Genomic DNA, 57,671 nt, shown 5'->3' on the forward strand with positions numbered 1-57,671 from the left:
ACCTTTGTTGTGGGGGCCTCCACCCCTTTTAACGGCCCCACGGGGGGGGTTGGGGGGCCCCCCCCCCCCCGGGGGGGGGGGGGCCCCCCCCCGGGGGGGGGGGCGCCCCCCGGCCGGGCGAAGGGCATCACGGCCGTTCTCCGCACCACTCATAACGCGCCAGATTTCGCTGACGGCGCCCTACCGCAGACCGGGGCGAGTTGGCGTATCCGCTATGATCATTTTTTGAAGCAAGTACGCGTCGATTAGGGGGAACGATGCTTGCCTCTCCAACCGTTTCACTTCTTGGTCCCGTTCTGGCGTTACGAGACGGCCGTGAATTGGCGCTCGGATCGCCGACTCAGCGGACGATCTTCGCGGTGCTCGCCGCCCGCGCAAACCGCACCGTCAGCCGCGACGAACTGGTGGACGCGATCTGGGGTGACGGCGCCCCGGCCACCGCTCTGAACAGTGTGTACACCTATATAGCGCGGTTGCGGAACTCCTTGGAGCCCGACCGTGCCCGCGGCACACGCTCCGAGGTCCTGGTCTCTGACACCTTCGGCTACATGCTGCGCGTCGCGCCCGACGGGGTGGACGTCCAGCAGTTCGCCACCGCCCTCGCCACCGCACGGCGGCTGCGGGCCCAAAACGCCGTGCGGGAGGCGGTCAAGGAACTGGAAGCGGGGCTGGCGCTGTGGCGCGGCAGTCCCTATGGCGGCGCGGTCGGCCCCTTCGCGCAGGCGGAACGCGCCCGACTGCTGGAGGCACGCCTGCTGGCGCTGGAGGACGGCGCCGAGATGATGCTGGAGCTCGGGCGGCCCGCCGCGCTGGCCGGTGAACTGGCCGCGCTCGTCCATGATCATCCCTTGCGCGAGCGCCTGCGCTACGTTCTGATGCGCTGCTATGTCGAACTCGGCCGGCACGCCGACGCCATCAGGGAGTACCACAACCTGCGTGGAAGATTGGTCGAGGAAGAGGGAATCGAACCGGGCAGCCATCTGCAGCAGCTGTACGAGAAGGTGCTGCGGGGCGAGCGGCCGGGCGCACGGCTGCTCCCGCAGAAATCCGCCCTCTCGCCGTCCAGCAGCGGTAAACCGCCGACTACCGTGGCCCAACTCATGCGAGACGTACCGGGTTTCACCGGCCGCACCGCAGAGCTGGGGCAGTTGCACCAGCTCGTGACGGCGTCCGAGAAGGCCGGCGAGCCCGCGCTTCTCTTGATCACGGGCGGTCCCGGAGCGGGCAAGACGGCACTGGCCACGCGGTTCGCACACTCGATAGCCCACAAGTACCCAGACGGTCAGCTGCATGTCGATCTGCACGCCTACTCCGACAGGCCCGGTCACAAGACGATCGATGCCGCGCTCGGTCACCTGGCTGCGACCATGGGGGAGCCGGCGCGATTTGAACGCGTCGACGCGCAGGCGTCCTACCGGAGCCTGCTCGCGAACCGTCGGCTGCTCATCCTCGTGGACAACGTTGCCTGCGCCGGGCAGGTCAGAGCCCTGCTCCCCGGCACCCCCTCGTGCCTGGTCATCGTCACCAGCCGCAACGGGTTGCCCGGACTGATCGCGCGGGACGGCGCGCGGCGGATCGTACTGGACGGCATGGGCGAGGAGGCCGCCATCGAGCTGTTCGGCCGGATAGCCGGTGAGCCGTTCGTGGCGCGACACCGCCGCGCGGTGACGAAGCTCGTCGCCGCCTGCGACGGACTTCCGCTGGCGCTGCGCATCGCCGCGACACGCATCAAGGTCGCACCGTCCCCGGACGAGGCCATCGCGAGCTTCGACGACCGTAACGCGGTCGATTTCCTGCAGCTGTCCGGCGACAGCGAGGCCTCGCTGTCCACCGTCATCGGCTGGTCGTACGCCGCGCTGCCGCTCAAGGCCGGCCAGATGTTCCTGGCGCTGGGCCGCCAGAACGACCGGCTGCTCACGCTGTCCAGGGCCGCCGCGCTGAGCGGCATGGACGCATCGAGCTGCTGGAGGGCACTGCACACACTGGCCGATGCGAGCCTCGTACGGGAAGTGGCGCCGGGCCACTTCCGGCTGGACGGGCTGATTCTCGCGTATGCGCAACGGCTGGCAGCAGCGCGGATCCCGGAACAACGTCAGCCTTCCGACCGCTCCGGACGATTAGCGACGATCACCAGGATCGAGCCGACTACCGACAGTGACAGGTTGCAAATGACCTCGTAGCCTTGGAGCGGCGCCATGTGCGGAATGACGTAGTGATTGACGAAGTTGAGCACCGGGCTCAGAAATGGCTGCGTGGCCAGCTGGTCGACGGTACCGCTGATGCCGGCGGCCACCAGGAAGAGCCCGAGGAACTGAACAACCTTTGCCATGGCGCCACGCTATGAGGCCATGCCTGCCGGTCGGATCGGTCACTCGTACTCTTCGCGCCGACCGGAGTCTTGCCGTTCGGCGGCCGGGGAAGACCAAAGTACTGCTGCGTGGCGACTTCGGTGCCGCGCTCCGCGCCGCCGATTCCCTTTGTCCGCAGGCTGGTTCAGTATCGGAAGCAGTCAGGGGCCACCGGCTACCCTGGCCGCATGACCACAGCCGAGCCCACCACGATCGACGTGCTGATTGCCGACGACGATCCACTCGTCCGCGCCGGGCTGTCGGTAATGCTGGGCGGGTCCCCCGATCTGCGCGTGGTCGCCGAGGCCGGCGACGGCGCCGAGGCGGTCAGCCTGGCCCGGCAGCACCGCCTCGACGTGGTCCTCATGGACATCCGCATGCCGGTCATGGACGGGCTGGCAGCTACGGAGGCACTGCGGGCCATGAGCAACGCTCCGGAAGTCCTCGTCCTCACGACGTTCGACGCCGACGAGTACGTACTGCGTGCACTGCGCGCCGGAGCGGCGGGGTTCGCGCTGAAGGACACGCCGCCGCCGGAGATCGTCGCGGCCATCCACCGGGTGGCCCAGGGCCAGCCGGTGCTCTCCCCGGCCGTCACCCAGCGGCTGATCGACCGGGTTCTGTCCACGCAGGACCACACGGGGCGCCGCGGGGAGGCCAAGGGCCGGCTCGCGCTGCTCAACGAACGTGAGCGCGCGGTCGCACTCGGCATCGGCCACGGCAAGTCCAACGCGCAGATCGGCGCGGCGCTCTACCTCGGGGTCTCCACGGTCAAGACGCACGTCTCCAGCATCCTGACCAAACTGGGCCTCAACAACCGGGTCCAGGTCGCCCTGTTGGTGCACGACGCCGGGGAGCTGGAGGGCCGCAGCTGAGCCCGGCCGGGCCGCCGGGGCGTGGTGCCCGTCGGGCCGTCGGCCGGCGTCGCCCCAGGAGCCGGCACCCCTCTCATCAATGACCGAAATAGCGGCATCCCGACATTCGCACGCTCGGCAAAGAAGTTAAAGAAAGGGTATAGACAAGGCACGCACTCCCCTCGCTAGAGTTCTTGCATCGCCGTCAACTGACCTACACGACGGAGGCATTACGCTATGGGGGAACTCAATGCAAGCACGTACTCACGGGAGGTGCATCCTGCGCTGCCCAAACTCAGCGAGAAGCTGTCCAAAGCCGTTGAGAAGTCCATTGCGCGACGCACCACTCTTGAATTGACGTCCGGTATATCACTGGACGACTGGCAGAAAATCGGCAGGCAGCTCTTCGTCGCCGCCGACTCTTCGGCCTGGTGGCTGGGGGACTGGCTCATCTACGGACGGACCATGTATCCGGACCGGTACCAGCGCGCGATCGAGGAGACTCACCTTGATTACCAAACGCTGCGCAATTACGCCTGGGTCGCCCGGCGCTTTGCACCGCCGCGCAGGCGCCCCGCGCTGAGCTTCCAGCACCACGCGGAACTGGCGAGCCTTCCGGAGAACGAGCAGGAGTACTGGCTGGACCGGGCCGAGCGGCTCAGCTGGTCGAGGAACTTTCTGCGGAGCCGTGTCAAGGCCGCCCGCCAGGCCGGCGAGCAGACCGAGCAGCACGCCATCAGCATGCGTGTCGAGGTGAACGTCTCCCGGGACCGGCGCCAGCGCTGGGTCCAGGCCGCCGACGACGCGGACCAGGATCTGCAGAGCTGGGCGATGTCGATGCTCGACCATGCAGCTGCCGCGGTCCTCACGGGATAGCGCACAACGGACAAGGCCGGGCGCCGGCGCTTCGAGTGGTACGAGGCCACCCGGGCGCTGGTGCAACGGTTCGGCTTCCGACAGCACTTCCGCGAAAGGCCCGGGTCACCTCTCAGGTGGCCCGGGCCTTTTCCTTTTCTGCGCCTCGTCGGCTTCTGCGCCTCGTCGGCGGGACTGTCCAGCCGACGTCGCCGTGTTCCGGGCGACAGCACGTGTCCGGGCGGCGGCAGCCGATCCGGTCGTGCCCCGTCTTGAGAATCGGACGCAGCTGTAGGCACCCGCGGGCATCCGCCCTCGTACCTGTGGATTGCGCCTGTGGAGGCGCCTCGGCCCGTGAACCGGGAACCCCGGGCGGGCTCTTGAGGCGAGGAGGCCTTGGTCCGCCGCACAAACAGCGCCGCGCCATTCGCCACCGGTCCCTCCCCTCGTGGGGACCGGTGCCGAATGGCGCAGGCGGGGGCGGTCCGCGCCGGGTGGCGCGGAGCGTGGACGGTGCCGGCCCCGAGGTCACCGTGCGAGCGGTCCGGAGGGGACCGGCTCCACAGATCCCTCGCTCATGAGCCGAGACCGTCACATGGCTCGTGAGTCCGGCAGCAGGTAACCGGGAACAGGCATCAGGAAGTGCTTCTCCAGGGGCTGGGCCGGCGGCTTGTCGGGGTATGGCCCCCTTGATGCGCCGCTGGGGAGTGATCCTGCCAGGTGAGGTTCCCGCTGAGGAGGTTCCGGCATCGGGGCCAAGGCCTTCGGCGCAGGTCAGGCCGCTAAGGTGAGTTTTCCGGTCCGGATGTCCACAGGCGGGGGAAGGAAGGGGTGGAGGCCTTGAGTTCCGACGCAGGGGCACGCACGGCCTTCGCGGAACGACTCGCGCTGCTCTACAAGGAGGCCGGCAACCCGCCCCTCAAGAAGGTGGCCGAGGCGGTCGTCCGGCTCCAGCGGGTCGACGAACGAGGGCGGCCCGTCCGGGTGTCCGTGCAGCGGATCAGCGACTGGCGGCGGGCCAAGAACGTGCCCGCGCAGTTCGCCGCGCTCGCCGCTGTGCTGCACATCCTGATCCCCCAGGCACGGCGCCAGCGGCCCACACCGGTGTCCGCGGGCCTGTACGACCTGGCCCAGTGGCAGCGCCTGTGGGAGCGCGCGGTCGGCGACCGCGCCTCGGCAGCCGCGGAAGAGGAGGGGCGGGCCGCGGCCGAGGCCCCGGCCGCCCCCGGTGTGTGCCCCTACCGGGGGCTGGCTTCGTATCGTCAGCAGGACGCCCGGTGGTTCTTCGGCCGGGAGCGGTGCACGGATGCCCTCGTCGCCCAGCTCCGCGCAGCGGAAAAGCCGGGTGGCCTGGTCATGCTCGTGGGCGCCTCAGGGGCCGGGAAATCCTCCCTGCTGAACGCCGGGTTGGTGCCCGCACTGCAGAACGGCGCGCTGGGCGACGAGAAGAGCCGGGAGGGGAACGTACTGCAGCTGGTGCCGGGAGGCGATCCGCTCGCGGAGCTGACCTCCCGGATCCCCGAGCTCGCACCCGTCCTCTCCGCCGCGGGGGAATCAGCGGCGAAGGAGCCCGGCACGGTGCACTTCGCGCACGCGGTGCGGGAGGCCGTCAGGACGTGGGCGGGGCGCCAGACGTCCTCCACCGCGCGTCCGGTCGTCATCGTGGATCAGTTCGAGGAGGCGTTCACCCTCTGCTCCGACGAGGCGGCCCGGCGCAGCTTCCTCCAGCTCCTCCACGCTGCCTGCACGCACGACGGTCCCGGCGCCCCGGCCCCCGTGCTCGTCATCCTCGGTATACGCGCCGACTTCTACGAACGATGCCTCGGGTATCCCGAACTGGCCGACGCGCTGCAGCACCGGCACATGGTGCTCGGGCCACTGACCACCGCGGAGCTGCGCGAAGCGGTGACCGGCCCGGCCAAGGCCGTGGGCCTGGAGCTCGAAGGGGGGCTGGCGGAGCTGATCGTCCGGGAGGTGAGTGCCGGCGGCCCCGGCGGGACGCACGACGCGGGGGTGCTGCCACTCCTCTCCCACGCCCTGCTCGCCACCTGGCAGCGGCGGAAGGCGGGGCGGCTGACGCTGGCCGGCTACCGCGCGGCGGGCGGAATCCAGGGAGCGGTGGCGGCGACCGCCGAGCAGGCCTGGTCCGGCCTCGACCCGACGGCACGCACGGCCGCCCGGCTGCTCCTGCTCAGGCTGGTCCGGCTGGGCGAGGACACCCAGGCCACCCGCAGGCGGGGGACGCGGCGCCAGCTGGCGGACGAGTCGGCGGACCCCCACAAGACGGAGGAATCGCTGGAAGCGCTGGTGCACGCCCGGCTGGTGACACTCGACGCGGAGGCTGTGGAGATCACCCATGAAGCGCTGCTCCACGCCTGGCCACGCCTGCGCGACTGGATCGACGAGGACAGGACCGGCAACCTGCTGCGCCAGCGGCTGGAGGAGGACGGCAGGGCCTGGGAGGGCGCCCGCCGCGACACGTCGCTGCTCTACCGGGGTTCGCGTCTGGAACAAGCCCGCACCTGGGCGAAGTCTGCCGGTGACACCTTTCTGACCCGGAGTGCGGTGGAGTTCCTGGCTGCTTCGGTCAAGCTGCGCAAGCGCACGGTGTGGATCAGCCGTGGTGCGGTGTCGGCTCTGGCCGTCCTGGCGGTACTGGCCGCCGGTTCGGCGGTGGTCGCGTGGCAGCAGCGGGACGACGCGGTGTTCGAGCAGGTGCTCGCCGAAGCCGATCGCGTCCAGAGCACGGATCCGTCGTTGTCCGCCCAGCTCGACCTGGTGGCACACCGCTTGCGGCCGGACGACGCGGGCACCAACAACCGGCTGATCTCGACGGTGAACGCGCCACTGGCCACCTCGCTGCTCGGCCACACCGGCCCCGTCTACCTCACCGCGTTCAACCCGAGCGGACGGATCCTGGCCACCGCGAGCTACGACCGCACCGTTCGGCTGTGGGACGTGGCGGACCCGACGCGCCCCAAACCCCTGGGCAAGCCCCTGACCGGGCACACCAGCTGGGTGAGCACCGCCGTCTTCAGCCCGGACGGACACACCCTCGCCAGCGCTTCGGACGACGGCACGATCCGGTTGTGGGACGTGCGCAACCCCAGCCGCCCGCGCCCGATCGGTGCGCCCTTGACCGGCCACAACGGCACCGCCTACCTGCTCGCCTTCAGCCCGGACGGACACACGCTGGCCGCCGCCGACGAAGATCGCACCGTCCGCCTGTGGGACGTGGGCGACACCCGCCGGCCGAGGAAGCTCGGCGTCCTGACCGGCCACACCGCCGCCGTGCGCTCCGTGGCCTTCAGCCCCGACGGGCGGACACTGGCGGCCGGTGGTGACGACGCCACGATCAGGCTGTGGGACACGGCCGATCCGCGTCGTCCAAAGCCGGTCGGCACGGCCCTGAAGGGCCATAAGGCCACGGTGCACTCCGTGGCCTTCAGTCCCGACGGCCGCACCCTCGCCAGCGGCAGCGAGGACAACACCATCCGGCTCTGGAACGTGGCCGCCCCGCGTCACGCGACGCCGCTGGGTGCGCCCCTCACCGGGCACACCGGCGCCGTGTGGTCCGTGGACTTCAGCCCCGACGGCAGCAAGCTCGCCGCCGGCAGCGCAGACGGCACCGCGAGCATGTGGAGCGTCCGCAATCCGGCCTATCCGTCGCAGGTCGGCGAGCCGCTCGCCGGCAGCAGTGGCGAAATGTACGCCGTGAGCTTCAGCCCCGACGGCCGCACCCTCGCCACCGGGAGTGGCGACAACAAGGTCCGCCTGTGGTCGATACCGGCATCGGACATGACCGGCCGCATCGGAACGTTCCGCCCGGACGGGCGGGTGCTCGCCACGGCCGCGCGCGACGAACGGATCCGGCTGTGGAACGTGAAGGATCCCCAGCGGCCCGCATTGCTGGGCAAGCCGTTCAGGCCCGGGAAGGGTGACGTGCGGTGGATGGCCTTCTCCCCCGACGGTCACACCCTCGCGGTGCGGGCGGGAAGCCGCGCACTGCAGCTGTGGAACATCACCGACCCGACGCGGCCCGTCCCCTACGGACCGCCCGTCACGCTGCGGACCCGGTACGTGGCCGCACTGGCCTTCAGCCCGGACGGGCAGACGCTGGCAACCCCCTACGACGACCGCTCCGCTCAGTTGTGGGACGTCCGCGACCCGTCGCGCCTTCGTCGGCTCGGCGCGCCCCTCACCGGCCACACGGGCTACGTCAACTTCCTCGCCTTCGGCCCGAACGGCCGTACTCTCGCCAGCGGCAGCGCCGACGGCACCGTCCGGCTCTGGAAGACGGCCGACCCGCGGCACGCCGCCCTGCTCGGTGCGCCTCTCAAGGGCCACCTGGGCCCCGTCAACATGGTCGCCTACAGCCCGGACGGCCATACCCTGGCCAGCGGCAGCGACGACAATACGGTCCGGCTCTGGGACGTCACCAACCCCTTCAAAACCGCCCGTCTCTCCACCCTCACGGGCCACACCGAAGCGATCGCGTCGGTGACTTTCAGCCAGGACGGCCGCACCCTGGCGAGCGGCGGCAACGACGACATGGTCCGGCTCTGGAACGTCGCCGCTCCCTCCAGGGCCACTCCCATCGGCCAATCGATGAGCCCCAACGCCAAGGCCGGCAATTTCCTTTCGTTCCGCCCCGGAAGCCACATCCTCGGGGTGTCGAGCGGCGCCGATACGGTCCGGCTGTGGAATCTGGACGCCGACGAGGCGATTCACCGCATTTGCTCGACCACTCGGGGAGTTCTGACGCCGGATAATTGGCACGCATATCTGCCCCGGCTCTCGTACGCGCCCACCTGCGGCGGATAACGGAGCCGGTTAGCGGAGCCGGTTAACCGGCTCCGGGGCTCCGCCCATGGCATGCCGTCCGGGCGTCAGGAGGACACCTCCGGTCGGTTCTGCGGCGCCTTTCGGTTCCGCGGCGCCCTTTGCTCACGAATTCCACCCCTTGGCGCACCACGCCACGTGATCCCCCTCACAAACCCTCGTAAGAGCTGGGAAGTTGGCTCCCGCCGGACAAGCAGCCTTGTTAGTCTTGGCATCAGCCCGATCGCTGGTGCATCCCCCGTCGCCAGCGATCGGGCATTTCCATGCCCTGCGACGGACCCGGGCAGCGCCCTGCGACGGGCGCGGACAGCCGGGTACCGGACGGACGCCCTCCACTCGTCAACACCTCTTGATGACTCATAAGCTGATGTCGTCCGTCCGTCCGGCGGGCCGGCGCGCCGAGCACGGAACGGTGAGCACGCATGGCAGTGGCGTACGAGCGGATCGCGGACCAGCTCCGGCAGTCCATCCGGGCGGGCCGGTTGAAGCCCGGAGACCGGCTGCCCTCGGAGGCGAAGCTCGCCGAGGAGTTCGGGCGGAGCGTGCCGACCGTCCGGGACGCTCTCCGGGTCCTGCGCGACGAAGGCCTCATCGAGAAGCAGCACGGGCGCGGCAATTTCGTCCGGCGCCCGCGCACCGTTGCCGTGCGCACGAACCTCCGCCACCAGTGGGAGAAGAACCGCGCGCGCGAGCCGCTGGCGGAGCGGGCCCGGACCGGTGCCACCGAGCACGAGACCGGCCTGCACCTCAACGACCTCGTCTTCTGCGCGTCGTACCGCGAGGTCCAGGCCGACGACGACCTTGCGGAGGCCTTCGGACGCCCTGCCGGCACGACCCTCCTGGAGCGCACCTACCGCACCCGGCACGCGACCGAAAGCGCCCCCTTCAGCCTGGTGACCTCGTACCTCGTCCACGACCTGATCGCGAAGAACCCCGGCCTTCTGGACGAGACGAAGGAGCCGTGGCCGGGCGGCACGCAGAGCCAGCTCTGCACCGTCGGCATCGAGCTGGACCGCGTCGAGGAGCGCGTCACCGCCCGTCCGCCGACGCCCGAGGAAGCGGAGGCGCTGGACCTGCCGCCCGGGACGTCGGTGCTGGTGCTCCAGAAGACCTCGATCGACATCAACGACCGGGTCGTCGAGGTCTCTTGCGTCATCCTGCCGGGCGACCGCACGGAAATGCTGGTCACCACTCCCCTGGAACGGTGGTGATGACCACTCCCCCGGAACGGTGGTGAGTGCCGTGCGCCGGTCCGCGCGGCACTCACTCCTGGTCGAAGGGCAGGTCCAGCATGCGGATGGCGTTGCCGCGCAGGATCTTGTACGTCACGTCTGCGGGCAGGCCCGCCACGTGCTCGGCGGCCACCTCCTTCGTATGCGGCCAGGTCGAGTCGACGTGGGGGTAGTCGGTCTCGAAGGTCGCGTTGTCGACCCCCACCGTCTCGATCGATGCGACGCCGTGCTTGTCGCGGAAGAAACAGCAGAAGATCTGCCGGTAGTAGTACGACGACGGCGGCTCGGGGATCAGGTCCTTGACCCCGCCCCACGCCCGGTGCTCCTCCCAGACGTCGTCGGCGCGCTCCAGTGCGTACGGGATCCACCCCATCTGGCCCTCGCTGTACGCCAGCTTCAGCCGGGGGAACTTCACGAGGACGCCGCTGAACAGGAAGTCCATCATCGAGGCCATCGCATTGTTGAAGCTCAGGGAGGCCTGCACGGCGGGCGGTGCGTCCGGTGAGGCGGCCGGCATCTGCGACGACGAGCCGATGTGCATGTTCACGACGGTCCCGGTCTCCTCGCACGCGGCGAAGAACGGGTCCCAGTACCCGGAGTGGATGGACGGCAGCCCCAGGTAGGTAGGGATCTCGCTGAAGGTCACCGCCCGCACCCCGCGAGCGGCATTGCGCCGGATCTCGGCGACGGCCAGTTCGATGTCCCACAACGGGATCAGGCACAGCGGAATCAGCCGCCCGCCACTGTCCCCGCACCACTCCTCCACCATCCAGTCGTTGTACGCCCGCACGCACGCGAGCCCGACCTCCTTGTCCCCGGCCTCGGCGAAGGTCTGACCGCAAAAGCGCGGGAACGTCGGGAAGCAGAGCGACGCCTCGACATGGTTGAGGTCCATGTCCGCCAGCCGCGCCTTCGGGTCCCAGCACCCGCGCCGCATCTGCTCCCGGGTGATCCCGTCCAGCGTCATCTCGTCGCGGGAGAATCCCACGGCGGCGATGATGCGCTTGTACGGGAAGATCAGGCCCTCGTACTCCCACCAGTCGGTGAGCTGGCCCTCCGGGTCCGTGGTGAACCGGTACTTCCCGCCGACGTAGGCCAGCTCGCCGATGCCGGCGGTGAAGGGCTTCGGCCCCTTGTCCTGGTACTTCTTCGGAAGCCAGGTCTCGAAGAGGTGCGCGGGCTCGATCACATGATCGTCCACGCTGATGACCCTGGGAAGCTCCGCCGTGCCGCTCTCGTTGCTGATCACGCTGTACCCCCAACTGCCCGCCGGTGGGTCACGCCGGACCAATATCTGACGACCCATCAGTTTCGAGGTTATGGGCTCCCCCGCGCAACGACAAGGCGGAGCCGCAAACCCCACCCCTTGCGCGACGGCGCGACGTCCGCTCAACTGACACATCGTCAGTTGAGTGGATGGGTCGAGGAGGCAGCATGCAAACGATCTGGCTCGGCGGTGCCGAATGGCTCGCCGTCCTCCGTATCGGCCTCGGCCTGTGGTGGCTGGAGAGCTGGCGCCACAAGGACAAGAAGACCTGGTTCACCGGCGGCGGCATCACCTGGGCGGCCGGCATCGCGGCCAAGCATCGATGGTCCGCGGTCCGTACGGGCTTCGACCGCTTGGTGAAGCCCCGCCCCCGGCTGATGGCGTACCTCGTCGCCTATGCGGAGCTGGCACTCGGCCTCGGGCTCGTCGTGGGCTTCCTGACGCCGATAGCCCTGGTCTCCGGAGCGGTGCTCAACCTGATCTACCTCGTGCTGATGATCCACGACTGGGCGGAGCAGGGGCAGAACCTGATGATGATGCTGATCTCTGCCGCATCGCTGTTCGCCATGAGCTGGCAGAGCTGGTCGCTCGACGGCGCCTGGGGGCTGTTCGTGTAGTGAGCGCCCACGGCTCGGCAGCTCCGGGAGGAAGCCGCCGAGCCGGCGTCGTGACGTCAGGGCATCGGATCGGTGGTGTGCGGTGGGTCAATTCTTCTCGTTCACGGTGACCGGACGATCGTTGTTGAGCTCGGTGAAGAGCTCCTTCGCCTTCGGTGCGTTCCACTGCACGGCGCTGCCCTTGGGAGTGCGGAGGTTGAGGTTCGACACCGGAACATTGAGCCGCTTGCCGTCCCCCGCCGTGACCGCCTTCATCGCCTTGAACAGCGAGGTGAGGTTGGGCAGGCCGGTGTCCTTGTCCACGATCAGCGTGCCGAGCCCCGCGCTCACGGTCGGGTAGACCGTGGACGGATCGAGCAGGACGCCCGGTGTGGCGGCCTTGCGGGCGAGGGCGGCCAGGAACTTCTGCTGGTTCTGGCTCCGGCCCAGATCGCCCTTGGCCTCCTGGTGACGCTGGCGGACGAAGGCCAGTGCCGTACGGCCGTCGAGGGTGTGGCAGCCCTTCGTCAGATTCGCGCCCGACTTCTTGTCCCGGATGTCCCGGTCCAGGCAGAGCGGTACGCCGCCGACCGCGTCCACGATGCCCACGAAGCCGGCGAAGCCGATCTCCGTGTAGTGGTCGACGTGCATGCCGGTGTTGTGCTCGATGGTCTGGACGAGCAGATCGGGGCCGCCGAACGAGAACGCCGCGTTGAGCTTGTTCTTCGATGCGCGGTAGTGCTTGCCGGTTTCGGGCCGGATGTACGGCGGGATGGTCACCCACGAGTCACGCGGCAGACTCACCATCGTCGTTCCGTGGGCGCCGGTGTGCAGCAGGATCATCGAGTCGGTGCGGCGGCCCGCGTCGGCCGAACCGCCGGTGTGCAGGTCCTTCTTGGCTCGGTCGGAGAGGCCCACCCGGCTGTCGGAGCCCACGATCAGGTAGTTGGTCCCCCCGCCCTGCGGCATGCGGTCCGCGATCTTGCCGAGGTCGACCTCGCGGTTGAGCTTGGTGTCGGCCCAGACGTAGGTGCCGAGGGAGCCGGAGAGCAGCACGGTCACCAGCAGGATCGCCGTCCGCCTGACCCGGCGGCGGCGCGGCGAACGGCGGGCGGCGCGCCGGCCGCGGCCCGCGCGCCCGGCTTCGGGGCCCGCGCGGCCGGCTTCGGGGCCCACGCGGCCGGGCCGGACCGCGCGCCCGTCGTTCCCGGGTGCGTCGAACCGGACCGGGGGCGCCGGCGCCGGTGCGGGCGCCCGGACGCCGGGCAGCGGGCTGTTCATGGGCCCTGCCGGGTCCATCCGGGGCCAGTGCATCTGGGGCGGAGACCCCTGAGACGGGTGCGTCTGGGCCGGAGGTTCCTGGGTCGGGTACGTCTGGGGCGGAGGTTCCTGGGTCGGGTACGTCTGGGGCGGGGGCTCCTGAGACGGGTACGTCTGGGCCGCAGGCTCCTGAGCCGGGTACGTCTGGGCCGCAGGCTCCTGAGCCGGGTACGTCTGGGGCGGGTGCTCCTCCGGGAGCCACACCTGCCCGGGGCCGGGGTACGTCGTCTCCGTTTCGCCATCGCGCCAGGTTTCGGGCGGCCTGTCCAGCCAGTCAGTCATGCGCGGAAGTCTCCAATGTCATGTCCTCTTCACCAAGGAGTGCTCGGATCTGCACAAGCGAGCGGGAGGGTGCGGGACCGGGCCGGCGGCCGGCTGTTGGCCGGTGCCCGGGGCGTCCGCACGGCACGTGGCCGTACGGACGCCCCCCAGGGCCCGTTACGGGGTCATCTCGACGTCAGGCCCTCGTACGCGACCGTTTGGCCGATCTGCTGGTCCGCGGTGCCGGAGCGGTGCATGCGCTGCCACTTCAGGCGGGTGCCGAGCAGGAAGGCCACCACGGACTGGATGACCACCAGATACATCAGCTGCCGGTAGACGAAGAGCTGGAACGGCATCGCCCACAGCGACTTCACCGGCTCCCGGTCGAGCTTCAACGCATAGGCGCAACAGGCCAGTTGCAGCCCGAGGAAGCCGAACCACACGGTGGCCGCGAGCACCGGGCCGCGGAACAGCGCCGCGTACAGCGCGAAGACGTCGACGACCGGCGCGAGCAGCGGCAGGGCGACCTGGAAGAGCGCGAGGTAACTCAGCCCGCGCCGTCCGAACCGCCCCGCCGGGCCCACTTCGATGACGGCCCGGCGGTGCTTCCACATCGCCTGGATCGTCCCGTAGCACCAGCGGTAGCGTTGCCGCCACAGCTGCCGCAGCGAGCTGGGCACCTCGGTCCAGGCGATCGCGGACTCCTCGTAGACCACCCGCCAGCCGGCCTGCCACAGGGCCATCGTCAGGTCGGTGTCCTCGGCGAGGGTGTCCTCGCTGACGCCGCCGACGCCCATCAGCGCATCCCGGCGGAAGGCCCCGATGGCGCCGGGGACCGTCGGCATGCACTCCAGCACCTCGAACATCCGCCGGTCGAGGTTGAACCCGAAGACGTATTCCAGGTGCTGCCACTGGCCCAGCAGCCGGCCGCGGTTGCCGACCTTGGTGTTGCCGCTGACCGCACCCACCGCCGGGTGTGCGAGCGGCTGGATCAGCCGGTAGACGGCATCCGGTTCGAAGACCGTGTCGGCGTCGACCATGACCACGATCTCGTACCGCGCATGCGCCAGGCCGGTGTTGAGGGCTGCCGCCTTGCCCGCGTTGTACTGGCGGATCACCTCCACACGGGGATCTCCGATCCGGACGGCGATCTCCGCCGTGTCGTCCGTCGACCCGTCGTCGATCACAATGATCTGCAGCTGCACGTAGGTGGAGGCGAGCAGCGAACGGACGGTGGACTCGATGCCCGCCTCTTCGTTGTAGGCGGGCACGAGCACCGTCACCGGATCGGCGACCTCCCGTAGCCAGGGGGAGCCTGGACGGAAGCGGGTCAGCCGCCGGACGTGCGTCCGGGCGAAGACGACGAGGGACGCCAGCCGCAGCACACCCAGGGTGCCGGCGATGCCCAGCACCCAGGTCATGCCGTGCACGAAGGTGTAGCCGGCGACCTTGATCCAGACCAGGGCCGTACCCAGTCCTCGTTCGGTGCCGGAGACCGTCTTCTCGGCCGGGGGCAGCTTGGCCCCGGCCGTCACGGTGGTGAACTTGTCGACGTTCCGGTTGGCGAGCAGCCGCTCGGTGTCCTTGTAGGCGGTGTCGTTCTGACCGAACTGCCGGATGAGGCCCTGCGACGGCTTGCGGTACCACCGGTCGGCGGCGACCAGTGTGTAGCCCTCCGCACCGGCCTTCTTGGCGGCCTTCCACTCCGCGCCGCACATGGTGTCCGCGGCGGTGGTCTGCGGCAGCCGCAGCAGCCTGGTGTGGATGCCCACCGTGCCGGCCAGCGCCTTCTGCGTGAGCGAGAGCTCCATCCGGGCGCGCAGGGGCGATGCCGAGCCCATGACCGCGCCGGTGTAGGTGTTCGAGCCGATCTCATGGCCCTCGTCCCTGATCCTCCGTACCAGGTCCGGGTGTTGGGCGGCCTGGGCGCCGTACAGGAAGAAGGTGGCGTGGACATGGTGCTTGCGCAGCAGGTCGAGCAGCCGCGGCGTCCACACCGGGTCGGGTCCGCCGTCGTAGGTGAGCGCCACCGTACGGGCCGGCATCCCGGCGGTCTTCACGGTGCCGCCGCGAAGATCCACCACCGGGCCGCCCTTCTCCACCGCCGGCGGCACGGGCTGGGTGCAGTCGCTGCGGATCTTGGCGGCATCCACCTCATGGGTGGTCCAGCCCTCGAGGAACAGGGCGCCGAACACCAGGGGCAGCACAAGGCTCAGCAGCAGCCAATGGCCGCGCGGGTCACGGGACTGGGCATGCCTGCCCCGCTTGCTCCGGCCCCTCACGTCGCGACCGGAACGGTCTCGGGCGCAGCCGGGGTGGGGTGTCTTGAGACAGGGGCGGTGGTGGGGGTGTCGGGGGTGTCGGGGGTGTTGGGGGTGTTGGGGGTGTCGGGGGTGTTGGGGGTGTTGGGGGTGTTGGGGAGCGTGGGGGTGTGGGGGTGTGGGGGAATGTGGGGGGTAATGCGAAATGTGGGGGTCATGGGGGGTGTGGGGGTGGGGGATGTGGGGGTAGTGCAGGCGCTGCGGGTGCCGGCGGTGACCGTCGGGGCGGCCGCCGTGACGGGGAGGGGAAACGGCGCGAGGCCCTCGGAGGCCGAGGTCTTGGCCGCTCTGTCCGTCAGGGCCACTCGCCCGGTCGGAACCCGCCCGTCGCCGGCGGCGAACGCCCGCTGGGGAGCGCATCCGACAGCGGCGGCCGGGTTCCGCACAGCCTTTCCCTGCCAGACCGAAGCGTCGGCACATGGCTGAGAAACGGGTATATTTTGCCGTTTTATATTCCGGCTGGCCTCACACATGGTCGGCGAGTGTACTCACCAGTCACCCTCAGCAGTGGAGAACTTCGAACATCTCTCGTCACCTTGACAGGGCCACGCCCCACCGCCCACACTCCCGCATCCCGCGCGCATATGACCAGGTCACAGCCGGTCTCGGGCACACCTCGCGCGGCCCGGCGCACTTCTCCCCACAGCGTCGAGCCACCCCGTTTTGAGAGTGTTCTAACACCTGACGCCGACTCACCCCGGCACACGCACGAAGACCCATCCGGCCAACTCCTGGCCGGAATAGCCCTTATCCCACCGTTCCGACGGATCTAGCGTTGACTCCCTGACCAGATATGAAATCTGGTCAGGGAGTCAGAGGGGGATTGACCGTGGACCGGGTGGAGCGCAGTGAGCGCATCCTCGAGGTGGCCGGAGAGCTGCTGCTCGCCTGGGGCTACGACCGCCTGACGATCGACGAGATCGCCCGGCGCGCCAAGGTCGGCAAGGGCACGGTCTACCTCCATTGGAAGACCAAGGACGCGCTGTTCCTGGCAGTCGTCCTGCGGAGCCAATTCCGCAACCATCATCGTCAGTTGGCGCGCATGCGCGCCGATCCGCTGGAGATCCTGCCGAGCCGGATGCTGCGCGGACTCTTCTGCGACTTCCTGAATGATCCGGTGCTGCGGGCCGTATACACCGACGATGTCGACGTCCTCGGCCGGCTCAACGACACGGCGAAGAAGGAACTCACCGAGCTGATTGCCGAAGGCGACCGGATGCTGTGCCGCCATCTCGAAGTGCTGCGCGGGTACGGCCTGGTGCACGACGACCTAGAGGTGCACCATCAGCAGTACGCCCTGATGGCCATGGCCACCGGCTTCTTCACGGGTGAGGCCCTGCTCGCCGGCCGGGCCCCGGTCGACCCGGAGGTACGCGCCGACATACTCGCCCGAACGGTCCGCGGCGCGCTGGAGACCCCCGGCGGGCAGAAGGCCGCAGCCGCAGCGGCGCCGGAGGTCATCGCGCTCTACGAACAGTTCGGGGAACTCACCCTGCGCGAGATCCGCCGACAGGTACGCGACTGATCCGCCTGCCACGGCGGCGCGGCCGACGCCGACGGCGGCATCGGTCCGTTCCGGGACCCGCCCCCCATGGCCGAGTCCGCCATGACCGGGTCCCCATGCCCGGGTCCCCATGACCGGGCCCCCATGACCGAGTCCCCAAGCCGCGTCCCTCCACCCGCGTCCCGCAACCCCCCGACGAACTCCCGAACGGGCTCCCCACCAAATCCCGGGCCCACCCCCGGACCGACCGACTCCCAGACCGACTCCCAACCCGGAGGAGAACGAAAGATGTCGGCATTACCCACCTCACCGTTCGCTGCGCACGTCGGGAAACACCCGGGCGAGCCGAATGTGATGGACCCGGCGCTGATCACCGACCCGTTCGCCGGCTACGGCGCGCTGCGCGAGCAGGGCCCGGTCGTACGGGGCCGCTTCATGGACGACTCCCCCGTCTGGTTGGTGACCCGGTTCGAGGAGGTCCGCCAAGTCCTGCGCGACCAGCGGTTCGTGAACAACCCGGCCGCGCTGTCACTTGGCCAGGCGGCCGAGGACAACCCGCTGACCCGGCTGATGGACATTCTGGGCCTCCCCGAGCACCTCCGCCCCTACCTGCTCGGATCGATTCTCAATTACGACGCCCCCGATCACACCCGGCTGCGCCGTCTGGTGTCGCGGGCCTTCACGGCCCGCAAGATCACCGACCTGCGGCCGCGGGTCGAGCAGATCGCCGACGCGCTGCTGGACCGGCTGCCCGAGCATGCCGAGGACGGCGTCGTCGATCTCATCCAGCACTTCGCCTACCCGCTGCCGATCACCGTCATCTGCGAACTGGTCGGCATACCCGAAGCGGACCGCCCGCAGTGGCGGAAGTGGGGCGCCGACCTCGTCTCGATGGAGCCGGACCGGCTCGCCGCCTCGTTCCCGCCGATGATCGAGCACATCCATCAGCTGGTCCGGGAGCGGCGCGGCGCGCTCACCGACGATCTGCTCAGCGAGCTGATCCGTACCCATGACGACGACGGCGGCCGGCTCAGCGACGTCGAGATGGTCACCATGATCCTCACGCTCGTCCTCGCCGGTCACGAGACCACCGCCCACCTCATCAGCAACGGCACGGCGGCGCTGCTCACCCACCCCGACCAGCTGCGCCTGCTCCAGGACGACCCGGCCCTGCTCCCCCGCGCCGTCCACGAGCTGATGCGCTGGTGCGGACCGGTGCAGCTGACCCAGCTGCGCTACGCCGGCGCCGATGTCGACCTGGCCGGCACCACGATCCGTCAGGGCGATGCCGTCCAACTCATCCTGGTGTCGGCGAACTTCGACCCCCGCCACTACACCGACCCCGACCGCCTCGACCTGACCCGTCACCCCGCGGGCCACGCAGAGAACCATGTGGGTTTCGGCCATGGGGCGCACTACTGCCTGGGCGCCACACTCGCCAAGCAGGAGGGCGAAGTCGCCTTCGGCAAACTGCTCGCGCACTACCCGAAGGTGTCACTGGGCATCGCACCGGAGCGCCTGGAGCGGACGCCCCTGCCGGGCAACTGGCGGCTGAACTCACTGCCGGTGCGCTTGGGGTGAGCACAGCTCGCGGCAGGCCGCTCGGGCGGCCTGCCGCGGGGCCCGGAGGCTTCAGTGGATACGGCTCGCCTTCACCGCGAGCACGACTGCCTTCAGCGGGTACGGCTCGCCTTCAGGGAGTACATGAGGGGGACGCGGGGGCGGTCGTCGGGGAACCGGTGATAGCCGTCGCCGTCACGCCGCAGTGCGGCGAAGCGCCGGAACATCGTCATGTCGTGTTCGTGCAGGAAGTCGATGCGCAGTCCGGCGCCGGCCAGGGCCGAGACGACATCGCCGAGCGGGTGCTGCCATTCGACGCTGCGGTTGTTGACCGTCGGTGCGCCGAAATCCGTGTACGTACCGGGGGTTTCGGCCACCCATGCATCGCGGTTGAAGTAATCGTGGACGAGGCGCGATCCGGTCTCGTCGTCCAGGGCGTCGCACAGCGGGTGGAATTCGGCGAGGTAGAGGAAGCCGCCGGGAGCGATGAGGGAGGCGGCGGTGTCGGCCCAGCGTTCCAGGTCCGGGAGCCAGTTCAGGGCGCCGATGCCGGTGTAGACGATGTCGTACGCGGTGTCGGGGACGGCTTCGGCGGCGTCATAGACGTCGGCGACGACGAACGCGGCGCGGTCCGGGCCGTAGCCGAGCTCGGCGGCCAGCTCGCGGGCGGTGTCGATGGCGGGTTCGGAGAAGTCCAGGCCGACGACCCGGGCCGCACCGCGATGGGCCCAGGAGAGGGTGTCCTGGCCGAAGTGGCACTGGAGGTGAAGGAGGGACCGCCCGGTGACGTCCCCGACCTCCGCGACCTCGAAATCACGGAGTACGTCGCGCGCCCTGCGGAAGCCGGCCTGGTCGTAAAAATCGCTCACGGTGTGGAGAGCGACACGCTCGTCCCATCTCGCGCGATTGGCCTCACGCCAGTCGTCGGGACCGGTGTTTCTTCGCATACGGCGAAGTTATCCACAGGCTTGTGGCCCTCGCCAACGGATTTCCGGCGCCAGGCGCAGAATGGGCCCATGACTGACGAGACGACCCCAGACCCAGGCCACACCACCGCTCCGAACCCTTCGCACTCTTCACCCGCTTCGACGGCCGATAGCCACCACGCAGCCGTGACGGGGACGGCCTCGGCCGACCCGATAGCGGTGACCGGCGGTGCGACGAAGGACTCGAGTGGCTCGGCCGGCTCGGCGGGCTCGGCGGATACCCGCGGCGCGGATGCCGTGATGCCGGACTGGGAGAAGCGCTTCCGTGCGCCGCGGATCGGGCTGCCCGAGTGGGCCGAGGACGCCCCGGACCGCTCCCTGTTCGTCTCGAACGCCACCGGCACCTTCGAGCTGTACGCCTGGGACCGGGCGACCGGCAGCCGACGGCAGGCCACGGACCGGCCGAACGGCACGACGGACGGGACGCTGTCGCCGGACGGCCGCTGGATCTGGTGGTTCTCGGACACCGACGGGGACGAGTTCGGCGTCTGGATGCGGCAGCCGTTCGCCGGTGGCCCGGATGAGCCGGCCACCCCGGGGCTCGCCGCCTCGTATCCGGGAGGGCTGGCGATCGGCCGGGACGGCACGGCCGTCATCGGGTGTTCCACGGACGAGGAGGGCTCGACGGTCCACGTCGTACGGCCGGGTGAGGCGCCGGTGGAGATCTACCGGCACCGCGAGTCGGCGGGCGTCGGTGATCTCTCGCACGACGGCTCGCTGATCGCCCTTGAGCACACCGAACACGGCGATGCGATGCACTCCGCGATCCGCGTCGTCCGGGCCGACGGGTCCACGGTCGCGGAGCTGGACGACACCAACGGCGGGACCGAGGAACTGGGCCTGTCGGTGATGGGTTTCGCACCGGTGGACGGGGACACCCGGCTGCTGGTGGGGCACCAGCGGCGGGGCCGCTGGGAGCCGATGATCTGGGATCCGCTGACCGGGACGGAGACCACCCTGGAGATAGACCTGCCCGGAGACGTGGGTGCCGACTGGTACCCCGACGGGTCGGCGCTGCTGGTGGAGCACGAGTACCAGGCACGGAGCGAGCTGTGGCGCTACGAGCTGGACCGGCCGGGCGGCACCGGCGCTCCGGCCGGCGCCACGGACGCGGCTGCTGCGCCCGGCCGTCCTCGGCTGACGCGGGTCGAGACCCCGGCCGGCACGGTCTCGGGTGCGACGGCGCGGCCGGACGGAACGGTGGAGTTCCTGTGGTCGTCGGCGGCACAGCCCCCGGAGGTGCGGTCGACGAGCGGCGAGGTCGTGCTGGACCCGCCCGGTATGAAGGCGCCCGGATCGGTGCCCGTGCGGGACGTATGGGTGGAGGGCCCAGGCGGCCGGATCCATGCGCTGGTGCAACAGCCGGTGGGTGAGGGCCCCTTCCCGACGGTCTTCGACATACACGGCGGCCCGACCTGGCACGACAGCGATGCCTTCGCCTCGTCACCCGCGGCCTGGGTGGACCACGGCTTCGCGGTCGTACGCGTCAATTACCGCGGCTCTACCGGCTACGGCCGCGCCTGGACCGATGCGCTCAAGCACCGTGTCGGGCTGATCGAGCTGGAGGACATCGACGCGGTGCGCGAGTGGGCGGTCTCGTCCGGGTTGGCGGACCCGGAGCGGCTGGTGCTGGCGGGCGGCTCATGGGGCGGCTATCTGACGCTGCTGGGGCTCGGTACGCAGCCGGAGGCCTGGGCGGTGGGCCTGGCAGCGGTCCCGGTCGCGGACTACGTCACGGCGTACAACGACGAGATGGAAGCCCTCAAGGCGATGGACCGGACCCTGCTGGGCGGCACCCCCGAGGAGGTCCCGGAGCGCTTCGAGGCGTCGTCGCCACTGACCTATGTGGATGCGGTGCGGGCACCGGTCTACATCTCCGCGGGAGTCAACGACCCACGCTGCCCGATCCAGCAGGTGGAGAACTACGTCCAGCGGCTGGAGGGCCGCGGCCATCCGCACGAGGTCTACCGCTACGACGCCGGGCACGGCTCCCTGGTCGTGGAGGAGCGCATCAAGCAGGTCCGCCTGGAGCTCGACTTCGCCCAGCGGTATGTGATCGAGAAGAGCTAGAGACCGGAGAGGAGCGAGAAGCGCCGGGGCGTCCGTCGGGGGCGCTCCCGGGCTCGGGCGGGGCGTCCCGCGGGTGCGCTCCCGGGCTCGGACGGGGCGGGGTGACCCGCGGGAGCGCCCCCGGGCTCGGACGGGGCGGGGTGACCCCAGACAAGGACGTGTCCGTGGCCGGGTGACCCGCGGCGGAAGCACGACGGCTGGCTCCACGGCCCGAGGCGCCCCGCGTCGGACGCGGCCACGTGCCGGGTGGGGGTGTTCCCCGTGGGGGCGTCGCCGTGGGGGCGTCGCCGTGGGGGCGTCGCCGTGGGCGCGTCGCCGTGGGCGCGTCGCCGTGGGCGCGTCGCCGTGGGCGCGTCGCCGTGGGCGCGTCGCCGTGGGCGCGTCGCCGTGGGGACGTCGCCGTGGGGACGTCGCCGTGGGCGCGTCGCCGTGGGCGCGTCGCCGTGGGCGCGTCGCCGTGGGCGCGTCGCCGTGGGGACGTCGCCGTGGGGACGTCGCCCTGAGGGGCACTGCCCTGGGGGGCACCACCCTGAGGGGCACCGCCCGTAGGGGGCGCGCCCACGTGGCAGCCGCTGCCCGTTCGAGGCGCTGCCGGGTGGCAGCCGCCGCCGAGGCCCGGAGGTGGGTGGTGGGAGGGGTGGGGAGGGGCGGGGGCGGGGGCGGGGCGGGGGGGCGGAGCCCGGTCAAGCAGTGGCGTGATGCGCCAGCGCCGCATGGGGATCGGTGCCCTCGCTGGTGTGATCGGTGTGCACGGTCGCTGCGGTGAGCCGGGGGACGGCATGGATCAGGGCGTGTTCTGCGGCGACGGCGAGTGCATGGGCCTGCACCACGGTGATCCGGGAGTCGACGACGATATCGGCCTCGGCCCGCAGGGTATGGCCGATCCAGCGCATACGGACCTGGCCGACGCCGCGGACGCCGTCCACCGTGCGCAGTGCCGTCTCGGCGGCGTCGATGAGTTCGGGGTCGACGCAGTCCATCAGCCTCCGGTAGACCTCCCTGGCGGCGTCGCGCAGCACCATGAGGATGGCGGCGGTGATCAGCAGGCCGATGAGCGGGTCGGCCGCCCGCCAGCCAACGGCTGCGCCGCCCGCGCCGAAGAGGACGGCGAGGGAGGTGAAGCCGTCGGTACGGGCGTGCAGGCCGTCGGCCACGAGCGCGGCCGACCCGATCTTCCGCCCGGTGCGGATGCGGTAGCGGGCCACCCATTCATTGCCGATGAACCCGACTACGGCGGCCGCTGCCACCGCCCACAGGTGCGTGATGTCGCGGGGGTTCAGCAGACGGTCCACGGCCTCGTAGGCGGCCAGCGCCGAGGAGACGGCAATCGTCAGCACGATGGCGATACCCGCAAGGTCCTCGGCCCGGCCGTAGCCGTAGGTGTAGCGGCGGTTCGCGGCCCGGCGCCCGAGGACAAAGGCGATGCCCAGCGGAACGGCGGTCAGAGCGTCGGCAGCGTTGTGGATGGTGTCGCCGAGCAGTGCCACCGACCCCGACAGCACAACGACCACCAGCTGGATCGCGCTGGTCAGGCCCAGGATGCCGAGCGAGAGCCACAGAGTGCGCAGGCCCTCACGGGAGGTCTCCATGGCGGTGTCGATCTTGTCCATGGCGGCATGGCTGTGCGGGGTGACGAGGTGCACGATCCGGTGCCGGATCCGTGACCAACGGCCGGAACCGTGGTGATCATGGCGATCAGGGTGGTCACGGCGGTCGGAATGGTCGTGATCGGAGGGATGGGGATGGTGGGCCTGGGCGTGATGGGGGCGATGGGGATGATGGGGCTGATCATGGCCGTGCCGGTGGGTGCTCTTGCCTGCCATATCGCCTACCGTGGCACGCCGACCCGATTGCGGCTACTGCCGTGATACGGCCTCTGACCAGGTGCAACATGCTTGCAGTAGCGGGGATCCGGCGGCTGGCTTCAGGCCCGCTGGGCCTGGGCCGCCTCGCCCTGGTCGGCGCCCTGCCCGGCGCCCCGCTCCTCGCCCTGGTCGGCGCCCCGCTCCTCGCCCTGCCCGGCGCCCGGCTCCTCGCCCTGAGCCGCGCCCCCGCCCTCCTCCAGATCTCCCTCCGGCACCGGCTTTCCCTCCGGCACCGAGTCCCCCTCCAACGCCGAGTCCTCCACCATCACCGGGTCCCCCATCGGCACCGGGTCCCCCATCGGCACCGGGTCCCCCGTCGGCACCGGGTCCCCCGTCGGCTCCGGAGCTCCCTCCGGCACGATGCCCAGGGCCGCGTCCTCCGCGGCTTCGGCGTCACGACGGAAGAGCCGGAACCACATGAAGACGACGAAGCCGGCGAAGACGAACCACTCGCCGGTGTAGCCGAGGTTCTGGAAGGCCTTGAGGTCCAGGCCGCTGCCCTCGGCGGCGGCCGGGGGGACGGCGCGCAGCGGCGCCTGGGCGTCGGTGAGCGTGATCCAGGCGTCGTAGACCTCGTACGGCACGATGTTGACCAGCGATGCCGCGCTGATCATGCCGAGCTGTCCCTGCGGCAGCCCGCCGCCGGCCTGGACGCCGTCGGTGCCCTGGTTCTCGGAGGCCTGCAGCGCGCCGGTGACCGTGACCTCGCCCTTGGGCGGCGCGGGCACCTTCGCCGTGTCGGCCTTCGAACCGGCGTCGCCGGGCAGCCAGCCCCGTACGACCGGCAGCGCCTTGCCGCCGTCCGTGCGCAGCAGATCGAGGACGTAGAAGCCCTGCTGTCGGCCGTGCTTGTCCTTCAAGGTGCGGCCCGGTACGAGCAGTTGATGCCCGGCGTCGTAGTGCCCGCGGGCGCTGGCCTGCCGTCCGGAGGTGACCGTGTCGACGGGCAGCAGACCGGCCAGCGGACGGGCCGCCGCGGCCTTGGCCCGGGCGGAGCGGTCCTCCTGCTGCTGATGGGTGTTGACGCGGTCCTCGAAGCGGCTCAGCTGCCAGCTGCCCATGAAAATGCACAGCGGAATCGCCAGTACGGCGAACACGTTGATTCCCCACCACCGCGGGGTCAGTAGGAACCGGTACACACCACCACGGTACGGGGCCCGCGCGGAGGGGTCGCACCGCCCCCTCCGGCCATGCCCCGGCCGTCGCCCCCTACGGGGCCGCCAGCGCCTCGGTGCGGTACACCGTTCCGGCACAGGCGTCCGTGACCTTGGCGTCAGCCGCGGAGGGTTCGCCGGCCTCCGGCGTATGCGTGAGAACGATTTCACCGGACGCACTGCCGCCGCCGGATCCCTCGCCACCGCCCGCCTGGCCGCCACCGCCACCGCCACCGCTACCGCCACCGCTGTCGCCGGTTGCCGTGGCCCCGGCATCCGGGGACCGCCCCGGCTCCTTGGAGGGGGCAGGGGTGGGCGAGGGACCGGGATTGACGCATCCGGTGGTGCCGCCGCCGGACTGCGGGATCCAGGCGAACTTGACCTCGTACGCCTCCCCCGGCTTGAGGACCAGCTGGTCAGGGGTGGTGGCCGGGTCGGGAAGGCCGGTGGCCTCATCACCCGAGGTGTGGTCGACGACATGGATGCGGTCGGGGTTCGTGGAGCCGTGTGCGACCAGACCGACGGTGCCGCCGCCCTCTACGGAGCACGCGGCGCCGGAGGTGTTCACCACCCGGAACGTGCCGTAGATGCGGCCCGTGGAGTCCGCCGGCCCGACCGTGCTGCTGCCGTTGCCGAGCTGGTCGCGCCCGCAGACCGGCGAGGTGACGTCCATGGTCTCGTCCGGGCCGGGGGTGCCGGCGCCTGCGCCGGGGCCCGCGCCGTTCTTCCCCCTGGCCTTGCCCGGGCCCTGCGGCTCGCCGCCGCCGGGCGTCTCGCCGCCCCTCCGGGTCGGCCGCGGGCCGGCCTGCTCGGTGCCCTCGCCGTGTGTGCCGCCGGTACCGCCCTGGGCCTGTTGGTTGCTCGCCGCGTTGGCGGCCCGTTCGTCGGAGCCGTCGGCGAGGTTCACCACGTGGACCATGGCGGGGATGGACGTACCGCCGAGGAGCAGCGCGGCGGCCGCGCCCAGGACGACATGCCGACGGCGCTGACGGCGGGCGGGCACCGCGCGGCGCAGCTGTTCCAGCGCGTCCGGCGCGGGTTCGAGGCCGCCTACGCGGGACTGCAGCAGCCGCCTCAGGTCGTCCTCGCCGCCGAAGCCGCCGGTGGGGTGGCTGCGTCCGTGGCCGTGGCCGTCGCCCGTGCCGCCGCCGAAGGCGGTGCCGGCGTGCTCCTCGCTGTCGCTGCCGTACGCATGGCTGTCGGACACCTCACCGGCATCCGCTCCGCCCCGGGCGCCGAGCGGCACTCCCGCCGTGCCCGCGGGTGCTGCTCCCTCGGCGTGGGCCGCTGCATCGTCCGTACTTGCGCCTGCATCGTCCGTACGTGCCACGGCATCGTCCGTACGTGCCCCTACGTCGTCCGTACCGGCAGGTGCCTGCTCGACGTGGACCGCGGCATCGTCCGTACGGGCAGCTGCCTGCTCCGCGACACCAGCGGCAGCCCCCTGCTCCCCGACACCGCCGGCAAATGCCTGCTCCCCGGCACCGATGTCCTCGCCGCTGCCGGGATTTTGGCCGGATTTCGCGCCCTGCCAGATCGTGTCGCCCCGTCGGCGGCCCGCACCCGCTTCGTCGCCCGGGTGACCCGCACCCCGTTCGCCTCCAGGGTGGCCCTGCGCCTCGCGCGCCGCGTACAGCTCACGCACCGGGTCGAGTGGTCGTCGGCTCGACGCAACCGGGTCGAGCGGTCGGCTCGACGTGGCCGGGTACCCCGAGTGGGTCGCGCCGGACGGGCCACACGAGTCCAACGGGTCGTACCGGCCACGCGTTGTGCCACTCATGCCGGAGCCTCCATCGCGACGCGGAGCGCCGCGATGCCCCGCGACCCGTAGGCCTTGACGGAACCGAGCGATATGCCCAGCGTCTGGGCCACCTGCGCCTCGGTCATATCGGCGAAGTAGCGCAGCACCAGCACCTCGCGCTGCCGGCGCTGCAGACCGCGCATCGCCTGGATCAACTGGTCCCGCTCCAGCAGGTCGTAGGCGCCCTCCTCGGCGCTCGCCATGTCGGGCATCGGTTTGGAGAGCAGCTTGAGCCCGAGGATGCGGCGGCGCAGCGCGGAGCGCGAGAGGTTGACGACCGTCTGCCGGAGATAGGCGAGGGTCTTCTCGGGTTCCCGCACCCGTCCACGCGCGGAGTGCACGCGGATAAAGGCTTCCTGGACGACGTCCTCGCAGGAGGCGGTGTCATCGAGGAGCAGCGCGGCGAGACCGAGCAGGGAGCGGTAGTGCGCGCGGTAGGTCTCGGTGAGGTGGTCGACTGTGGTGCCCGCTGCCATCGCGTCGTCAGTGTCCCCACGCTGAGGAGGAAGCTGCGCGGGGCGCGTGGTGGGCCAGGGAGCGATCACTGGCATGCCCCCGGACGCAAGGGGCCGCGGCGGGCGCACTGTTGCGCCTGCTGCCCCCGCCGGAGCGATGGTGAATCCGAGTACCTCTGCCACGCCTGTTGGACACGCTTCCCCCTATAAGGGTTGTACGCGCAAGGCACCGCTTTTGACGATGCATCAAATGCCCTCATGCGTACCAGCTCTTCCTGAATGTCCCGATTACCCGACGCGAATTCCCCGATACCGGGGCCTCACTCTGCGACCCGCGGACATCCCGGACCACCCCTGCGGGCGGCCACAAAGACGCTCCCCGCCCAACTGCCGGTTGCAGTCTGGCGGGGAGCGAATGGTCGAACAGATCGTCAGCGCAGATCAAGAGGTTCGGACCAGTAATTCGCTCACAGAATCTTCACACGCTCCACAAAGTATCTCCCAGGCGATAGGCGCACGACGGCCGATCCCGCCAAGTCGGCCCCACACCACGACCGGAGCCCGCACCAGCATCCCACCGGAACCCGCACGGCCACCCCACCGGAACCCTTACCGGATCCCGCACGGTTGCCCCACCGGAACCCGCACCGGCATCCCCGGGAACCCGCACGGCCACCCCGCCGGACCTCTACAGGAGCCCGGACCTACAAAGCCCATGCCCACGGACCGGACCTACAGCCGCTGGGCTTACAACCGCCGGACCTACAACCGCCGGACGTACGGGCACCCGCCCCTACCCCCGCCGAAGCTCCCCCGCCACCAGCTCCCCCACCTGCGCCGTGTTCAAGGCAGCCCCCTTGCGCAGATTGTCCCCGCACACGAACAGCTCCAGCGCCTGCGGATCGTCCAGCGAGCGCCGCACCCGTCCGACCCAGGTCGGATCCGTACCGACGACATCGGCAGGGGTCGGGTACTCGTCCTCGGCCGGGTCGTCGCTGAGGACAACCCCGGGAGCCGCGGCCAGGATCTCGTGCGCACCGGCGACCGAGACCTCGTTCTCGAACCGGGCGTGCACGGTCAGGGAGTGGGTGGTGATCACCGGCACCCGCACACAGGTCGCGGTGACCGGAAGATCCGGCAGCCCCAGGATCTTGCGGGACTCGTTACGGATCTTGAGTTCCTCGGAGGACCAGCCGTCCTCCTGGAGCGTGCCGGCCCAGGGCACGACATTGAGGGCGATCGGCGCCGGAAACGGGCCCAGCGTGTCCCCGACGGCCCGGCGCACATCGCCGGGCGCGGTGCCCAGCTCCGTACCGGACACCGCGGACAGCTGGGCGCGCAAGGTGTCGACGCCGGCCTTGCCCGTCCCGGAAACGGCTTGGTACGAGGAGACGATCAGCTCGCTCAACCCGTACTCGGCATGTAGCGCCCCCAGCGCGACGATCATCGAGAGCGTCGTGCAGTTCGGGTTGGCGATGATGCCGCGCGGACGCACCCGCGCCGTGTGTGCATTGACCTCGGGCACGACCAGCGGTACGTCCGGGTCCATCCGGAACGCGGCGGAGTTGTCCACGACCACCGCGCCCTTGGACACCGCGACCGGTGCCCACTGCGCGGAGACCTCGTCGGGGACGTCGAACATCGCGATATCGATGCCGTCGAAGGCTTCCTCGCTCAGCGCGACGACCTCGACCTGTTCGCCCCGCACGGTCAGCTTGCGGCCGGCCGAGCGGGGAGAGGCGATCAGCCGGATCTCGCCCCAGATGTCGGCCCGCTCGGACAGGATGCCGAGCAGGACCGAGCCGACGGCGCCGGTGGCGCCGACGACGGCGAGATGCGGCTTGGCGGCCGTACGGGCGTCCGCCCACGCCGTATCAGCGAGGGACGGACGGCCCGCCTCGGCCGGAATCATCGGCCGGTGCCGCCATAGACCACGGCCTCGTCGCTGTCGGTGTCGAGACCGAAGGCGGTGTGCACGGCCCGGACGGCCTCGTTGACGTCATCGGCACGGGTGACGACCGAGATGCGGATCTCAGAGGTCGAGATGAGCTCGATGTTCACGCCCGCGTTCGACAGCGCCTCGAAGAACGTCGCCGTGACGCCCGGGTTGGTCTTCATCCCCGCGCCGACCAGCGAGATCTTGGCGATCTGGTCGTCGTAGCGCAGCGAGTCGAAGCCCACCGCCGCACGGGTCTTCTCCAGGGCCGCGACGGCCTTGCGGCCCTCCGCCTTGGGCAGCGTGAAGGAGATGTCGGTCAGACCGGTCGACGCGGCGGAGACGTTCTGCACCACCATGTCGATGTTGACCTCGGAATCCGCGATCGCACGGAAGATGCGCGCGGCCTCGCCCGGCTTGTCCGGGACTCCGACGACCGTGACCTTCGCCTCGGAGGTGTCATGTGCGACGCCCGAGATGATTGCCTGCTCCATCGGCTGGTCCCCTTGCGGTTCGTTGCTGACCCATGTGCCCTTGAGCCCCGAGAACGAGGAGCGGACGTGGATCGGGATGTTGTAACGGCGTGCGTACTCGACGCAACGGTGCAGCAGCACCTTGGATCCGGAGCTGGCCAGCTCCAGCATGTCCTCGAAGGAGATCCAGTCGATCTTCCGGGCCTTCTTCACGACCCGGGGGTCGGCGGTGAAGACACCGTCCACATCGGTGTAGATCTCACAGACATCGGCGTCCAGGGCGGCCGCCAGCGCGACGGCGGTCGTGTCCGACCCACCGCGCCCCAGCGTCGTGATGTCCTTCTTGTCCTGGGACACACCCTGGAACCCGGCGACGATGGCGATATTGCCCTCGTCGACGGAGGTCTTGATGCGGCCCGGCGTGACGTCGATGATCCGTGCCTTGTTGTGCACGGAATCGGTGATGACGCCCGCCTGGCTGCCCGTGAAGGACTGCGCCTCATGGCCGAGGTTTTTGATCGCCATGGCCAGCAGGGCCATGGAGATCCGCTCTCCGGCGGTCAGCAGCATGTCGAACTCGCGCCCCGACGGAATCGGGGACACTTCCTGCGCGAGATCGATCAGCTCGTCCGTCGTGTCGCCCATCGCCGAAACCACCACGACAACCTGGTTGCCGTTCTTCTTGGCTTCGACGACTCGCTTGGCAACGCGCTTGATGCCCTCGGCATCCGCAACGGATGAGCCGCCGTACTTCTGCACGACAAGGCCCACGTGCGCTCCTCGCAACTGTCTCTTCGGGAGTTTCCTCCCGGACCCCCGGAAATGGGGGTACTGCGGTCGGCTCAGTCTAACGAGCAAGCGGAATCCGCCCTGCTGATACCGCATCGTGAGACATGAGACTCACTGGTTGATCACGGATATTCACCGTGATCACCTGTCCCGTGAGTTCCACGTCCCGAGGCGGCTCCACAAAGCGCACCGTCGCGCCCGCTCGGCGAGCACATGCCCGCTTCTGGGCAGTACACACGAAAACGTAACCCAGGTCACAGGGTCCGGGCGCGGCGAAGAGGCCCACGGGGCGGACGGCCCGGGCGCATCACGGGCTCCGGAGGGATACGGCGCGCGTCGAGCGCGCCACGGCGGTGGAGCGCCCGCACACAGCCAGGCGCTCCGGCAGTGCTCACCGGGGCGGGACCGCGCCGGTCGCGCACACCGCAGTGGACGGCGCAGCGGCAGCGGACGGCGCAATGGCAGTCGACAGCGCAACGGCAGCGGGCGGAAAACGGCGGTGGCCGACGCAGCGGCAGTCGACAGCGCAACGGCAGCGGCCGGAAAACGGCGGTGGGCAGCGCAGCGGCAGTAGACGGCACAGAGGCAGTGCACGGCCCAGCGGCAGTGGCGAAAGCGGCAGTGGGCGGCGCAGCGGCCCGTCAGGTGCCCGGTGTGACCGTCCCGCGGCTCACACCCTCCGCAGCCCCAGCGGCCCGGCGATCTCCGCCACCATGACCTTTCCGGCCTCCTCGGCGAGCCGCTCCTCGTCGCCGGTGACGTCACTGTCGGTGTCCAGACCGTCCAGCTCGACCAGCGGCTGGTCGAGGCGTACGTGGGCGACCAGCGACTGCAGCGCGCGCAGAGCGGCCGAGGCGGTCGGGCCCCAGTTGGACAGGTAGGAGAACTGCCACCACCACAGAGCCTCACTGACCCGGCCCGCCCGGTAGTGCGCCAGGCCGTGCCGCAGATCGGTGATGATGTCGGCCAGGTCGTCGGAGATCCGGCTGGCCACCGGCTCGCTGCGCGGCACATACGGGTCGAAGACCTCGGAGTAGACGTCCACCGGGTCGAGCAGGACCGCAAAGCGCTCGCGCAGCTCGTCGACGTCCGGCTCCGGACCGGTGTCCGGCTCGTACCGTTCGTCGGGAACGAAGTCCTCGTGGGCGCCCAGACGGCCGCCGGTGAGCAGCAGCTGGGAGATCTCCAGCAGCAGGAAGGGCACCGCACTGTCCGGTTCGTCGCCCTTGGCGACCTCCGTCACCGCGACGATGAAACTCTCGACCGAGTCGGAGATCGATACGGCGAAATCATCCGGGTCCTGTGTCGCGTTGTGCAGCGTGGCATCAGACATCGAGAAGTCTCCTCCCTTCGAAGGCCCGCCCCAGCGTGACCTCGTCCGCGTACTCCAGATCGCCTCCGACCGGCAGACCGCTCGCCAGCCGCGTCACTCTCAGGCCCATGGGTTTGATCATGCGGGCCAGATACGTGGCCGTGGCCTCGCCCTCGAGATTCGGGTCGGTGGCCAAAATCAGCTCGGTGACGGTGCCGTCCGCGAGCCTGGCCAGCAGTTCCCTGATCCGCAGGTCGTCGGGGCCCACGCCCTCGATCGGGCTGATCGCCCCGCCGAGGACGTGGTAGCGACCGCGGAACTCACGCGTCCGCTCGATCGCCACGACATCCTTGGGCTCCTCGACGACGCAGATGACCGCCGGATCACGCCTCGGGTCGAGGCAGACCCGGCACTGCTCCTCCTGCGCCACATTGCCGCAGGTGCCGCAGAACCGGACCTTCGCCTTGACCTCCATCAGCGCGTTCGCGAGCCGGCGGACATCGGTGGGCTCGGCCTGAAGAATGTGGAAGGCGATCCGCTGCGCGCTCTTGGGACCGACGCCGGGCAGCCTGCCCAACTCGTCGATCAGGTCCTGGACCACGCCTTCATACACGGAACGTCTTCTTTCTCTTCTGCCGTGATGCGTACGCTAGTTGGCTACTCCTCAGAAGGGGAGACCCGGGATTCCGCCACCGCCCAGCCCCTGGGCGAGCGGGCCGAGCTTTTGCTGCTGCAGCTGCTGGGCACTGGCGTTGGCGTCGCGGACCGCCGCCAGCACGAGGTCGGCGATCGTCTCGGCCGTCTCCTCGGCGGAGTCGGTGTCGATCGCCTTGGGGTCGACGACCAGGCCCGTGAGTTCACCGGAGCCGGTCACCGTGGCCTTGACCAGGCCGCCGCCCGCGGAGCCCTCGACGGGTGTCTCCGCGAGCTCCTGCTGGGCGGCCGCGAGGTCCTGCTGCATCTTCTGGGCCTGCTGAAGCAGCTGCTGCATATTGGGCTGACCACCGGGGATCACGACGTGACTCCTGCCATACGACAACGTTTGTGCGGTAGCCCGAGCCTACGTGTTTCACGGGCCCCGCGCCCTACGCCGTAGGAAGGAGCACGGGTGTACGCCTGGTGTACGCCCGCTTACCCGTTCTCCGGCCCCGAGCCCCGGACTTGCCCGCCCGCGCTGCCTACGCGCCGCTGATACGCCGGCTACTCATCGTGGAGGTCGTCTCCTCACCGTTGAAGTCGCCTGCTCCTCAGTCGTTCTTCTCCTTAGTTGTTCTTCTACATCTACATCGTTGTTCTTCTACTCGTTGTTGAACTCTTCCACCACGGTCGCGCCGAGTTCGCGCACGATCAGGTCGTGGCCGCTGAGCGCGGAGTCGACGAGGTCGGGATCGTCCTCGGCCGGCATGTCGTACTCGATCGACGTCGGCGGGGGCTCCGGCGGCGGGTACGAAGCCTCCGCCCCGGACGCCGACTGCCCACCCCCCGCGGACGCCGACGGGGAGACGGCCTCCCGCGCCATCCGCGCGCCCTGGCTGCCGCCGGCGCTGCCGCTGCCACCGCCTGCTGTGCCGCCGCCCTGGCCGTACTGTCCCCCGGACGACGGGGGCGCCGACGGGCCGCTCTGCTGGGGCGGGGACTGCGGCCCGCCCTGCTGCGGCGCGGCGGGCGCCCCGCCGCCGAAGCCACCGCCCCCTCCGCCGCCGAAGCCGCCACCGCCGCTACGGGGAGCACCGCCGGCCGGCGGATTGGCACCGCCCGACGGGTCGACGATCGCCTCGACCCGCCACTGCACCTGGAACCGCTCGGCCAGCACATCCTTGAGGACGTCCTCGCTTCCGCCGTTGGCGAAGCTGTCGCGGGCACCGGCATTGGGGAAGCCGATCTGGAGCGTCGTGCCGTCGAAACCGGAGACCTGGGCGTTCTGGCTCAGCAGGATCCACGTGAAACGCCGGCGGTCCTTCACCGCCTCCAGGATGTCCGGCCACATCTGCCGCACCTGAGCGGCACCCTGCGCCGCCCCCGGGGCCGCCCCGGCCTGCGGCTGCTGGGATACGGGCGCAGGCGGACCGGCCGCCGGCTCGGGCGAAGGCGCCGGGGCGGGCGCCCCGCCCTGCGGCGCCTGGCCACCCTGCCCCGGCGACACGGCCGTGGGCCACCCACCGGGCTGCCGCCCGCCGCCGGGGCCATTGCCGCCCCCCATGCCTCCGCCGCCGCCATTGGCTCCGCCGCCGTTGCCCCGGCCCGTGCTTCCGGGCCAGGCTCCGGGCCGCGCGGCCGCGCCTTCACCGCCACCGCCCTGCGCCTCGGCCTGCGCAGCGGACGCGGGGCCGGCCTGCGGCGCCGCCGCGCCACCGCCGTCGCCCCGCTGCTGCTCTCCGCCGGGCGCCGCCGCGCCGGCCGTCGGTGCCCCCGGAGCGGGAGCCGCCGGGGCAGCCGGAGCCGGCGCGGACGGAGCCTGAGCAGGGGGAGCCCCCGCACCGCCCGCCGTACCGCCGCCGCCCGCACCACCGCTCACCGCGCCCCGCACCGCGGCACGCGCAGCAGCCGGCCCGGACGGCCCGGAGGATCCGGCCGCCGGCATCGCCGGATGAGCCTCCGGCCCCGGTACATATCCGGCCGCGGGCCCGCCACCGGACGCCACGACAGCCGCCGGCCCGGCCCCGAGGTCTCCCCCGGAACCCGCACCGCCGCTCGCGCCACCGGCCCCGCCCAGCAGCGCCGCACCGGCGCCACGCTCCAGACGGTCGAGCCGCGCTTGAACCGACCGCTCGTCGTCGTACGCCGCGGGCAGCAGCACCCGCGCACAGATCAGCTCCAGCTGCAGCCGCGGCGAGGTCGCCCCGCGCATCTCCGTCAGACCCGAATTGACCAGGTCGGCGGCCCGGCTCAGCTCGGCCGCCCCGAAGACGGAGGCCTGCGCCGTCATCCGCTCCACCACATCCGCGGGGGCGTCGATCAGCCCCTTCTCCCCCGCGTCCGGCACGGCCGCCAGGATCACCAGGTCCCGCAGCCGCTCCAGCAGGTCCGCGACGAAACGCCGCGGGTCGTTGCCGCCCTCGATGACCCGGTCCACGACCTCGAAGGCCGCGGCGCCGTCCCCCGCGGCGAACGCCTCCACGATCGAATCCAGCAGCGAGCCGTCGGTGTATCCCAGCAATGCCGTCGCCATGGCATACGTCACACCGTCCGCACCGGCGCCGGCGAGCAGCTGGTCCATCACGGACATCGAGTCACGCACCGACCCGGCCCCGGCGCGCACCACCAGCGGCAGCACCCCGTCCTCGACCGGGCTGTCCTCCCGCCCGCACACCTCGGCCAGGTACTCCCGCAGGGTCCCCGGCGGCACCAGCCGGAACGGGTAGTGATGTGTACGCGAGCGGATCGTCCCGATGACCTTCTCGGGCTCGGTCGTCGCGAAGATGAACTTCAGATGCTCCGGCGGCTCCTCGACGACCTTCAGCAGGGCGTTGAAGCCCGCCGAGGTCACCATGTGCGCCTCATCGATGATGTAGATCTTGTACCGGCTGCCGGCCGGCCCGAAGAACGCCTTCTCGCGCAGCTCACGGGCGTCGTCCACGCCACCGTGCGATGCCGCGTCGATCTCGATCACATCGATCGAGCCCCGGCCGTTCCTGGCCAGGTCCAGACAGGACTGGCACGTCCCGCAGGGCGTGGGGGTGGGACCTTCCTCACAGTTGAGGCAGCGCGCCAGGATCCGCGCGCTGGTCGTCTTGCCACAGCCTCGCGGCCCACTGAACAAATAGGCGTGATTGACCCGGTTGTTCCGCAGTGCCTGCTGCAGCGGATCGGTCACGTGCTCTTGCCCGATGACCTCGGCGAAGGTCTCGGGGCGGTAGCGGCGGTACAGCGCAAGGGACGACACGCATACGACGATATCGGGCCGCACTGACAACCGACGGGCCCCGCAAACGCAAGCGCCCCCCACGCACCCGCCAGAGCCGACCTACCCTTGCTGCCTTCCGGCCCTGGGGGAGTTCAGTCAGATAGCGCCACGTGAGGGGCTGCGCACCACAGTAGCGGATCCCCCGCCCGAGAAACGAACCCGCACCCCACCCCGGCCCCGCTCCACCCCCTCACCCACCCCTCCTCGGGATCATGGTCGCGAGCACTCCTCAACGTCTTGTATTGTTTGCGGCGGAGGATTCGCCTAGTGGCCTAGGGCGCACGCTTGGAAAGCGTGTTGGGGGCAACCCCTCACGAGTTCGAATCTCGTATCCTCCGCCATTGCTCTCACCGGGCAATACGTCGAAGGGCCCCACCGCTTGCGGTGGGGCCCTTCGACGCTTCTCAGGCCCCGCTGTCCTGGTCTTTGTCCACAAGAGCCGTTTCCGGGGTTTCCCAGATCGCCGCGCCGATCTTCCGGGGCACTTCCTTCAACAGGTGGTCCGGGACATGGACGAGGTGGGCGACCAGGCGGCCCTCCAGATCGGCCGGGCCGACGTCGTGGGCGGTGACGATGTGGCGGCTGTGCGCACACATGAGACCGATGGGCCCGACCCCATGTCGGGCCCATCGGTCGTTTTGCTTCACGGAACGCCCTCGGCGGGGTTCAGCGGCACAGGGCGGTGTCCACGGCGCGTTCGAGATTCCTCCGGCCCGCCTCGTCGGTGAGCTGCATGGTGACCGCGACGTTGGTGGCGCGGCCGTCGTCGGTGGCGCCGCCCCGGGTCTCGTACCCCGGGAAGCTGCCGCCGTGGCCCCAGGAGAGGCCGCCGCACGGCAGCGGCCTGCTGACGAGTCCGAGTCCGTAGCGGGCGCCGGGGCCGAAGGTCGCTTCGGCGGGGACGGTGGAGCGCATCTGGGCGAGCTGGGCGGAGGGCAGGAGGCGGCCGGCCAGGAGTGCGCTGAAGAAGCGGTTGAGGTCGGAGCCGGTGGAGACCATCTGGCCTGCCGCCCAGCCCCAGGAGGGGTCGATCTCCGTGATGTCGCGCAGCGGCACGTCCGCCGATTCCCGGTAGTAGCCGTGGGGGTGGGGCTCCCGAATGCTCGCGTCACCGGGGGCGGGGAAGTAGGTGTGGCGCAGCCCGGCGCGTCGGACGACGCGCCGGTCGATCTCCTCGGCGAGGGGGCGGCCGGTGACCTTCTGGACGATCAGGCCGGCGAGCACGTAGTTGGTGTTGCTGTACTTCCAACTCGTCCCGGGGGCGAAGCCGGCCGGGTGCTGGAGGGCTGTGGCGAGCAGTTCGCGGGGGGTGTAGTACCGGACGTCGTCCCCGAGGTGGTTGCTGTAGTCGGGGAGTCCGCTGGTGTGCTGGAGGAGCTGGCGGACGGTGATGCGGCGCCCGTCGATCCCCTTTCCGCGGACGAGGCCGGGCAGGTAGGTGTCGACGGAGGCGTCCAGGTCCACCCTCCGCTCCGCGACGAGTTGGAGGACGACGACCGCGACGAAGGTCTTGGTGTTGCTGCCGATCCGTACCTGGCCGTCCCCGGGCACCTTCGAGCCGGTGGTCAGGTCGCGCACTCCTGCGGTGTAGGTGCGGATGCGGCCGTTCCGGTCCTGGACGCTCGCCAGCGCGGCGGGCATCCCGTCGTCGCGCACCAGCGCGTTCAGGCTCTGCTGGACGGTGTCCGGCCTGACGGCGGAGGCGGCGGGCGGGGCGAGGGCGCCCGGTGTCATGACGCCGATGGCCATCGCGACCGCGGCGGGCAGGGCCCGTCGCCGCGTGCCCTGCTGCCGGCCCGGCGAGCGAAGCCCTTGCCGTGTCTGTCCACGCATGAGTCAACTCCTGGGGAATCGTTGGCCCGTTGTTCGGGTTGCCGGGTTGCCGGGTTGCCGGGTGCGTGATTCAGCCGCACAGGGCCCTGTCCACGGCGTCCTTCACGTGCTGCGTGGCTGCCTTGCCCGTCGGGATGCTGGTGACCGCGACGTTGGCGGCGCGGCCGTCGTCGGTGACACCGCCCCGGGTCTCGTACCCCGCGATGTCGCCGCCGTGGCCCCAGTAGACGCCGCCGCACGACAGCGGCCTGCTCGTGAGCCCCAGCCCGTAGCGGAGGCCGGAGGTCCCGGCGGGGACGGTCGTGCGCATCTCGGCGAGCTGGGCGGCCGGGAGGAGGCGGCCGGCGAGGAGCGCGGTGAAGAAGCGGTTGAGGTCGGAGTTGGTGGAGATCAACTGGCCTGCGGCCCAGCCCCAGGAGGGGTCCAGCTCCGTGAAGTCGCGCAGCGGTGTGTTCGCCGGGTTGCGGTGGTAACCGTGGGGGTGCGGCTCCCGGATGGTCGTCTCGCCGGGGGTGGGAAAGTAGGTGTGGCGCAGCCCGATGCGCTTGATGATGCGCCGGTCCATCTCCTCGGCGAGGGGGCGGCCGGTGACCTTCTGGACGATCAGGCCGGCCAGGACGTAGTTGGTGTTGCTGTATCCCCACGTCGTCCCCGGAGCCGCGTCGGCCTTGTACCGGAGGGCGATGTCGAGCAGCTCGCGGGGCTCGAGGTACCGGTTCCTGATCTCGTCGTCGTCGACGTGGCTGCCGTACTCGGGGAGTCCGCTGGTGTGCTGGAGGAGCTGACGGACGGTGATGCGGCGCCCGTCGATCCCCTTTCCGCGGACGAGGCCGGGCAGGTAGGTGTCGACGGTGGCGTCGAGGCCGATCTTCCCTTCGCCGACCAGCTGCAGGACCACGACCGCCGTGAACGCCTTGGTGTTGCTGCCGATCCGTACCTGGCCGTCCCCGGGCACCTTCGAGCCGGTGGTCAGGTCGCCCACTCCTGCGGTGTAGCTGCGGATGCGGCCGTCACGGTCCTGGACGCTCGCCAGCGCGGCGGGCATCCCGTCGTCGCGCACCAGCGTGTTCAGGGCCTGCTGGACGGCGTCCGTCCTGGCGGCGGCAGCAGCGGAGGCGGCAGAGTCCGAGGCGGAGGCGGCGGGCGGGGCGAGGGCGCCCAGCGTCATGGCGCCGATGGCCACCGCGACCGCGGCCGACACGGCTCGTCGCCGTCTGCCGCCCTGCTGCCGGGTCGAGGAACGAAGGCCCTGCCGGGTCTGAGCACGCATAAGTCAACTCCTGGGGAATCGTTGGGTCGAGGCACGATCCTGGTTTCCAGGGCCCGCTGACCGCATCGCGGGAAGGCGGGAGAAATCGCTCCCCCGATCGGGGGAGGCTGCCGGGGGGCCGCCCGGCGATACTGGCGCCCATGATCAGGGGAATTCGGCCGCTGCTGCGCGGCTCCACGTATGCGGGTGTGCTGTTCGCCTATTGCGGCGCGCTGGCGAGCCTCCCGCTGCTGCCTTTCGCCCTGTTGCCGGCGCTGTCGTGGCGATCCGCTTCCGAGAGCGTGCAGATCGTCCTGGTCCTGCTGGTCTGGGCGGTACTGGTCGGCGTGGTCGGCCTGGCGCGCCCCGTACGACGGGCGTTGGTCGTGTCGGCCCGCCGGCTGCTGCGGGTGCCGCTGCCGAATCCGGTGGCCGGTCGCCGGCCCTCCGGTTCACTCGGCCTCGACCGCTGGCGGACCCCGCTCTGGCTGGTGCTGCACGTGGCCGTCGGTTGGACGGGGGCGCTGGCGAGCGGGGTGCTGTTCATCATGGGCCTCTCCCTGCCGGGGAACTGGCTCGGCGCCGAGGCGCGGGCGAGTCTGTTCGGCACGTCGGTCCGGGTGTCGGGCGGGTGGAGCTGGGTGGTGGCGGCCGTGTGCATCCTGCTGGCGGTAGCCCTCTGCGTACTGGTGACGAAGGCCCTGCGGTGGGCGGCGCCACGGCTGCTGGGGCCGTCGGCGGCCGAACGGCTCGCGCTGGCCGCCGAGCGGGAACAGCTGCTGGCCGAACGCAACCGGATTGCCCACGAGTTGCACGACTCGATCGGGCACACGCTGACGGCGGCCACCATCCAGGCGGCGGTGGCGGGCGAGGCGCTCTCCGCCGACCCGGCGACGGCGCGGGCCGCCATGCGCAGCATCGAGGAGTCGACGCGGGCCGCGCTGGAGGACCTGGACTACGTGCTCGGAGTGCTGCGCGAGGAACAGTCGGGGACGGCGCCGACCCGGACCCTGGCCGACCTCCCCGAGCTGCTGGACCGCCTGCGGCACGCGGGCGCGGTGGTGGAACCGGAGCTGTCGGGCGACCTGGCGCAGGTGCAGGGGACGCTCTCCCGGGCGGCGTACCGGATCGTCCAGGAGGGGCTGACGAACGCGCTGCGCCACGGGGCGGGCGGCCCGATCGTGGCCCGGGTGGCGGCCGGGCCGGACGGACTGGATCTCACGGTGGTCAACCGGACCGGGGTACGGACGGGCCCGGGCCCGGGCCCGGGGGCCTTCCCGACCTCCGGCCACGGTCTGCCCGGACTGGCCGAGCGCGTCCGGCTGCTGCACGGTGAGTTCCAGGCCGGCCCGGACGGGACGCAGCACTGGCGGCTGGCCGTCCGGCTGCCGGCGCGGGCGTCGGCGTGAGGGGATCCGACGCGGGCGAAGGCATGGCCCTCCGGCTGCCGGTACGGGTATCGGCGTGAGGGGATCCGACGCGGGCGAAGGCATGCCCCTTCCCCCCGTCACCAGCCCCGCCGTCACCCTCCTGATCGCGGACGACGAGGAGGTGACCCGCAGCGGCCTGCGCATGCTGCTCGCCGCACAGCCGGGCATCACGGTGGTCGGCGAGGCCGCCGACGGCGTCGAGGCGGTCGAACGGGCGCAGAGCCTGCGGCCGGACGTGGTCCTGATGGACGTACGGATGCCGCGTCGCAACGGGATCGAGGCCACCCGCCAACTGCTGGCCGAAGCGGCCGACCCGCCGAAGGTCGTGGTGATCACCACCTTCGAGAACGACGGCTACGTCACCGCCGCCCTCAGCGCGGGCGCCAGCGGCTTCGTCCTCAAGCGCCTCCCGGTCCGTCAGATCGCCGAGGCGGTCCGGGTGGTGGCGGCGGGCGAAGCGGTCCTCTTCCCGGCCGCACTGGGCCGCATGGTCGCCGCCCGCCCGCTGGGCTCCGCCGAGGCCCTGCCGCACGCCGCCCTGACCGGCCGGGAGGAGGAGGTGCTGCGCCTGATGGCCACCGGGCTCTCCAATCCGGAGATCGCGGAGTCCCTCACGGTGAGCCTGGAGACGGTCAAGACCCACGTCGGAAACGTGCTGACCAAGCTCGGCGCGCAGAACCGGACCCATGCGGTGGTGATCGCGTACGAGTCCGGCCTGGTGGTCCCTGGCTTCGCCGGCTGACCGGCTTCCGCCCCTCTGCGCGGTCGCCCGCAGGCTGCTCAGTACCGGCCGCGGCGTCACTCCACAGCTACTCGTATCCTCCGCCCGGCCTCACCGGGCCGAACGAAGGCCCCGACCGGGAAACCGGCCGGGGCCTTCGTCGTGTTCCGTCTCGGTCGATGCCGAGTGGGCTGCTGCCGGCGCTGTCGGGGGCGCCCCCCGTTCTCGTCCGTCTGCCCGCCCCGGAGGGCGTGGCCATACGTCTGTGCGTGGCCGGCTCTACGCCTGACGGAGCCGGGCGATGATGCCGTCGATGTCGCGGATGGCCATCTCGGGGCGGACGAAGTGTCCGCCGGGCTCCTCGTGCCACTCGTGCGGGATGCCGGCTTGGTCGAGGCCGGCTCGGAACTCCCGCTGGCCGGCGAGCACCTCGGTCTCGTTGAGCAGGTCGAACGGGTCAACCGGGGTGGGACTGGTGCCGGCGACCATGAAGACCCGCTTGTTGCGGTAGCTCTCGATGTGCTCCATGGGGTTGTCGGCGCTGACCCTGGCCTCGTCGAACGGCTCGCCGTAGATCGTGCCGCCGCCCAGGTCCAGGGCCGCGGAGGACACGTTGGCCCAATGGGCGACCGCGCTGAGGTCACGGCGCAGGCTGGGCGGGCCGGAGTGGGCACTCACCGAGGCGAAGTGGCCGTAGTACTTGGCTGCGTACTTCAGCGCGCCGAAGCCACCCATCGAGAACCCGCCGACGGCGCGGCCGTCGTACTCGGCGTACGTCCGGAAGTTCGCGTCGATCCACCGGAGCAACTGGTCGATATGGAAGGTCTCCCAATTCCGGGGGCCGGTATGGGAGTTGACCGGGTTGGAGTACCAGCCCGCGTGTCCGCCGTCGGGCATCACGACGATGATCGGCTTGCCGGCGGTCCAGGCGCGGATGCCTCCCTCCGGCAGCCGGTCCCAGGTCATGAAGTCCTGGTCGGTACCGCCGCCGTGGAACAGGTAGAGGACGGGATAGGTGCGGCCGCTGGTGTGGTAGTCGTCAGGGAGCAGGACGTTGACGGCGGGGTCCCATTCGACCGCGTCGGTCGCGAACCGGTAGTACCACATGCGGGGGTCGGCCTCGTTGCGGTCCTTGATGGTCAGCCCGAAGCCGTCGTCGGCCGCACCGGCCGCACCGGCCGCACCGGCCGCACTGGCCGCACTGGCCGCACTGGCCGCACTGGCCGGCGACGCCGTCGCAAGGACGCCTGCGCCGCCAAGAGCCATCGCCGCGGAGATTCCGCCGACGGCCTTCAGAACACTCCTGCGGGTGGAGAGGTGCTCGCTCAATCTGACCTCCTGGTCGGGAAGTTGCACGAACGGATCGCTTGCTGCGGAACACTCGGGTACGTCATGGTGAGTTCCCCCGTGGCGGGTGCCGTGGAGCCGGCCGAGCCCGTGCCCGGTGCCTTCCCTCTCTCGCCGTTCCCTTGCTTCCCAGCGGTTCTCGGTGGTGACTTGCCAACCCTTGCGGGAGGCGCTGAAATGCCGATGAAATCTCGATGATGCGGGGGAGCGGAGGCTTCGGGATGGACGGGGGATCGCATCAGCGGCTTCGGATCGCGGTGCTCGGGCCGGTGCGGGCCTGGCGTGACGGGACGCCGCTGGACCTGGGGCCGGTTCGGCGGCAGGCGGTGCTGGCCACGCTGGTGCTGCGTCCGGGCCCGCTGGTCAGCCAGGAGCAGCTGCTCGTCGGCGTGTGGGGTGGACAGCCGCCGAGGTCCGGTCGCCGGGTACTGCCGAGCTACGTCTACCCGCTGCGGAAGGCGCTCGACGCGGAGGGCGCCGGACGGACAGGGTCGGTGATCCGCAGTGGCCGGGGCGGGTACAGCCTCGTCGGCGACGGAGTGCGGCTCGATGTGGCGGAGCTGGCCGAGCGGGTCGGTGAGGCACGGCGCGCGAGGGCATCCGGTGACCTGGCCACCGCAATGGACCGGTTCACCGAGGCGCTCACCCTGTTTCGAGGCGAGCCCCTGGCCGGGCTGCCGGGGCCGTTCGCGCAGGGCGAGCGGCAGCGGCTGTCGCAGCGCCAGCGCACGCTTCAGCGGGAGAGGCTTGAGTGTCTGGTTCTTCTCGGCCGGTCCGCCGATGCCCTGGACGACCTCGCCGCTGTGTCCGCGCTGCCCGAGTCCGATCCGTACGACGAGTCGCTGACCGCGCTGAGGATGCGTGCCCTGTACGGCATCGGACGCCAAGTGGCCGCGCTGAACGCCTATGAGGACATGCGCGAGCGGCTGCGCGACCAGCTCGGGGTCGATCCCGGCGAGGAACTCCGTCGGGTGCACCAGGCGGTGCTGCGCCGGGACGACGAGCAGCTCCTCGGGCCGGCGGTGGCGCGCTCTGCCGCTCCGCCGGCCCGGCCCCGCCGCGCGGTCAACGAACTGCCGGGCGACACCGGCCGCCTCATCGGGCGGGAGCGCGAACTGGCGCTGCTGACCGCGCCCTCGCCGCCCGAATCCGTGTCGATCGTGGCGGTGGACGGCACGGCCGGCGTCGGCAAGACCGCGCTCGTCGTCCACGCGGCCGGTGCGCTGCGCGTCCACTACCCGGACGGCTGCCTGTTCGTGGACCTGCGCGCGCACAGCACGGAACGGCAGCGGCAACCGCCGCAGCGAGTGCTGCGGCGGTTGCTGCGCTCGGTCGGCGCAGCCGACAGCGAGGTGCCTGACGACCTCGACGAACTCACCGCGGCCTGGCGGGCCGCGACCAGCTCGCTGCGGCTGCTCCTCGTGCTCGACGATGTGCTGAGCGCGCAGCAGCTACGGCCGCTGGTGCCCGCCGGGCCGGGCAGCATGGTGCTGGTGGCCGGCCGGCGGCAGCTGGCCGGACTGGACACCGATCGACGAGTCACGCTGGAGCCCCTGGAGACCGGCGATGGGCTGTCCCTGCTCAGGCACATCGTCGGGGAGGAGCGCGCGGACCGGGAGCCGGAGGCGACGCGTGAGCTGGTCCGGCTGTGCGACGGGCTGCCGCTGGCGCTGCGCATCGCCGGGGCACGGCTGCAGACCCGCCCTGCCTGGACGCTGGCGTACCTGGTGGACCGGATGGCGGGCGACGAGCGCCGCCTCGGCGAGCTGAGTGCCGGGGATCGCAGCGTGGAGGCGGCCTTCCGGCTGTCGTACGACCAGCTCGCGCCGGCGCAGCAGCGCGGATTCCGTACCCTGGGCCTGTCACCGACGGTCGAGTTCGACCCGCTGACATCAGCGGCCATGCTGGGTTGCTCGTCCCGCGACGCCGAGCAGACCCTGGAAAGCCTGGTCGACGCGAGTCTGCTGCAGCAGACCCGTCCGGGCCGCTACCGCTTGCACGACCTGGTTCGGGTGCACGCGCGGCGGCTCGCGGAAGCCGCCCCCGCCGAAGCCGGCGCGGCCCGTACAGCCGTACTCCGCCTCTATCTGGACGCGGGCCGGATCACCAGCGACTGGGGCCGAGGCGGTTTCCCCACCGGGCCGCAACCCGCCGGAGCGCCGTTCGCGGACTGGAAGGACGCCGGCGGCTGGCTGGACGCGGCGAGCGGAGAGCTCGTCGACGTCGTCGGGCACGCCGCAGCGCTCGGCGAGGCCGACTACGCGTGCTGGATCGCCGAGGCCCTGAGCGACTACTTCGTACGCCGGGGCCGTTACCACGAGTGCCGAACTGCCCTGGAGATCGCGCTCGCGCACGCGGACGGGGCCACCGACCGGCGGATGGCCCCCGCACTGCGGAACTGCATGGGCATCACCGACATCTATCAGGGCCGCATCCGCCAAGGGCACGCCTGGTTCACCGAGGCGCTTCACCTCAGCCGCCACCGCGCGGACCGGCGCGAAGAGGCGCGGGCCCTGGCCGGGCTGGGGGCCGCCGACCTGAATTCGGGCCGGGCCGAGCGGGCAATTCCCCGTCTCACCGAGGCAGTTGAGCTGGCTCGGCGGCTCGACGACCACTGGCTCACCGCGATGGGGCTCTGCGTACTCGGCGCCGTCCACCACAGCCAGAGGCGATGCGAGGAGGCGTTGGCCTGCTTCGCCGCCGCCCGCGCCCACGCCGAGACGAACGGCAGACCTCGCATGATCAGCATGGCCTCGGGCAACGCGGCCGGCGTCCACCTCGACCTCGGCCAGTACGCTGAGGCCAAGATCCTTTACCGCCAAGCGGCGGACCTGGCCCAGCGGGTCGGGGACGTACTCATGCACGCGATCGTCCTGACCCGGCTGGGCACGGCAGAGCATGGAGAGGGAAACCTGAGCGCCGCGGCGGCCCTCCACCACCAGGCGCTCTCCCGGCACCGGACGCTGTCCCCACTCACTGAACCCCACTGCGACCGGCTGGAGATGGACATCCGGTACCGGCTGGGCCGCACCTACTCCGCGGCAGGCCGCGTCGCCGAGGCGCGAGAGCAGTTCCGGACCGCGCTCGCCCTGCCCGGAGCCGACGAGCACCCTGCGGAGCGCGCGCTGGCGATCGCGGGACTCAAGGAGTGCAAAGACTGCTAGCCGGTAGGTCGGCGTGGATGCGGCGTCGCCACCATGCAGACCAGGGCCAGGGCACAGGCTGCTGCGAGGGTGGTGGTGAGCGGGCTGTCCGACGCGGAGAGCGAGGCGATCAGACCGAAGAGGGGAACAAGGGCGGCCATGGCACCCACCGCCGCGCCCCGGGCGGAGGGGTGCTCGGCTGGTCCGCCGTCCCTCTCCGTACGCGCGCCGAACGCCTGGCTCATCGGCCTCCCCCTTCCGCAGCCCCAAGCCGGGGCCACGCCTGCGCCCGTCACTCCAAGGGCTGTCCCGTCATCCCTGGCGGGCGTACGACGACCGGGATGACGGGACAGCCCTTGACCTCAGGTTTCCGGGGGTGGGGCTGCCTGCGGGCGGGCCGGCACGAGCACTTCGGGCCGCGTGCTCGACGCGACGGCCGGGCCCTGCTCGTGCCGGTCACCCGGTCACGGTGCCGTCCGGGGCCCGGCCGGTACGTCGGCCCGCCTGCCGGGGGTTCAGCGCGCGGTGCCCCGGCGGAAGGCGCAGCCGGCCGGCAGGGCGAAGCCCCGTGGCTGTGGAGGTCATCGGGTGGAGCAGCGCCGGGACGGCCACCGTGAGCACCACGAAGCTCGGGTCACGGCGCAGCCGTCCTGCCGGGAGGCCGAGGAGGTTACCGGGAGGAGGCGGCGGGCGGTGGCACCGATTCGCCCTCTTCCTCGTGCCGCACGGCGGCGTCCACCGCTTCGGGGGGCATGGCCATGCTTACGGCGGTGTAGTGCACGGCGAGGCTGAAGACGATCACGATGACCAGGTCCCACCAGGCGGGGAGCGCTCGGGTGCCGCCGTAGCGGCCGAAGTGGCCGATGAGGATCATGCCGCCGAGCCAGGGCCACACCCAGGCGGCCGATCTGGCGCGCAGGCCGCTGCGTTCGGCGGCCGGAACGCCGCGGCGGGTGAGCGCGAGGACGACGAAGCCGAGCAGGGCGGCGATACCGAGCTTCCAGTCCGCCTCGTAGCCGGACCAGTAGAAGATCAAGTTGGCGAAGACAAAGCCGGCGGGGGCCAGTACGGGGCCGGCGGGGAGCCGGTAGGGGCGGTTCCGGCCGCCGTCCTGTACGCGGAGGGCGTGCAGCGCCACCGGCGCGAATGCGTACATCACGGCGGCCGCCGAGGTGACCAGGCCCACCAGCGCCTGCCAGCTGGGGAACGGCAGGAACGCGATCTCGCCGACCACGAAGGCGAGGAGGATCGAGACGACGGGTACCCGGCTGCGGCCGACCTGGGTGAGGGCTTCGGGCAGGACCCGCTCGCGTCCCATGGCGTAGGACAGACGCGCGGCACCGGCCATGTAGACCAGGCCGGTGCCCGCCGGGGAGATGACGGCGTCGACGTAGAGGATGGTCGCCAGCCAGCCGGCCCCGACGGCGGTGGCGAGCGTGGCGTAGGGGCCGAAGTTGCCCTTCCCCACCGGGTTGTCCCAGCTGTGGGTCACGGCGTCGGGATCCAGGGCGGCGATGAAGGCGATCTGCAGCAGGAGGTAGAGCGCGGTACCGACCGCCATGGCCACGATCACCGCCCGGGAGACATCGCGCTGCGGGTCGCGTGCCTCACCGGCCAGCTGGATGGCCTGCTCGAAGCCCAGCAGCGCGAACACCACACCGGCGGGCAGGGCCGCGAAGACCCCGTGCGCACCGTGCGGTGCGAAGCCGCCGCCCGCGGTGAAGTTCGAGCCGTGGAAGGACAGGGTCATCAAGACCACCACGGTCAGCAGCGGTACGGCCGTCTTCACCACCGCGGTGACCGAGTTGATCCCGGACAGCAGGCGCACGCCGAGGACGTTGATGAGCGTGAAGATCAGCATGAAGACGCTGGCGATCAGCAGGCCGGCCGCGGTGAGGGTGCCGTTCGGGTGCAGGACGTGCACCCGGTCGTGGACCCAGCCGATGCGGTCCATGTACGAAAGCGTGGCCTCGACCTCGATCGGCGAGATCAGGACCGAGCGCAGCCAGGACATCCAGCCCGCGGTGAAGCCGACCAGCGGGCCGAAGGCGAAGAAGGGGAACCGGGCGGTGCCGCCCGCGATCGGGTATGTGGCGCCCAGCTCCGCGTGGGCCAGCGCGAGTACGGCGAGCATCGTGGACGCGAGGACCCAGGAGACCAGCGACGCCGGTCCGGCGATGACGGCGGTGGTCAGGGCACCGAGCAGCCAGCCGGAGCCGATGATCGATCCCAGGGAGATGAACATCAGCCCCCAGAACCCGACCGCCCGGTGGAGGTGGTGGGTTCCGGTGGCGCTGTCGCTCCCCGCTGCGGATGGCCTGGTCACGCGCGCTCCTGGTTCACGGGACCATCTTGGTCCCGGGAGGCGGACCAGGCGGGTATGCGCCTTGCGTGTCGCCCCGCGTACCGAGAGTGAGCGGGTGGGAGTGGGAGGCGGTGGGGGTGGGGGTTGGGGGTGGGGGTTGGGGGGCGGGGGTGGCGACTTGCGGGCGCTCGCACCCGGGAGCCGGGGGGGAAGCCGCGCGGGCGGGGCAAGGGCGGCCCCAGGGGCAGGGCCGTACGGCGTACGGTCCCGCTCGCGGCCCGGGCTCGGGTGCCGATGGCGGTGGTCGTGGCGATGGCGATGGCGGTAGCCGTGGCAGTGGTCGTGGCCGTGGCCGTGGCGATGGCCACTGGCGGTGTCGGTCCGGCAGTGCCCAGGCGCCGGACCGACACCGCCAGTGGCTGGTGGCTGGTGGCTGGTGGCTGGTGGCTGGTGGCTGGTGGCTGGTGGCTAGTGGCTGCCCGACGGGCGGGCGACGGGGTGCGGGGAGCCGTTGCGGGGAGGCGGGTGGGCGTGGAAGAGGGTGGCATACAGGCCCTGCCCGGCGAGGAGTTGGGCATGCTGCCCCGACTCCACCAGGCGTCCCTCGTCCAGGACCAGGATGCGGTCGGCGTCCGTGGCGAGGTCCAGATCGTGGGTGATCACGAGGGTGGTGCGGCCTTCGGCGAGTCGCCGGAGCGGTCCGAGGATGCGCTGGGTGGCCAGGGCGTCCAGGCCGGTGGTGGGTTCGTCGAGGATGAGCACGGGGGCGTTGCGCAGCATGGCGCGGGCGATCGCGATGCGCTGCAGCTGGCCGCCGGAGAGCCGGGAGGTACCGGGGGCGATGACCGTGTCGTAGCCGTCGGGGAGGGCGGAGATGAACCCATCGGCGTCGGCGGCCCGGGCGGCGTCGACGACGTCGCTGTGCGTCACGCCGTCGTGTCCGCAGGCGATGTTCTCCTCCACCGTGTCGTGCAGGACGAGGGTGTCCTGGGGCAGCAGCGTGATGTTCCGGCGGAGCTGGGCGAGCGGCAGCCGGTTCACGGGGATGCCGTCCAGCCGGACGCTGCCGGTGTCCGGGTCGTAGAACCTCAGCAGCAGGGCGGCCAGGGTCGACTTGCCCGCGCCGCTGGGGCCGGTGATGACCACCAGTTCCCCGGGCACGGCGGTGAAGGAGAAGTCGTGGAGTACCTCCTCCTCGCCGCCGGGATAGTGGAAGCCGACCCGGCACACTTCCACCGCGCCGACGGCACGGCGCGGTGCCGCCACGACGACCGCGGGGTCGGGTTCGGTGACGGAGGGTGGGGCGTCGAGGATTTCCAGCAGCCGCTCGGCTCCGGCAGTCGCTTCGGTGACCGTCAGACCGAGCTGGCCGAGGTCGCGGATCGGCGGGTAGAGGTAGCCGACGAACGCGGCGAAGGCCAGGAGCTGCCCCAGCGTCATCCGCCCCGAGGCGATCTCCCATGCGCCCAGGCCGATGATCGCCAGGACACAGAGCGTTTCGAGGACCTCGACCACCTGCCCGTACAACTCGTTGAGACGGGCGCTGGTCACCGAGGCCCGCAGCCACTTGCGGGCCTCGCGGCGGAGCCGCTCCTGTTCGTCCCGCTGCCGGTTGTAGGCCTGGGTGAGGACGACATTCACCAGCCCCTCCTCGACCACCGAGGTGATGGCGCCGTCCGCCGCACGTTCCCGGCGGGAGACCTCCTTGACCCGGCTGGTGAAGCGGGTGGTGGCGAGCAGGAACAGCGGGGCCAGTGCGAAGGTGGCGAGCGCCAGGTCCCAGCGCAGCCAGAGCGCGGCTCCGGCGTAGAAGATGACGCCGAATCCGGCCGTGGCCGCCTGGACGAGGCCGGAGACCACGAGCTGTTCGATGGCGTCGACGTCGCCGGTCAACCGCTCGACCAGGTCTCCGCGGCGGTTGCGCTGGAAGAAGTGCGGCGGCAGCGTCTGGAGGTGGGCGAAGACGCGGGCGCGTAGCCGCATCACAAAGCGTTCCGCCGTCCAGGCGGCGAGCGAGTTGCCGAGGTATCCGACGATCGCGCCGGCGACGGCCACGCCGAGCCAGAGTCCGGCGGGCTTCCAGAAGGCGCTGACCGAGCCCTTCTGCAGGGCGTTGTCGGTGAGTTCGGCGAACAGCAGGATGGCCACGGTCTCCGCGCCCGCGGCGACGATGGCACTGAGGCAGATCAGAAGGATCCAGCGCCGGTCGCCCCGGGTCAGCGGCCAGAAGCGCCGCACGGCCTCCTTGAAGCCCACTCGTCTGGTACGGATCGAGGTGTCCGCGACGAGCCCGCGGAACACGCGGTCCATGGCGGGGTCCGGGGGCGGCGGCGGCTTTGACCGCACACCGGCCGGTGGACCGGGGGAATTGTCATCGGCATCGTCCGCCAGGGGTGACCCCTCTCCAACGGGCGATGATTTCGTGCCTTCTTGAGGCGACGCCTTGGGGCGCTCTCCGCGCCGGCGTGAGCTGCGCAGGTGCATGATCGCTACGTCATCTCGTCGCTGGTCGGGTTGTTGAGCGGGACCGTGTGGCACCGCCCCCTAAAACGACGAGGCGGACCCGCGCCGTACGCGAGCCAGCCTCGAACTCAGAGGTGTGTGTCAGTAGCGGAAGCCACGCCTGAAGTTGCGACCGCGACCGTACCTCCTGCCACGCCCGCGTCCGCGGCGGCCGTAGCCGTAGTCGTCGTCCCAATCGTCGTGGTGGCGATTGCGCCTTCTGGGGAAGACCTTGCGGAAGCTCATACTCGCCTCCCAGTTGATTCTTCGTTGTTGCCGAACCGATAACCGGCTCCGACAACTCCCAAGCTACGACGCTCAACTGTCTCCAACAAGGCGAAATGCGTGAAAATTCAGACAAAAGCCGATTTTCTTATTAAACGTGGCTAAGGGTGGCGAGGGGTAACCCTCCGGATGCCATGGGCGGGACGCGGCGTACAGGCGGCGCCACCGGCGGGGCAGTGGCGGTGGCGGGCGACGGTGGGGTCAGGGGCGGTCAGGGGCGACGGCGCGGTCAGGGGCGACGGGTGAGAGCCGGTAGGCGTCGCCCTCGGCGATGACCCGGCCCGCCGTGGGCGGCGGGAAGTGGCTGCCCAGGAGCAGGGTGTCGGTACCGGCGAGCGAGGCGAGGAGGCTACGGCGGGTCCTGGCGGCCTGTGCGGGGTCGACGTCCGCACAGCTGCAGATGTCGGGGCGCGGCAGCTGGACCGGGTGGTGGATGCAGTCGCCGGTGATCAGGGCCGTCTGCCCGGCACTGCGCAGCTCCACGGCGAACTGGCCGGGCGTGTGTCCGGGGGTCGGCAGGAGGCGGACGCCGGGAGCGACCGTGGCGCCTTCGCCGGGCACGTCGACCAGGTCGAGCAGCCCGGCGTCGCGGACGGGGTGGACGGAGTCCCGGAACATCTGACGGCGGGCGTCGTCCAGGTCCTGGCCCGACCAGTGGTCCCACTCCGCACGGGCCGTCAGATAGCGGGCGCGGGGGAAGGTGGGGACCCAATCCCCCTTGTCGGCGCGGGTGTTCCAGCCGACGTGATCGGTGTGCAGATGGGTGAGGAGGACCAGATCCACCGCGTCCGGGGCGAAGCCGGCCGCCGTCAGACGCCGGAGGTAGTCGCTGTCCAGGCGGTCCCAGGCGGGGTTGGTCCGGGGTTTGCCGTTGCCGATCCCGGTGTCGACGAGAAGGCGCAGCCCCTGCACCTCTATCGCGAAACTGTGCGTGGCCAGGCGGAGGGTGCCGTCGTGGTCGGTGAAATCCCGCTGCAGCCACGGCGCTTGGGCCACCACGTCCGGGGTGGCATCGGGCAGCAGCCATCGGCCGGTCTGTGCGGGGAGCGCGGTCTCATCGATACGGCGGACGGTGATCTCACCCACCGTCCAGGCGGGGACCGCGTCACTGACGGCATGCATGAGGTGTCCTCTCGCGAGCCAAAGGCAATATTTTTGCGTTAAGCCACACGCTACCGCGCTCGCGGCGCTAACGCAAACAGATTGCTTTTATGTGGACCCGTGCGGCTCCGAGCCTTTAAGGTGGAGCCATGAGCCCCAGGCCGATGACCCGCCCCGGGGGACGCAGTGCCCGCGTCCAGGAATCGGTGCACGCAGCCGTGCGCGCCCTCGAAGCCGAAGAGGGCCGTGCGGCACTGACGGTTCCCCTGGTCGCCGCTCGCGCCGGGGTCACGCCGTCGACGATCTACCGCCGGTGGGGAGACCTCCAGGAGCTGCTGTCCGACGTGGCCGTCGAGCGCCTCCGTCCGGAGGCACCGCCCGCCGATCACGGAGCGCTGCGCACGGACCTGGAGGCATGGGCCGAGCAGTTCCTGGAGGAGATGGCCTCGCCCCCGGGGCGGGCCTACCTCCGCGACGCGCTCGCCGGCGACCCGGACGGCAGCCATGCGGGCCAGTGCTCGGCCTACGCCGCCGAGCAGGTGAACGTCATCCTCGCCCGCGCCGCCGACCGCGGCGAGCCGGCCCCGGACACCGAACTCGTGATGGACCACATCGTCGCCCCCATGATGTACCGGCTGGTTTTCCGGCCGGGCCCGACGGACGCGTCGTATGCGCGCGGCCTCGTGGAGGCGACCCTCTCCGGGCTGATGCCACGGCCCTGACCCCGTCCGTCCTGCCCGCGCGCCGGTGGGGCGCACGGCGCCCGTCGTGGCGCACCGGATGGCATTGGCCCCTGAGCCCCGGGTGAGGCCCTCGCCCGCACGTCACGGTCCGCTGCGCGGAAGGCGGCGAGCAGCGGCCTCGATGTGGCGGTGCGCGAGGACTCGGTGGAGGAAGGCCCGCGCGCCCCGGCGGCGGTCGAGGCGGCCGCGTACTTCGTCGTCGCGGAGGCGCTGACCAACGCCGCGAAGCACAGCGGGGCGGACCGCGCCACGGTGGCACTGGCCCGCGGAAACGGCCTGTTGACGGTGTCGGTCCGTGACGAGGGCCGCGGCGGCGCCGGGACCGGCTACCCCGGAGAAGATTCCGGGACCGGCTCGCCTGTGGAAGGCACCGGGACCTGCTCCCCCGGGGAAGGGGCCGGGACCGGCTCGCCTGCGGAAGGCGCCGCCGGAGCGCCGGGGGGCAGCGGGCTGCTCGGCATCCGGCGACGGGTCGCGGCGCTCGACGGGACCGTGGAAGTGACCAGCCCCGTCGGGGGCCCGACGGTGATCGAAGTGGAGCTGCCGTGCGTGTGGTGATCGGCGAGGACAACACCCTGTTGAGGGAGGGCCTGGTGCTGCTGCTGACCTCCGCCGGGCACGAGGTGGTGGCGGTCGCGGCCAGCGGGCCGGAGGTGCTGCCCGCGCTGCTCGCACACCGCCCGGATGCCGCGGTGCTGGATGTCCGGATGCCCCCCTCCTTCCGTGACGAGGGCCTGCGGGCGGCGCTGGCGGCGCGGCGGGAGATACCCGGTCTGCCGGTTCTGGTGCTGTCGCAGTACGTGGAGGAGACGTACGCCGTGGAGTTGCTGGGCGGTGGCGCCGGCGGGGTCGGCTATCTGCTGAAGGACCGGGTGGGGCGGGTCGACGAGTTCCTGAACGCGCTGGAACGCGTCGCGGCGGGCGGCACCGCGCTGGACCCGGAGGTGGTCACGGAGCTGCTGACCCGGCGCCGCGACGATCCCCTCGACGCCCTGACGCCACGCGAGCGTGAGGTGCTGCAGCTCATGGCCCAGGGCCGGGACAATGCGACGATCGCGCAGTTGCTGGTGGTGTCCGACCGCGCGGTGAGCAAGCACATCGGAAATATCTTCGCGAAGCTGGGACTGCCGACGAGCGACAGCGGGCATCGACGGGTGCTGGCGGTGCTGGCGTACCTGAACGGGCGGTAGGCGCGGCCCACGGCAGTGGGGCGGAGGCCTCACCCGGCATCGGCCGCCCGGGGCCGGCCGTCAACCGCCGGCAGGCGGGGGCGTGGGGCCGGGCCCGGTGGCCCGCAGCCCTGCGATGAGCAGCCGCAGCCCGAAGGCGAAGTGCGCGGCGAAGTCCGCACTGGTGAACACCGGCAGCGCGGGGGCGAGATAGGGGTACTGCGCCGGCGTCACCGCGGCGCGCAGCCGGTCGGGGTCCGCCGGACCGTCGCCCGCGACCTGGAGGGCGGCCTGCTCCTCCAGGGTGTGGCCGATGGTGAAGTGGACGAGCGTGAGGGCGGCACGAGCGGCGTCGTCGGGGGCGAAGTCCGCTTCGCGCAGCACACCGATGAGGGTGTCGGCGAAGCCGAGGGTGTGACTGCCGGTGGAGTGCGTGCCGGCGTAGACGCGGGCCCCGTCCCGGCGGCCGAGGAGCGCCGCCCGCATGCGGCGGGCCAGTTCGGCCAGGCGCTCGCTCCAGTCCGCTGACGGGAGGGGCCGTTCGAGGCAGTCGGCCAGCAGCGCTTCGGCCATGGCGGTCAGCAGCTCGTGCTTGGTCGCGAAGTAGCGGTACAGGGCACCGGCCCGTACGTCCATGGCCTCGGCCAACCGCCGCATGGTGAGTGCATCGAGCCCGACCTCGTCCAGCAGTGCCAGGGCGACTTCGACGGTGCGCGCCTGGTCGAGTTTCGGGGGTCGGCCCCGTGTCGTGGCAGCGGCACGGGCATCGGGAGAGCTGGGGGTTGACGCGGAACTCATGCATCTCATTATAGTGAACAGCGTTCACGTGAACACTGTTCACTAAAGCTGAGCAGAAACTCGACCGGAGGCCAGTCATGCATGCCGCCAGGGATCTCGCTGCCGCTGCCGATGCCGATGCCGATACCAAAGCCGACATCCACACCGACGCCGGGACCGGTATCAATGCCGGCACCGGTACCGGCACCGCCCCCGACACGGACACCGGCACCGGAACCGGAACCGGCACCGGCATCGCCCCGGACACCGATGTGATCGTGGTGGGCGCGGGGCCGACCGGGCTGATGCTCGGGACCGAACTGGCGCTGGGCGGCGTACGGGTGCAGATCCTCGAACGGCGGGCCACGGCACAGCGGGACTCACGGGCACTGACACTGCATCCGCGCAGTATCGAGCTGTTGGACCAACGGGGCCTGGCGGACCGGTTCCTGGCAGGTGGGCGCCGGGTGCCGGGGTGGCACTTCGCGGGACTGGACACCCGGCTGGACTTCAGCACCCTGGACACCCGGCACGGCTACACCCTGTTCCTCGCCCAGGCCCGCACCGAACAGCTGCTGGCGGAACGCGCGAAGGAACTCGACGTGCCGGTCCGGCGCGGATACGAGGTGGTCGGGCTGCGCCAGAATGCCGCCGGCAACGGCACGGGCAGCGGGGGACCGGACGAGGCCGGCGTGGAAGTGGCGGTCCGCGGCCCCGGCGGCACCGTGGAGACCGTACGCGCACGGTATGTGGTCGGGTGCGACGGCGGGCGGAGCATGGTGCGACGGGCCGCCGGGATCGGCTTTCCCGGCACCGACGAGACGCTGAGCGGAGCGCTCGGGGATTTCGCGGACGTCGCCCCGGAAGCCCTCGACCGCGCGCGGGCCCATGGCGTACTGGCCGTACCGCTGGAACCGGAGCCCCTGACCGGGCCCGCCCCGAAGGGCGACCGCGCGGAGGACCCGGCAGGCAGGTGCACGGAGGACCCGGCAGGCGGGTGGACGGAGGGCCCGGCAGGCCCGCGAACGGAGGATCCGGCGGGCGGACGGACGGGCGGCGGTACCCGGATAGTCCTCCTGGATCCACAGCGGATGCGGACACCGTCCGCCGAACCGCTGACGCTCGACGAGTTCCGGGCCTCCCTGCGACGGATCTGCGGCACCGACTGCGGGGTGGCGCAGCCCCGTTGGCTGTCGCGGTTCGGCAACGCCACCCGTCTCGCGGCCTCTTACCGTGCCGGGCGCGTCCTGCTGGCGGGCGATGCCGCCCATATCCACTTCCCGGCGGCCGGCCAGGGCCTCAACACCGGGCTCCAGGACGCGATGAACCTGGGCTGGAAGCTCGCTGCCGAGATCAACGGCTGGGCCCCGCCCGGCCTGCTCGACAGCTACCACGCCGAGCGGCATCCGGTCGGGCAGGCGGTCACAGAGAACACCGAGGTCCAGACGCTGCTGGCGGAGCTGACCCTGGTCTCGCCGTACCAGCGGCCGGCCGCCGCACTGCGCGGGCTGCTGACCGAACTCCTGGGCATCGAGGAGGTCAACCGCCGCCTGGCCGGGCTGGTTTCCGCGCTCGACACCGCCTATCCGCCCACCGGCGCGGATGCCGACCCGCTGGCGGGACGGCGGATGCCCGATATCACTCTGACGGCGACCGGCTCAGCGGCGCTACGCGTCTACGAACTCCTCCCGCACGGCCGGTTCGTCCTGCTCGACCTGGCGGGGGACGAGGAGATGCGGCAGTCCGTCGAGACCGCATGGGGAAAGCGGGTGACCGCACTCGGCGTCACCGAGTACGACTCGCGCACCGACCTTGACGGGGTGCGCGAGATCCTCGTCCGCCCCGATGGCCATATCGCCTGGGCCACCCGCAGCACGGATGTACAGACCCGCCGCACCGAACGGGTCCGTGCGCTGACCAGCTGGGCCGGCCGCCCCGCAGGGGAATGAGCGGCGAGGGTGCGGCGGCTTCAGGCCACCTGCCCCTCACCCAGGCCCCTCACCCCTCACCCCTCACCCCTCACCCAGCAGCCCTCACCCGGCACCCAGCACCCTGGCCACGAAAACGGCCAGTTGGGCCCTCAGCCGATCGCGGGTCACCCCTTCCTGGCCGGCGAGGTGCTCGACCAGATCGGCCCGGGTCGCGGCCAGCAGCACGTGCGCGGCGAAGTCACCGTCCCGAGCCGCTGCAGCAGCCGCCGCCCCAGCCGCCACCCCGGTTGCCGCACCGGCCGCCGCCGTATCGGCCGCCGCACCGATCTCCGTATCGGCCCGCTCCAGCATCTCCCGCAGGATGCCGTGCCACCACGCGTACGACGCCCCCTGGTACGGGCTGCCGCTGCCGGCTTCCTCCAGGGCCAGGGAAAGATGGCGGTGGTCGAGCTTGAAGCACAGGAGGGCGTCGAGCAGCGCCGGCACCCGCGCGTGCGGTGCTGCCGACGGCCCGAGCGGCGCCGGCCCCTCCACCACGGCCTGCCGCAGGGGCTCGATCCGTGCGTCGAACACCGCCCGGATCAGGCCCGTGCGGTCACCGAAGCGACGGAAGAGCGTCCCCTTGCCGACACCGGCCGCTGCCGCGATGTCGTCCATCGACACGCTGCGGGGGCTCGCACTGCGGGCGAAGAGCTCATCGGCGGCCGACAGAACGGCCTCGCGGTTACGGAGCGCATCCGCGCGCGCCTTGCGTTCAGCCATGGGTGGGAGCGCCCCCCTTACGAAACGGACCGTCGGTCCGTATAGTCTCGACAGCGGTTAAGCGGACCATCGGTCCGCATCGCATCCCCAGTCTAGAGGCGAGACGCCCCCATGAAGAACAGCGCACGCGGCAACCCCGTCGAGGGCAGCGCACGCGGCAAGCCCCTCAAGGGCAGCGAAGGCGGGCACCCCATGGCCCCCACGGCGCAGGCGACACCACCGGCAGATCTCTACCGCCACGGGCTGCAACTGCTCCTGGACAAGGACATCGACGGCTGGGTGGCCCTGTTCGACGACCATGCGGTCTTCGAGTTCCCCTTCGCCCCGGACGGCTATCCGAAGCGGCTGGAGGGAAAGGCGGCAATCGCCGCGTACATGCGGGACTACCCCGATCACCTCGACCTCCACGCGTTCCCCTACGTGGAGATCCACCGGACCGATGCCCCCGGCACCCTCGTCGTCGAAATGCGTGCCGTCGGCCGGATCGTGGCATCCGGCGCCCCGTGCGAGATGGCATATATCGCCGTGGTGACGGTCGTGAACGGCCGTATCACCCACTACCGCGACTACTGGAACCCGCTGGCCGTACCGGCCTCCATGAGCGAGGCGAAGTCTCCGCTCGCCCCCACGTCCTGACGGAGTGACGATGACAGACCGCGACACCATCC

General features: G+C 71.1%; 44 protein-coding genes, 1 tRNA gene, 1 other RNA gene and 1 pseudogene (1 of these 47 running past the window's edge). 20 read left to right on the forward strand and 27 right to left on the reverse strand.

What is annotated here, in order from left to right:
* Positions 1 to 320: 320 nt before the first annotated feature.
* Positions 321 to 2,180 (forward strand): BTAD domain-containing putative transcriptional regulator, encoded by a 1,860-nt coding sequence (locus tag ACF088_RS15940; RefSeq protein WP_392376370.1) that lies wholly within the window; start codon positions 321 to 323, stop codon positions 2,178 to 2,180.
* Here ACF088_RS15940 and ACF088_RS15945 read toward each other — a convergent pair.
* Positions 2,093 to 2,329: a hypothetical protein gene (locus ACF088_RS15945; RefSeq protein WP_392376371.1), complete on the reverse strand. Its 237-nt coding sequence runs from the start codon at positions 2,327 to 2,329 to the stop codon at positions 2,093 to 2,095. The two genes, ACF088_RS15940 and ACF088_RS15945, sit on opposite strands and share 88 nt — an antisense overlap.
* Before the next feature lie 207 nt (positions 2,330 to 2,536).
* Here ACF088_RS15945 and ACF088_RS15950 point away from each other — a divergent pair, with 207 nt between their 5' ends.
* The 4 genes from ACF088_RS15950 (at position 2,537) to ACF088_RS15965 (ending at position 10,110) form a co-directional block, all read left to right on the forward strand.
* Positions 2,537 to 3,223, forward strand: a complete 687-nt coding sequence (locus tag ACF088_RS15950) for a response regulator (RefSeq protein WP_392376372.1) — start codon at positions 2,537 to 2,539, stop codon at positions 3,221 to 3,223.
* 252 nt (positions 3,224 to 3,475) lie between these two features.
* Positions 3,476 to 4,078 (forward strand): LmbU family transcriptional regulator, encoded by a 603-nt coding sequence (locus ACF088_RS15955; protein ID WP_392376373.1) that lies wholly within the window; start codon positions 3,476 to 3,478, stop codon positions 4,076 to 4,078.
* A gap of 810 nt (positions 4,079 to 4,888) precedes the next feature.
* Complete coding sequence (locus tag ACF088_RS15960; protein WP_392376374.1) at positions 4,889 to 8,881, forward strand: AAA family ATPase; 3,993 nt, start codon at positions 4,889 to 4,891, stop codon at positions 8,879 to 8,881.
* Positions 8,882 to 9,321: 440 nt separating this feature from the next.
* A complete protein-coding gene (locus ACF088_RS15965) occupies positions 9,322 to 10,110 on the forward strand; it encodes a GntR family transcriptional regulator (protein ID WP_392376375.1) in 789 nt (262 codons plus the stop codon).
* 52 nt (positions 10,111 to 10,162) lie between these two features.
* On the opposite strand, the gene ACF088_RS15970 is transcribed toward ACF088_RS15965, so the two are convergent.
* A complete protein-coding gene (locus ACF088_RS15970; RefSeq protein ID WP_392376376.1) occupies positions 10,163 to 11,380 on the reverse strand; it encodes an amidohydrolase family protein in 1,218 nt (405 codons plus the stop codon).
* Positions 11,381 to 11,565: 185 nt separating this feature from the next.
* Here ACF088_RS15970 and ACF088_RS15975 point away from each other — a divergent pair, with 185 nt between their 5' ends.
* Positions 11,566 to 12,015 carry a DoxX family membrane protein gene (locus ACF088_RS15975; protein WP_392376377.1) on the forward strand — a complete coding sequence of 150 codons (450 nt, stop codon included), beginning with the start codon at positions 11,566 to 11,568 and terminating at the stop codon, positions 12,013 to 12,015.
* 87 nt (positions 12,016 to 12,102) lie between these two features.
* Here the strand turns inward: ACF088_RS15975 and ACF088_RS15980 are convergent, their stop codons facing one another.
* The 3 genes from ACF088_RS15980 to ACF088_RS15990 form a co-directional block, all read right to left on the reverse strand.
* Positions 12,103 to 13,275, reverse strand: a complete 1,173-nt coding sequence (locus ACF088_RS15980) for an LCP family protein (protein ID WP_392376378.1) — start codon at positions 13,273 to 13,275, stop codon at positions 12,103 to 12,105.
* A 485-nt stretch (positions 13,276 to 13,760) separates the two neighbouring features.
* Positions 13,761 to 15,857 (reverse strand): bifunctional polysaccharide deacetylase/glycosyltransferase family 2 protein, encoded by a 2,097-nt coding sequence (locus ACF088_RS15985; protein WP_392376379.1) that lies wholly within the window; start codon positions 15,855 to 15,857, stop codon positions 13,761 to 13,763.
* Positions 15,854 to 16,054, reverse strand: a complete 201-nt coding sequence (locus ACF088_RS15990) for a hypothetical protein (RefSeq protein ID WP_392376380.1) — start codon at positions 16,052 to 16,054, stop codon at positions 15,854 to 15,856. Before ACF088_RS15990 ends, ACF088_RS15985 begins: the two co-directional genes overlap by 4 nt.
* A gap of 671 nt (positions 16,055 to 16,725) precedes the next feature.
* On the opposite strand from ACF088_RS15990, the gene ACF088_RS15995 reads away from it, so the two are divergent.
* Positions 16,726 to 17,421, forward strand: coding sequence for a TetR/AcrR family transcriptional regulator (locus ACF088_RS15995; protein ID WP_392376627.1), 696 nt, complete (start codon positions 16,726 to 16,728; stop codon positions 17,419 to 17,421).
* Positions 17,422 to 17,688: 267 nt separating this feature from the next.
* Positions 17,689 to 18,981 (forward strand): cytochrome P450, encoded by a 1,293-nt coding sequence (locus tag ACF088_RS16000; RefSeq protein ID WP_392376381.1) that lies wholly within the window; start codon positions 17,689 to 17,691, stop codon positions 18,979 to 18,981.
* A gap of 92 nt (positions 18,982 to 19,073) precedes the next feature.
* Here ACF088_RS16000 and ACF088_RS16005 read toward each other — a convergent pair whose 3' ends face one another.
* Positions 19,074 to 19,907, reverse strand: a complete 834-nt coding sequence (locus ACF088_RS16005; RefSeq protein ID WP_392376382.1) for a class I SAM-dependent methyltransferase — start codon at positions 19,905 to 19,907, stop codon at positions 19,074 to 19,076.
* A 279-nt stretch (positions 19,908 to 20,186) separates the two neighbouring features.
* Here ACF088_RS16005 and ACF088_RS16010 point away from each other — a divergent pair, with 279 nt between their 5' ends.
* Positions 20,187 to 22,016, forward strand: a complete 1,830-nt coding sequence (locus tag ACF088_RS16010; protein ID WP_392376628.1) for a S9 family peptidase — start codon at positions 20,187 to 20,189, stop codon at positions 22,014 to 22,016.
* 683 nt (positions 22,017 to 22,699) lie between these two features.
* Here ACF088_RS16010 and ACF088_RS16015 read toward each other — a convergent pair.
* Positions 22,700 to 23,674, reverse strand: a complete 975-nt coding sequence (locus tag ACF088_RS16015; protein WP_392376629.1) for a cation diffusion facilitator family transporter — start codon at positions 23,672 to 23,674, stop codon at positions 22,700 to 22,702.
* A gap of 30 nt (positions 23,675 to 23,704) precedes the next feature.
* Here ACF088_RS16015 and ACF088_RS16020 point away from each other — a divergent pair, with 30 nt between their 5' ends.
* Positions 23,705 to 23,884 (forward strand): hypothetical protein, encoded by a 180-nt coding sequence (locus tag ACF088_RS16020; protein ID WP_392376643.1) that lies wholly within the window; start codon positions 23,705 to 23,707, stop codon positions 23,882 to 23,884.
* A gap of 56 nt (positions 23,885 to 23,940) precedes the next feature.
* Here ACF088_RS16020 and ACF088_RS16025 read toward each other — a convergent pair whose 3' ends face one another.
* From ACF088_RS16025 to ffs, 10 genes are all read right to left on the reverse strand, one after another.
* A complete protein-coding gene (locus ACF088_RS16025; RefSeq protein WP_392376383.1) occupies positions 23,941 to 25,020 on the reverse strand; it encodes an SURF1 family cytochrome oxidase biogenesis protein in 1,080 nt (359 codons plus the stop codon).
* Positions 25,021 to 25,090: 70 nt separating this feature from the next.
* The gene (locus ACF088_RS16030; RefSeq protein WP_392376384.1) at positions 25,091 to 26,680 is read right to left on the reverse strand and encodes a hypothetical protein; all 1,590 of its coding nucleotides are present in this window, start codon (positions 26,678 to 26,680) and stop codon (positions 25,091 to 25,093) included.
* A gap of 131 nt (positions 26,681 to 26,811) precedes the next feature.
* Complete coding sequence (locus ACF088_RS16035) at positions 26,812 to 27,474, reverse strand: SigE family RNA polymerase sigma factor (protein WP_392376385.1); 663 nt, start codon at positions 27,472 to 27,474, stop codon at positions 26,812 to 26,814.
* 610 nt (positions 27,475 to 28,084) lie between these two features.
* Positions 28,085 to 29,203, reverse strand: a complete 1,119-nt coding sequence (locus ACF088_RS16040; RefSeq protein ID WP_392376386.1) for an aspartate-semialdehyde dehydrogenase — start codon at positions 29,201 to 29,203, stop codon at positions 28,085 to 28,087.
* A complete protein-coding gene (locus ACF088_RS16045) occupies positions 29,200 to 30,471 on the reverse strand; it encodes an aspartate kinase (RefSeq protein WP_030989759.1) in 1,272 nt (423 codons plus the stop codon). Before ACF088_RS16045 ends, ACF088_RS16040 begins: the two co-directional genes overlap by 4 nt.
* A gap of 688 nt (positions 30,472 to 31,159) precedes the next feature.
* Complete coding sequence (locus tag ACF088_RS16050) at positions 31,160 to 31,822, reverse strand: DUF5063 domain-containing protein (RefSeq protein WP_392376387.1); 663 nt, start codon at positions 31,820 to 31,822, stop codon at positions 31,160 to 31,162.
* Positions 31,815 to 32,414, reverse strand: coding sequence for a recombination mediator RecR (gene recR / locus ACF088_RS16055; RefSeq protein ID WP_018089931.1), 600 nt, complete (start codon positions 32,412 to 32,414; stop codon positions 31,815 to 31,817). Before recR ends, ACF088_RS16050 begins: the two co-directional genes overlap by 8 nt.
* A 51-nt stretch (positions 32,415 to 32,465) precedes the next feature.
* Entirely contained in the window at positions 32,466 to 32,816 is a 351-nt protein-coding gene (locus ACF088_RS16060) for a YbaB/EbfC family nucleoid-associated protein (protein ID WP_392376388.1), read from the reverse strand.
* A gap of 282 nt (positions 32,817 to 33,098) precedes the next feature.
* Entirely contained in the window at positions 33,099 to 35,684 is a 2,586-nt protein-coding gene (locus ACF088_RS16065; RefSeq protein WP_392376389.1) for a DNA polymerase III subunit gamma and tau, read from the reverse strand.
* Between the two features lie 45 nt (positions 35,685 to 35,729).
* An RNA gene (ffs, locus tag ACF088_RS16070) (signal recognition particle sRNA small type) lies at positions 35,730 to 35,828 on the reverse strand.
* Between the two features lie 130 nt (positions 35,829 to 35,958).
* Here ffs and ACF088_RS16075 point away from each other — a divergent pair.
* Positions 35,959 to 36,046 (forward strand) — tRNA-Ser (locus ACF088_RS16075).
* A gap of 63 nt (positions 36,047 to 36,109) precedes the next feature.
* Here ACF088_RS16075 and ACF088_RS16080 read toward each other — a convergent pair.
* The 3 genes from ACF088_RS16080 to ACF088_RS16090 all read right to left on the reverse strand — a co-directional run bounded on the left by ACF088_RS16080 (position 36,110) and on the right by ACF088_RS16090 (position 38,808).
* On the reverse strand, positions 36,110 to 36,301 hold the full coding sequence (locus ACF088_RS16080; RefSeq protein WP_392376390.1) for a hypothetical protein: 192 nt from the start codon (positions 36,299 to 36,301) through the stop codon (positions 36,110 to 36,112).
* Between the two features lie 70 nt (positions 36,302 to 36,371).
* On the reverse strand, positions 36,372 to 37,538 hold the full coding sequence (locus ACF088_RS16085) for a serine hydrolase domain-containing protein (protein ID WP_392376391.1): 1,167 nt from the start codon (positions 37,536 to 37,538) through the stop codon (positions 36,372 to 36,374).
* 70 nt (positions 37,539 to 37,608) lie between these two features.
* Positions 37,609 to 38,808 (reverse strand): serine hydrolase domain-containing protein, encoded by a 1,200-nt coding sequence (locus ACF088_RS16090; RefSeq protein ID WP_392376392.1) that lies wholly within the window; start codon positions 38,806 to 38,808, stop codon positions 37,609 to 37,611.
* A gap of 140 nt (positions 38,809 to 38,948) precedes the next feature.
* On the opposite strand from ACF088_RS16090, the gene ACF088_RS16095 reads away from it, so the two are divergent.
* Together ACF088_RS16095 and ACF088_RS16100 are read left to right on the forward strand one after the other, a co-directional pair.
* Positions 38,949 to 40,196 carry a sensor histidine kinase gene (locus tag ACF088_RS16095; protein ID WP_392376393.1) on the forward strand — a complete coding sequence of 416 codons (1,248 nt, stop codon included), beginning with the start codon at positions 38,949 to 38,951 and terminating at the stop codon, positions 40,194 to 40,196.
* Between the two features lie 82 nt (positions 40,197 to 40,278).
* On the forward strand, positions 40,279 to 40,959 hold the full coding sequence (locus tag ACF088_RS16100) for a response regulator transcription factor (protein ID WP_030989748.1): 681 nt from the start codon (positions 40,279 to 40,281) through the stop codon (positions 40,957 to 40,959).
* A 258-nt stretch (positions 40,960 to 41,217) separates the two neighbouring features.
* Here the strand turns inward: ACF088_RS16100 and ACF088_RS16105 are convergent, their stop codons facing one another.
* The gene (locus ACF088_RS16105; protein ID WP_392376394.1) at positions 41,218 to 42,267 is read right to left on the reverse strand and encodes an alpha/beta hydrolase; all 1,050 of its coding nucleotides are present in this window, start codon (positions 42,265 to 42,267) and stop codon (positions 41,218 to 41,220) included.
* Between the two features lie 239 nt (positions 42,268 to 42,506).
* Here ACF088_RS16105 and ACF088_RS16110 point away from each other — a divergent pair, with 239 nt between their 5' ends.
* On the forward strand, positions 42,507 to 45,449 hold the full coding sequence (locus ACF088_RS16110; protein ID WP_392376395.1) for a BTAD domain-containing putative transcriptional regulator: 2,943 nt from the start codon (positions 42,507 to 42,509) through the stop codon (positions 45,447 to 45,449).
* Here the strand turns inward: ACF088_RS16110 and ACF088_RS16115 are convergent.
* From ACF088_RS16115 to ACF088_RS16130, 4 genes are all read right to left on the reverse strand, one after another.
* Positions 45,446 to 45,673, reverse strand: coding sequence for a hypothetical protein (locus tag ACF088_RS16115; RefSeq protein WP_392376396.1), 228 nt, complete (start codon positions 45,671 to 45,673; stop codon positions 45,446 to 45,448). The genes ACF088_RS16110 and ACF088_RS16115 overlap by 4 nt on opposite strands.
* Before the next feature lie 425 nt (positions 45,674 to 46,098).
* Positions 46,099 to 47,754: an APC family permease gene (locus ACF088_RS16120; protein ID WP_392376397.1), complete on the reverse strand. Its 1,656-nt coding sequence runs from the start codon at positions 47,752 to 47,754 to the stop codon at positions 46,099 to 46,101.
* Between the two features lie 447 nt (positions 47,755 to 48,201).
* Positions 48,202 to 50,043: an ABC transporter ATP-binding protein gene (locus ACF088_RS16125; RefSeq protein ID WP_392376398.1), complete on the reverse strand. Its 1,842-nt coding sequence runs from the start codon at positions 50,041 to 50,043 to the stop codon at positions 48,202 to 48,204.
* Positions 50,044 to 50,721: 678 nt separating this feature from the next.
* On the reverse strand, positions 50,722 to 51,642 hold the full coding sequence (locus tag ACF088_RS16130; RefSeq protein WP_392376399.1) for an MBL fold metallo-hydrolase: 921 nt from the start codon (positions 51,640 to 51,642) through the stop codon (positions 50,722 to 50,724).
* A 128-nt stretch (positions 51,643 to 51,770) separates the two neighbouring features.
* Here ACF088_RS16130 and ACF088_RS16135 point away from each other — a divergent pair, with 128 nt between their 5' ends.
* The 3 genes and pseudogenes from ACF088_RS16135 (at position 51,771) to ACF088_RS16145 (ending at position 53,554) form a co-directional block, all read left to right on the forward strand.
* A complete protein-coding gene (locus tag ACF088_RS16135) occupies positions 51,771 to 52,343 on the forward strand; it encodes a TetR/AcrR family transcriptional regulator (protein WP_392376400.1) in 573 nt (190 codons plus the stop codon).
* Between the two features lie 123 nt (positions 52,344 to 52,466).
* A pseudogene (locus ACF088_RS16140) lies at positions 52,467 to 52,922 on the forward strand (sensor histidine kinase); the annotation flags it as partial.
* Complete coding sequence (locus tag ACF088_RS16145; RefSeq protein ID WP_392376401.1) at positions 52,910 to 53,554, forward strand: LuxR C-terminal-related transcriptional regulator; 645 nt, start codon at positions 52,910 to 52,912, stop codon at positions 53,552 to 53,554. The pseudogene ACF088_RS16140 and the gene ACF088_RS16145, both read left to right, overlap by 13 nt.
* 60 nt (positions 53,555 to 53,614) lie before the next feature.
* Here ACF088_RS16145 and ACF088_RS16150 read toward each other — a convergent pair whose 3' ends face one another.
* Positions 53,615 to 54,331 carry a TetR/AcrR family transcriptional regulator gene (locus tag ACF088_RS16150; RefSeq protein WP_392376402.1) on the reverse strand — a complete coding sequence of 239 codons (717 nt, stop codon included), beginning with the start codon at positions 54,329 to 54,331 and terminating at the stop codon, positions 53,615 to 53,617.
* A 284-nt stretch (positions 54,332 to 54,615) separates the two neighbouring features.
* On the opposite strand from ACF088_RS16150, the gene ACF088_RS16155 reads away from it, so the two are divergent.
* Positions 54,616 to 56,259, forward strand: coding sequence for an FAD-dependent monooxygenase (locus tag ACF088_RS16155; RefSeq protein ID WP_392376630.1), 1,644 nt, complete (start codon positions 54,616 to 54,618; stop codon positions 56,257 to 56,259).
* Between the two features lie 84 nt (positions 56,260 to 56,343).
* On the opposite strand, the gene ACF088_RS16160 is transcribed toward ACF088_RS16155, so the two are convergent.
* Positions 56,344 to 57,003 (reverse strand): TetR/AcrR family transcriptional regulator, encoded by a 660-nt coding sequence (locus tag ACF088_RS16160; RefSeq protein ID WP_392376403.1) that lies wholly within the window; start codon positions 57,001 to 57,003, stop codon positions 56,344 to 56,346.
* 192 nt (positions 57,004 to 57,195) lie between these two features.
* Here ACF088_RS16160 and ACF088_RS16165 point away from each other — a divergent pair, with 192 nt between their 5' ends.
* Together ACF088_RS16165 and ACF088_RS16170 are read left to right on the forward strand one after the other, a co-directional pair.
* The gene (locus ACF088_RS16165) at positions 57,196 to 57,639 is read left to right on the forward strand and encodes a nuclear transport factor 2 family protein (RefSeq protein WP_392376631.1); all 444 of its coding nucleotides are present in this window, start codon (positions 57,196 to 57,198) and stop codon (positions 57,637 to 57,639) included.
* A 10-nt stretch (positions 57,640 to 57,649) separates the two neighbouring features.
* Positions 57,650 to 57,671 carry the start of an NAD(P)H-binding protein gene (locus ACF088_RS16170; protein WP_392376404.1) on the forward strand. Its footprint extends 824 nt past the window's final position, so 22 of the gene's 846 nt are visible here — the first part of the coding sequence; its start codon is at positions 57,650 to 57,652; its stop codon lies off the right edge, out of view.

The organism is Streptomyces sp. NPDC015125, assembly GCF_043080045.1.
Taxonomy (GTDB): Bacteria; Actinomycetota; Actinomycetes; order Streptomycetales; family Streptomycetaceae; genus Streptomyces.

Bases quoted from the DNA above. Each gene is read 5' to 3' on its own strand.
- ACF088_RS15945 (WP_392376371.1), bottom strand. From the start codon at position 2,329: ATGGCAAAGGTTGTTCAGTTCCTCGGGCTCTTCCTGGTGGCCGCCGGC.
- ACF088_RS15950 (WP_392376372.1), top strand. From the start codon at position 2,537: ATGACCACAGCCGAGCCCACCACGATCGACGTGCTGATTGCCGACGAC.
- ACF088_RS15965 (WP_392376375.1), top strand. From the start codon at position 9,322: ATGGCAGTGGCGTACGAGCGGATCGCGGACCAGCTCCGGCAGTCCATC.
- ACF088_RS15975 (WP_392376377.1), top strand. From the start codon at position 11,566: ATGCAAACGATCTGGCTCGGCGGTGCCGAATGGCTCGCCGTCCTCCGT.
- ACF088_RS15980 (WP_392376378.1), bottom strand. From the start codon at position 13,275: ATGAACAGCCCGCTGCCCGGCGTCCGGGCGCCCGCACCGGCGCCGGCG.
- ACF088_RS15990 (WP_392376380.1), bottom strand. From the start codon at position 16,054: ATGACCCCCACATTTCGCATTACCCCCCACATTCCCCCACACCCCCAC.
- ACF088_RS16000 (WP_392376381.1), top strand. From the start codon at position 17,689: ATGTCGGCATTACCCACCTCACCGTTCGCTGCGCACGTCGGGAAACAC.
- ACF088_RS16005 (WP_392376382.1), bottom strand. From the start codon at position 19,907: ATGCGAAGAAACACCGGTCCCGACGACTGGCGTGAGGCCAATCGCGCG.
- ACF088_RS16010 (WP_392376628.1), top strand. From the start codon at position 20,187: ATGCCGGACTGGGAGAAGCGCTTCCGTGCGCCGCGGATCGGGCTGCCC.
- ACF088_RS16020 (WP_392376643.1), top strand. From the start codon at position 23,705: ATGGCGATCAGGGTGGTCACGGCGGTCGGAATGGTCGTGATCGGAGGG.
- ACF088_RS16040 (WP_392376386.1), bottom strand. From the start codon at position 29,203: ATGATTCCGGCCGAGGCGGGCCGTCCGTCCCTCGCTGATACGGCGTGG.
- ACF088_RS16050 (WP_392376387.1), bottom strand. From the start codon at position 31,822: ATGTCTGATGCCACGCTGCACAACGCGACACAGGACCCGGATGATTTC.
- ACF088_RS16080 (WP_392376390.1), bottom strand. From the start codon at position 36,301: ATGTGTGCGCACAGCCGCCACATCGTCACCGCCCACGACGTCGGCCCG.
- ACF088_RS16085 (WP_392376391.1), bottom strand. From the start codon at position 37,538: ATGCGTGGACAGACACGGCAAGGGCTTCGCTCGCCGGGCCGGCAGCAG.
- ACF088_RS16090 (WP_392376392.1), bottom strand. From the start codon at position 38,808: ATGCGTGCTCAGACCCGGCAGGGCCTTCGTTCCTCGACCCGGCAGCAG.
- ACF088_RS16095 (WP_392376393.1), top strand. From the start codon at position 38,949: ATGATCAGGGGAATTCGGCCGCTGCTGCGCGGCTCCACGTATGCGGGT.
- ACF088_RS16100 (WP_030989748.1), top strand. From the start codon at position 40,279: ATGCCCCTTCCCCCCGTCACCAGCCCCGCCGTCACCCTCCTGATCGCG.
- ACF088_RS16110 (WP_392376395.1), top strand. From the start codon at position 42,507: ATGGACGGGGGATCGCATCAGCGGCTTCGGATCGCGGTGCTCGGGCCG.
- ACF088_RS16115 (WP_392376396.1), bottom strand. From the start codon at position 45,673: ATGAGCCAGGCGTTCGGCGCGCGTACGGAGAGGGACGGCGGACCAGCC.
- ACF088_RS16125 (WP_392376398.1), bottom strand. From the start codon at position 50,043: ATGGACCGCGTGTTCCGCGGGCTCGTCGCGGACACCTCGATCCGTACC.
- ACF088_RS16130 (WP_392376399.1), bottom strand. From the start codon at position 51,642: ATGCATGCCGTCAGTGACGCGGTCCCCGCCTGGACGGTGGGTGAGATC.
- ACF088_RS16135 (WP_392376400.1), top strand. From the start codon at position 51,771: ATGAGCCCCAGGCCGATGACCCGCCCCGGGGGACGCAGTGCCCGCGTC.
- ACF088_RS16150 (WP_392376402.1), bottom strand. From the start codon at position 54,331: ATGAGTTCCGCGTCAACCCCCAGCTCTCCCGATGCCCGTGCCGCTGCC.
- ACF088_RS16155 (WP_392376630.1), top strand. From the start codon at position 54,616: ATGCTCGGGACCGAACTGGCGCTGGGCGGCGTACGGGTGCAGATCCTC.
- ACF088_RS16160 (WP_392376403.1), bottom strand. From the start codon at position 57,003: ATGGCTGAACGCAAGGCGCGCGCGGATGCGCTCCGTAACCGCGAGGCC.
- ACF088_RS16165 (WP_392376631.1), top strand. From the start codon at position 57,196: ATGGCCCCCACGGCGCAGGCGACACCACCGGCAGATCTCTACCGCCAC.